49 protein-coding genes and 1 riboswitch are annotated in these 52,014 nt (G+C 62.5%); of the genes, 22 read left to right on the top strand and 27 right to left on the bottom strand.

The genetic code is table 11. From position 1 onward, the window contains the following. Positions 1 to 44 precede the first annotated feature (44 nt). From ACGYLI_RS17160 to ACGYLI_RS17185, 6 genes are all read right to left on the bottom strand, one after another. The gene (locus ACGYLI_RS17160; protein ID WP_394420058.1) at positions 45 to 317 is read right to left on the bottom strand and encodes a hypothetical protein; all 273 of its coding nucleotides are present in this window, start codon (positions 315 to 317) and stop codon (positions 45 to 47) included. 130 nt (positions 318 to 447) lie between these two features. Then, positions 448 to 732, bottom strand: a complete 285-nt coding sequence (locus tag ACGYLI_RS17165) for a hypothetical protein (RefSeq protein WP_394420059.1) — start codon at positions 730 to 732, stop codon at positions 448 to 450. Positions 733 to 831: 99 nt separating this feature from the next. Then, positions 832 to 1,023, bottom strand: a complete 192-nt coding sequence (locus ACGYLI_RS17170) for a helix-turn-helix transcriptional regulator (RefSeq protein ID WP_394420060.1) — start codon at positions 1,021 to 1,023, stop codon at positions 832 to 834. A 58-nt stretch (positions 1,024 to 1,081) separates the two neighbouring features. Beyond that, a complete protein-coding gene (locus tag ACGYLI_RS17175) occupies positions 1,082 to 1,924 on the bottom strand; it encodes a hypothetical protein (RefSeq protein ID WP_394420061.1) in 843 nt (280 codons plus the stop codon). Next, positions 1,921 to 3,132, bottom strand: a complete 1,212-nt coding sequence (locus ACGYLI_RS17180; protein ID WP_394420062.1) for a tyrosine-type recombinase/integrase — start codon at positions 3,130 to 3,132, stop codon at positions 1,921 to 1,923. Before ACGYLI_RS17180 ends, ACGYLI_RS17175 begins: the two co-directional genes overlap by 4 nt. A 356-nt stretch (positions 3,133 to 3,488) precedes the next feature. Then, on the bottom strand, positions 3,489 to 4,403 hold the full coding sequence (locus ACGYLI_RS17185; protein WP_394420063.1) for a LysR family transcriptional regulator: 915 nt from the start codon (positions 4,401 to 4,403) through the stop codon (positions 3,489 to 3,491). A 147-nt stretch (positions 4,404 to 4,550) separates the two neighbouring features. On the opposite strand from ACGYLI_RS17185, the gene ACGYLI_RS17190 reads away from it, so the two are divergent. The 8 genes from ACGYLI_RS17190 to ACGYLI_RS17225 all read left to right on the top strand — a co-directional run bounded on the left by ACGYLI_RS17190 (position 4,551) and on the right by ACGYLI_RS17225 (position 12,815). Then, positions 4,551 to 5,318, top strand: coding sequence for an ABC transporter ATP-binding protein (locus ACGYLI_RS17190; protein ID WP_394420064.1), 768 nt, complete (start codon positions 4,551 to 4,553; stop codon positions 5,316 to 5,318). A gap of 1 nt (position 5,319) precedes the next feature. Next, on the top strand, positions 5,320 to 6,021 hold the full coding sequence (locus ACGYLI_RS17195) for an ABC transporter ATP-binding protein (RefSeq protein ID WP_394420065.1): 702 nt from the start codon (positions 5,320 to 5,322) through the stop codon (positions 6,019 to 6,021). Positions 6,022 to 6,049: 28 nt separating this feature from the next. Further along, positions 6,050 to 7,252, top strand: coding sequence for an ABC transporter substrate-binding protein (locus tag ACGYLI_RS17200; protein WP_168613131.1), 1,203 nt, complete (start codon positions 6,050 to 6,052; stop codon positions 7,250 to 7,252). A gap of 74 nt (positions 7,253 to 7,326) precedes the next feature. Beyond that, positions 7,327 to 8,184 carry a branched-chain amino acid ABC transporter permease gene (locus ACGYLI_RS17205; protein ID WP_394420066.1) on the top strand — a complete coding sequence of 286 codons (858 nt, stop codon included), beginning with the start codon at positions 7,327 to 7,329 and terminating at the stop codon, positions 8,182 to 8,184. Then, positions 8,184 to 9,137, top strand: coding sequence for a branched-chain amino acid ABC transporter permease (locus ACGYLI_RS17210; RefSeq protein ID WP_394408642.1), 954 nt, complete (start codon positions 8,184 to 8,186; stop codon positions 9,135 to 9,137). The genes ACGYLI_RS17205 and ACGYLI_RS17210 overlap by 1 nt, the downstream gene beginning before the upstream one ends. After that, a complete protein-coding gene (locus ACGYLI_RS17215) occupies positions 9,134 to 10,255 on the top strand; it encodes an acyl-CoA dehydrogenase family protein (RefSeq protein ID WP_394420067.1) in 1,122 nt (373 codons plus the stop codon). The genes ACGYLI_RS17210 and ACGYLI_RS17215 overlap by 4 nt, the downstream gene beginning before the upstream one ends. A gap of 3 nt (positions 10,256 to 10,258) precedes the next feature. Then, the gene (locus ACGYLI_RS17220; protein ID WP_394420068.1) at positions 10,259 to 11,275 is read left to right on the top strand and encodes an NAD(P)-dependent alcohol dehydrogenase; all 1,017 of its coding nucleotides are present in this window, start codon (positions 10,259 to 10,261) and stop codon (positions 11,273 to 11,275) included. Between the two features lies 1 nt (position 11,276). Beyond that, entirely contained in the window at positions 11,277 to 12,815 is a 1,539-nt protein-coding gene (locus tag ACGYLI_RS17225) for an acyl-CoA synthetase (protein WP_394420069.1), read from the top strand. Between the two features lie 389 nt (positions 12,816 to 13,204). On the opposite strand, the gene ACGYLI_RS17230 is transcribed toward ACGYLI_RS17225, so the two are convergent. From ACGYLI_RS17230 to hemN, 4 genes are all read right to left on the bottom strand, one after another. Beyond that, on the bottom strand, positions 13,205 to 14,989 hold the full coding sequence (locus tag ACGYLI_RS17230; protein ID WP_394420070.1) for a TRAP transporter permease: 1,785 nt from the start codon (positions 14,987 to 14,989) through the stop codon (positions 13,205 to 13,207). Positions 14,990 to 15,050: 61 nt separating this feature from the next. Beyond that, positions 15,051 to 16,004, bottom strand: coding sequence for a TAXI family TRAP transporter solute-binding subunit (locus ACGYLI_RS17235; RefSeq protein ID WP_394420071.1), 954 nt, complete (start codon positions 16,002 to 16,004; stop codon positions 15,051 to 15,053). Between the two features lie 348 nt (positions 16,005 to 16,352). Further along, the gene (locus ACGYLI_RS17240; RefSeq protein WP_394420072.1) at positions 16,353 to 16,697 is read right to left on the bottom strand and encodes a DUF3140 domain-containing protein; all 345 of its coding nucleotides are present in this window, start codon (positions 16,695 to 16,697) and stop codon (positions 16,353 to 16,355) included. A gap of 158 nt (positions 16,698 to 16,855) precedes the next feature. Then, a complete protein-coding gene (hemN, locus tag ACGYLI_RS17245) occupies positions 16,856 to 18,211 on the bottom strand; it encodes an oxygen-independent coproporphyrinogen III oxidase (RefSeq protein WP_394420073.1) in 1,356 nt (451 codons plus the stop codon). A 62-nt stretch (positions 18,212 to 18,273) separates the two neighbouring features. Here hemN and ACGYLI_RS17250 point away from each other — a divergent pair, with 62 nt between their 5' ends. Together ACGYLI_RS17250 and ACGYLI_RS17255 are read left to right on the top strand one after the other, a co-directional pair. Then, positions 18,274 to 18,435 (top strand): hypothetical protein, encoded by a 162-nt coding sequence (locus ACGYLI_RS17250; protein ID WP_394420074.1) that lies wholly within the window; start codon positions 18,274 to 18,276, stop codon positions 18,433 to 18,435. A gap of 329 nt (positions 18,436 to 18,764) precedes the next feature. After that, positions 18,765 to 19,112, top strand: a complete 348-nt coding sequence (locus ACGYLI_RS17255) for a GNAT family N-acetyltransferase (RefSeq protein ID WP_209218687.1) — start codon at positions 18,765 to 18,767, stop codon at positions 19,110 to 19,112. Between the two features lie 259 nt (positions 19,113 to 19,371). Here the strand turns inward: ACGYLI_RS17255 and ACGYLI_RS17260 are convergent, their stop codons facing one another. The 13 genes from ACGYLI_RS17260 to ACGYLI_RS17320 all read right to left on the bottom strand — a co-directional run bounded on the left by ACGYLI_RS17260 (position 19,372) and on the right by ACGYLI_RS17320 (position 32,570). Continuing rightward, on the bottom strand, positions 19,372 to 20,118 hold the full coding sequence (locus ACGYLI_RS17260; RefSeq protein ID WP_394420075.1) for an ABC transporter permease: 747 nt from the start codon (positions 20,116 to 20,118) through the stop codon (positions 19,372 to 19,374). Continuing rightward, on the bottom strand, positions 20,118 to 20,855 hold the full coding sequence (locus ACGYLI_RS17265) for an ABC transporter ATP-binding protein (RefSeq protein ID WP_394420076.1): 738 nt from the start codon (positions 20,853 to 20,855) through the stop codon (positions 20,118 to 20,120). The genes ACGYLI_RS17260 and ACGYLI_RS17265 overlap by 1 nt, the downstream gene beginning before the upstream one ends. Continuing rightward, a complete protein-coding gene (locus ACGYLI_RS17270; RefSeq protein WP_394420077.1) occupies positions 20,852 to 21,535 on the bottom strand; it encodes a TenA family protein in 684 nt (227 codons plus the stop codon). Before ACGYLI_RS17270 ends, ACGYLI_RS17265 begins: the two co-directional genes overlap by 4 nt. Beyond that, positions 21,532 to 22,479, bottom strand: coding sequence for an ABC transporter substrate-binding protein (locus tag ACGYLI_RS17275; RefSeq protein ID WP_394420078.1), 948 nt, complete (start codon positions 22,477 to 22,479; stop codon positions 21,532 to 21,534). The genes ACGYLI_RS17270 and ACGYLI_RS17275 overlap by 4 nt, the downstream gene beginning before the upstream one ends. Positions 22,480 to 22,516: 37 nt before the next feature. Continuing rightward, positions 22,517 to 23,479 carry a ThiF family adenylyltransferase gene (locus ACGYLI_RS17280; protein ID WP_394420079.1) on the bottom strand — a complete coding sequence of 321 codons (963 nt, stop codon included), beginning with the start codon at positions 23,477 to 23,479 and terminating at the stop codon, positions 22,517 to 22,519. Further along, the gene (locus ACGYLI_RS17285) at positions 23,476 to 24,072 is read right to left on the bottom strand and encodes a thiamine phosphate synthase (protein WP_394420080.1); all 597 of its coding nucleotides are present in this window, start codon (positions 24,070 to 24,072) and stop codon (positions 23,476 to 23,478) included. The genes ACGYLI_RS17280 and ACGYLI_RS17285 overlap by 4 nt, the downstream gene beginning before the upstream one ends. Continuing rightward, complete coding sequence (locus ACGYLI_RS17290) at positions 24,069 to 24,830, bottom strand: thiazole synthase (RefSeq protein ID WP_394408597.1); 762 nt, start codon at positions 24,828 to 24,830, stop codon at positions 24,069 to 24,071. Before ACGYLI_RS17290 ends, ACGYLI_RS17285 begins: the two co-directional genes overlap by 4 nt. Positions 24,831 to 24,833: 3 nt before the next feature. Continuing rightward, positions 24,834 to 25,031 (bottom strand): sulfur carrier protein ThiS, encoded by a 198-nt coding sequence (gene thiS / locus ACGYLI_RS17295; protein WP_067260908.1) that lies wholly within the window; start codon positions 25,029 to 25,031, stop codon positions 24,834 to 24,836. After that, positions 25,021 to 26,001, bottom strand: coding sequence for an FAD-dependent oxidoreductase (locus tag ACGYLI_RS17300; protein WP_394420081.1), 981 nt, complete (start codon positions 25,999 to 26,001; stop codon positions 25,021 to 25,023). The genes thiS and ACGYLI_RS17300 overlap by 11 nt, the downstream gene beginning before the upstream one ends. Next, positions 25,994 to 26,797, bottom strand: a complete 804-nt coding sequence (gene thiD / locus ACGYLI_RS17305; protein WP_394420082.1) for a bifunctional hydroxymethylpyrimidine kinase/phosphomethylpyrimidine kinase — start codon at positions 26,795 to 26,797, stop codon at positions 25,994 to 25,996. The genes ACGYLI_RS17300 and thiD overlap by 8 nt, the downstream gene beginning before the upstream one ends. A 66-nt stretch (positions 26,798 to 26,863) precedes the next feature. Continuing rightward, positions 26,864 to 26,960: riboswitch (TPP riboswitch) on the bottom strand. 111 nt (positions 26,961 to 27,071) lie between these two features. Beyond that, on the bottom strand, positions 27,072 to 30,401 hold the full coding sequence (locus ACGYLI_RS17310) for an error-prone DNA polymerase (RefSeq protein WP_394420083.1): 3,330 nt from the start codon (positions 30,399 to 30,401) through the stop codon (positions 27,072 to 27,074). Further along, positions 30,401 to 31,888, bottom strand: coding sequence for a Y-family DNA polymerase (locus ACGYLI_RS17315; protein WP_394420096.1), 1,488 nt, complete (start codon positions 31,886 to 31,888; stop codon positions 30,401 to 30,403). The genes ACGYLI_RS17310 and ACGYLI_RS17315 overlap by 1 nt, the downstream gene beginning before the upstream one ends. Beyond that, a complete protein-coding gene (locus ACGYLI_RS17320; RefSeq protein ID WP_394420084.1) occupies positions 31,836 to 32,570 on the bottom strand; it encodes an ImuA family protein in 735 nt (244 codons plus the stop codon). Before ACGYLI_RS17320 ends, ACGYLI_RS17315 begins: the two co-directional genes overlap by 53 nt. 142 nt (positions 32,571 to 32,712) lie before the next feature. Between ACGYLI_RS17320 and ACGYLI_RS17325 the strand changes: the two genes are divergently transcribed. Next, the gene (locus tag ACGYLI_RS17325) at positions 32,713 to 33,351 is read left to right on the top strand and encodes an SOS response-associated peptidase (RefSeq protein ID WP_394420085.1); all 639 of its coding nucleotides are present in this window, start codon (positions 32,713 to 32,715) and stop codon (positions 33,349 to 33,351) included. On the opposite strand, the gene ACGYLI_RS17330 is transcribed toward ACGYLI_RS17325, so the two are convergent. Further along, on the bottom strand, positions 33,348 to 34,778 hold the full coding sequence (locus ACGYLI_RS17330; protein ID WP_394420086.1) for a UdgX family uracil-DNA binding protein: 1,431 nt from the start codon (positions 34,776 to 34,778) through the stop codon (positions 33,348 to 33,350). The genes ACGYLI_RS17325 and ACGYLI_RS17330 overlap by 4 nt on opposite strands. Next, positions 34,778 to 36,013, bottom strand: coding sequence for a putative DNA modification/repair radical SAM protein (locus ACGYLI_RS17335; protein WP_394420087.1), 1,236 nt, complete (start codon positions 36,011 to 36,013; stop codon positions 34,778 to 34,780). The genes ACGYLI_RS17330 and ACGYLI_RS17335 overlap by 1 nt, the downstream gene beginning before the upstream one ends. A 312-nt stretch (positions 36,014 to 36,325) precedes the next feature. Between ACGYLI_RS17335 and ACGYLI_RS17340 the strand changes: the two genes are divergently transcribed. From ACGYLI_RS17340 to choV, 11 genes are all read left to right on the top strand, one after another. Then, positions 36,326 to 37,843 (top strand): malonyl-CoA synthase, encoded by a 1,518-nt coding sequence (locus ACGYLI_RS17340; RefSeq protein ID WP_271691598.1) that lies wholly within the window; start codon positions 36,326 to 36,328, stop codon positions 37,841 to 37,843. Positions 37,844 to 38,017: 174 nt separating this feature from the next. Further along, entirely contained in the window at positions 38,018 to 40,876 is a 2,859-nt protein-coding gene (locus ACGYLI_RS17345) for a monovalent cation/H+ antiporter subunit A (RefSeq protein WP_394420088.1), read from the top strand. Between the two features lies 1 nt (position 40,877). Then, the gene (locus tag ACGYLI_RS17350; RefSeq protein ID WP_067260931.1) at positions 40,878 to 41,225 is read left to right on the top strand and encodes a Na+/H+ antiporter subunit C; all 348 of its coding nucleotides are present in this window, start codon (positions 40,878 to 40,880) and stop codon (positions 41,223 to 41,225) included. Further along, positions 41,222 to 42,766, top strand: a complete 1,545-nt coding sequence (locus ACGYLI_RS17355; RefSeq protein WP_067260933.1) for a monovalent cation/H+ antiporter subunit D — start codon at positions 41,222 to 41,224, stop codon at positions 42,764 to 42,766. The genes ACGYLI_RS17350 and ACGYLI_RS17355 overlap by 4 nt, the downstream gene beginning before the upstream one ends. Position 42,767: 1 nt before the next feature. Further along, positions 42,768 to 43,268 (top strand): Na+/H+ antiporter subunit E, encoded by a 501-nt coding sequence (locus tag ACGYLI_RS17360; RefSeq protein ID WP_394420089.1) that lies wholly within the window; start codon positions 42,768 to 42,770, stop codon positions 43,266 to 43,268. Then, on the top strand, positions 43,265 to 43,552 hold the full coding sequence (locus ACGYLI_RS17365) for a K+/H+ antiporter subunit F (RefSeq protein WP_067630872.1): 288 nt from the start codon (positions 43,265 to 43,267) through the stop codon (positions 43,550 to 43,552). The genes ACGYLI_RS17360 and ACGYLI_RS17365 overlap by 4 nt, the downstream gene beginning before the upstream one ends. Then, positions 43,549 to 43,944, top strand: a complete 396-nt coding sequence (mnhG, locus tag ACGYLI_RS17370) for a monovalent cation/H(+) antiporter subunit G (protein ID WP_394420090.1) — start codon at positions 43,549 to 43,551, stop codon at positions 43,942 to 43,944. The genes ACGYLI_RS17365 and mnhG overlap by 4 nt, the downstream gene beginning before the upstream one ends. Before the next feature lie 119 nt (positions 43,945 to 44,063). Then, positions 44,064 to 45,680, top strand: coding sequence for a caspase family protein (locus ACGYLI_RS17375; RefSeq protein WP_394420091.1), 1,617 nt, complete (start codon positions 44,064 to 44,066; stop codon positions 45,678 to 45,680). A gap of 128 nt (positions 45,681 to 45,808) precedes the next feature. After that, positions 45,809 to 46,729, top strand: coding sequence for a choline ABC transporter substrate-binding protein (choX, locus tag ACGYLI_RS17380; protein WP_394420092.1), 921 nt, complete (start codon positions 45,809 to 45,811; stop codon positions 46,727 to 46,729). Between the two features lie 86 nt (positions 46,730 to 46,815). Beyond that, positions 46,816 to 47,649 (top strand): choline ABC transporter permease subunit, encoded by an 834-nt coding sequence (gene choW / locus ACGYLI_RS17385; protein WP_093925898.1) that lies wholly within the window; start codon positions 46,816 to 46,818, stop codon positions 47,647 to 47,649. Continuing rightward, positions 47,646 to 48,665: a choline ABC transporter ATP-binding protein gene (gene choV / locus ACGYLI_RS17390; protein ID WP_394420093.1), complete on the top strand. Its 1,020-nt coding sequence runs from the start codon at positions 47,646 to 47,648 to the stop codon at positions 48,663 to 48,665. Before choW ends, choV begins: the two co-directional genes overlap by 4 nt. Before the next feature lie 75 nt (positions 48,666 to 48,740). Here choV and cueR read toward each other — a convergent pair whose 3' ends face one another. Together cueR and ACGYLI_RS17400 are read right to left on the bottom strand one after the other, a co-directional pair. Next, positions 48,741 to 49,136: a Cu(I)-responsive transcriptional regulator gene (gene cueR, locus ACGYLI_RS17395; protein WP_394420094.1), complete on the bottom strand. Its 396-nt coding sequence runs from the start codon at positions 49,134 to 49,136 to the stop codon at positions 48,741 to 48,743. Between the two features lie 9 nt (positions 49,137 to 49,145). Further along, entirely contained in the window at positions 49,146 to 51,653 is a 2,508-nt protein-coding gene (locus ACGYLI_RS17400) for a heavy metal translocating P-type ATPase (RefSeq protein ID WP_394420095.1), read from the bottom strand. Positions 51,654 to 52,014: the final 361 nt, after the last annotated feature.

Here is a 52,014-nt window from a genome sequence, read left to right on the forward strand (position 1 = left end):
CCACATCAGTGTAAGGGGGTCATTTTTGGACGCCGATCACCCCTCTACGGGGTCAAAATTGCATGCTTGTTCACACCCTTTTCCTCCAATTCGACAAACGAGCGCTGGGCAGTCCCTTTAGATATGCCCAGCGCACTAACGGCCTCATTCATTGAAAGCCGGACGTTGCCGTTGTTGCTGCCGTTGAAGCGGGTATGCAGTTCGAGCCATACCTTGACAGCGGCCCCCGAAAGGGACCGCCATGCTTCGGACTTCAATTGAGCATAGGGCAGGGTAATGTACTGCCCCTCGCTATCCCTGCGCTTGCCTTTCGCCATTAGCGATGCCCTCCGCGCAATTCGTTAAGCGTTCGTACCCAATGGCTAGGCAAACTGTGTTTGCGAGCCAAATGGCGCTCAAACGGGGTGGGCGGGATGTTGAACGGTGCCTCGTGATGCGGTTTCACTCTCACACCTCCCAATCCAATAGGCTTATCTCTGCTTCGCAGGTTAGAACGTACCTTGCGTGCATTCCGGGGTAGCTGCCTTCATGCGGCTCCATGATGGTCTCTATCGGGACGCCTAGTTCACGGAGGTCGAAAACGTATCCAGACCATCGGGGCGCTGGGCGTGTGATGGGAGTGACGCCTTTCGGGCCTGCCTCTGCTAGCTGTGTCACTGCCCAGCCTAAGCGGCCATTTAGATCAAGCGTGCGGGATTGTTCGCTCAAATGGAGCGTTGCTCGGATTTTCATTTCACTGAATCCTTTACGAGTTGGGGTTCAGCGCGGTATGGGTGAGTTGCTTAGACGACCCAGCGCCCGCGCCAGTTACGTTACTGCGTGGGCGTTGCCTTACCCGCTATTGTCAGCGCGAGGGCGTGATGCCAGCCACGCAGCCACGGTGCTTTCCGGCCATGCGACAGCGCGCTTTCCGACGCGGACCGGGCGGGGAAAGTCGCCTGTGGCCATCATCGAATACAGACTCGACCGGCTAAGACCGGTAGCGATTTGTACTGCTGGTCGTCTGAGGTAGGGTTCTGACATTTGCTTTCCTGTTGTCTGTTGCTGGTACAATCAGGAAAGCCGCGTTCTTCTGCGGTGTCTACTCCAAGGGGTATGACAAAAGTCCGTACGACAAGGCATTTACGTATGGTTGCAAATCCTCGTCGGTAATCTGCGAAATCGCTGCTTCCGCGGGGCTTTTAAGTGAAACAGTTTTCCAGCCCAGCGCATCGAAAACGCTCCTCAAGGCGGGGGTGTATTCGCCCGATAGTCCGTTTGGCCCTTCGCTATAAGTTGGCCGTTTCCCAGTAACCCGCGCATACAATTTGGCGAGCCTCAGCGCTACACCGTGTGCAGCTTCGTTTTTTGAACGCCCTAGGGCAGCTCCCGATGTATCAAGTTTTTTCTCAAGGTAATTTGTTTGCTGTTCCAAAGCCGCTAAAAGTTCAGGGAGTGAAATCAAGAGGCTAGGTATAATCCCTATGGCTCTAATGACTTTGGTATCTGTATCGTAAGTGGCGTTGCGAGGAGCGGCTCCAAGTTTGAATAGGTCCGCAGGGTCCAAGCTTGTTAAGCCATCAGCCAACTGGACTGCGCGTTTCGAAATCCTATTATAGTCATCGCGCAGCTTTCTAAGTTCACTTGCCTTCATCAGTTTCGAAGCGGCAACAATGTCATCCACTTCTCGCCCTTGGCCGAGAATGGTTTGCTGCATCGTACCTATGCGCTTGCCGTCTCGTACCATAGGGATGGCAACGTCCTGGTGAACAGTCTCGCCTACCCAGCGCGAGAGTGCAGAGTAAATTGCGTCTTTAGCTTTAGTTCGTTCAGCTTCTTTTCGCGCTTCGCGAGCGGCAGCATTGTAAATCTTTCCCGGCTGAGCCGACTCTGAAAGCACTTCGACAACTCTTTTAGGCGGGGTGGGGCCGTGCTCATCAGTCATGCCAGTTTAATAACCTCGCCGGATTGCTTAGTGCATTCTTGCGCCCAGCGTTCCATCAACGTCCTGCGCTTGTCAAAGAAATCCGACCGCGCATAAGCCGCCTCGGCCTTGTCCTTGACGGTATGCGCTAGCGCTGCCTCTGACACATCGCGAGGCGTATTGGTGCATTCCTGCGTCCATGTCTTAAAAGACGTACGGAACCCATGCACGTCCACGTCAAAACCGAGCGCCTTAGTTAGCTTCGACAGCGTCATGTCAGAGAGCGGTTTGCCGTACTTCGTGCCGGGGAAAACTAATCCCTCGCCGCTCCCTAGCTTTCGCGCTTCTGTCAGCACTTCGAGCGCGCGCGGCGAGAGGGGAACGCGATGTTCCTTCTTTGCCTTCATCCGATGCGCTGGGCGGGTCCATATGCCCGCCTGTAGATCAAACTCTGACCATTCAGCCAAGCGCACTTCGCCTGAACGAGACGCTGTTAAAATAACCAGTTCTAACGCCAGCTTGGTCGCAGTTCCCGCGTCTGACGCTTTGAGCGTGGTCAGAAAATCTGCCACTTGGTCATAGGGTAGGGATTTGCGGTGCGCTTGTGTCTTGTTCTGCTTGGGAAGGGCTTGCGCAATGGCGTCTGCTGGGTTGTCCTGCCGCCATCCGTTTGCCACAGCCCATTTCATCACCGTACCGATACGCTGCCGCACTCGGCGCGCTGTTTCAGGCTTTTCGAGCCAGATAGGTTGCAGCACAGCCAGCACGTCTGCCGTACTAACCTCTGATACCTTCAGTCTGCCGATGCGGGGGAAGGTATAGGTTTCGAGGGTCGATATGAATTGCGCGGCGTGTTTCTTGTTGCGCCAAGTCGGCTCGTGGATCTGATGAACCTTGCGCGAAGCTTCCTCGAACGTGAGCAGCGCCTCAGAGGCGCGTTTCGCTTGCAAGGGGTCTCCGCCCGCTCGCGCTAGCTTGCGGTTCTCCAGCGCCCGTTCTCGCGCCTCTGCTAAGCTAACAAGAGAGGCGCTACCCATCCCTATCTCAGTTCGCTTGCCGCGAATGATAATGCGCTGCACCCAGCGTTTTGCGCCTGACTTGTCTACCTTGAGAAACAGGCCATGGCCGTCTGTGTACTTGCCGGGGGTAGCGACCGACCGAACGAATGCAGCCGAAAGCGCCTTTTCCTTGCGCTTGGCCGGTTCGTCTGTTGCGTTTGCGTCCACCATTTCGTCCCCCATTTACATCTGGAATGTGGGGGGCGTAGCTGGAACATACAAGACCTAGAAGGGGGCCAAGTAGCTGAAAAATATATCATACTGGAATGGGTTAGAATGCACATAGGCGGACACCTCCTCCGCCACCATGCATTCCTATTTGATTTGAATGGGCCGCGTTCGGCGACCTGTTGCCGTGGTTGCAGAGAAATATAGCTGCCTATCGTTTCTCTTGTGTTTCTTTCGGATGCGTCTGAATCCTTCCATTGACTGGTACGGAATGTGGAATTTTGTGAATAGCCCTGCCTGTCTCTCAGACAAAGTTGTATTTGAGCGGCAAGCCGATGCGGCTTTTCTCTATCACTGAGTTACGCTTCTGAAGGTGACGACGGTAACCGATCTGCCTTGGAACGGTTTTCAAGAAGCCAATCACGGAACCGTAGCGCTGCAGGGGATGAAGTTTTCAAGCGCGGCAGGATAAGATGATAAGCATATGATGTTTTGAAATCTCGGCAGAAAGGACTAACCAACGCGCCACTTTCCAATTCCTCCTGCACTAGCCACGAGGCAAAAAGAGATACCCCCAAACCATTGATGGTCGAGCTGAGCTGAAAATGACGATCTTCAAGCATCATTTGCGGCTGGCTGTGGACCATCTTCATTCCGTTCAAGTCGAACCATTCTTCCCACATTCCGGTATCGTCTACATGCAATAGGGTGCAGCCTGTCACATCCTTTGGTTCGGTGATCGGATGTTTTGCAAGATACTCAGGGCTGCAGACCAATGCCATCTTTTCGGGCCAAAGAGGGTGGACTTCAAAGCCATTCCAGTCGCCCTTTCCCCATTGAATGCCGATGTCCGCAAAGCTCCCGGGCTCGGGCATATAGGCATAGTTATTGTTGTGGTTGTGCATGGATAGGCGCACGTCAGGATATTGTTCGATCAAGTCACCCAACTCTGACGACAACCAGCGGCTGGAAAACATCGGCAAGAGCGCGATACGGATCGCGCCCGCTCGTATCGATAACTGATCGAGCCCAGTTTGGATCATCTCAAGCCCCCGCCCAACATGCTGCGCCAGCTCGACGCCCTCGTCCGTGAGGGTCAGCCCTTGGCCGGTGCGGTGGAAGAGCCGGTAGCCAAGATCCGATTCCAATTTTTTAATGTGATAGCTCACTGAGCTTTGGCTGATGTTTAAGAGTTGCGCGGCGCGGGTGACATTCCGAGTTTCGGCGGTGAGGCTAAACACCTGTACAGAATTGATATTCCTGATCGGTTTCACGGTGCCAAACTCCTCCGAAGTCTACGCCCTCTCGAAATCTAACCATCTAAAAATTAGATATCCAAGCGGAATCTTTGAATTTGATTTGCGCCATGGGCCGTCGCTACGCTTCTCAAACCGCAGGAGGAGCGGGGAGGGGAATATATTATGGCGACACCTGTTTTGAGGGTCGAATCTCTGTGCAAGTCGTTTGGCGGCGTGCATGCGATCCGAGACCTGTCCTTTAATGTGAACGAGGCGCAGATCCTCGGTTTGATTGGACCGAACGGTTCCGGAAAATCGACCACTGTGAACAGTCTGGCGGGGTTGTTTCCGATTACTTCTGGCGCGATTAGCTTGGCCGGCGCCAAGATCGATAATCTGCCTGAATATGATCGTGTGGCGAAGGGCCTGTCGCGGACCTTTCAGACAGCCAGTACATTCACGGAATTCACGGTACGCGACCATATCGTGCTGGGCTGCAACGTTACGCGCACGTCGCATCCGCTGGCGTCTGTATTCGGCATGGGCCGGAAATCCAGCGAGGAAGAGGAACTGGCTGCGCGTGTCGACCGGATCCTCGAGAACACTGACCTCGCGCCGGTACAGGATCACCGCGTGGGCACCATTAGTTCGGCCCAACAAAGGTTTCTGATGATCGCAACAGCACTTGCTTCAAATCCCAAAGTGATTTTGCTGGATGAACCCGCCGCCGGGCTGGTCTCGCATGAGCGCAAGAGCTTAAGCGACCTGATCAAGAAGATCCGCGATTTAGGGACCTCTGTCCTGGTGATTGAACACCACATGGCGCTGATCATGGAGGTCTGCGATCGGATCGTTGTGCTCAACTTTGGCCAAAAGATCGCCGAAGGCACGCCTGAGGAAATCCGCAACAATCCAGTCGTCATTGACGCATATCTCGGCGAGGCGGCTTGACATGTTGAACGTATCCAACCTGCGCGTCAGCTATGGCGCGATCGAAGTCATCCACGGCATCGACTTGCAGGTCAATCAGGGCGAATGCGTCGCGCTGATTGGCGCGAATGGCGCGGGCAAGTCTTCTACGCTCAAGGCGATCTGCGGGCTGGTTCCGGCTACCGCAGGAACCATTGAGTTCGAGGGCCAAGATATCACCAACCAAAGCGGCCACTCCATCGTCAAAGCGGGGATCACCATGTGCCCCGAAGGGCGTCAGGTCTTTCCGCAAATGACAACGCTGCAGAACCTCAAGATGGGAGCCTATCCGCGTAAGGATGCAGAGCAGGCAGCGGATGTTGAAGAGATGATGGACATGTTTCCTATCCTGCGCGACCGCGCCAGCCAGGCGGCGGGCACGTTGTCGGGTGGGGAGCAGGAGATGTTGGCCATTGGCCGGGCGCTTATGGCGCGGCCCAAGCTCTGCATCTTTGATGAGCCATCGTTAGGGCTCGCCCCGAAAATCGTCGCGGAGGTGGGGGAGACCATCGCGAGAGTTAAAGAGATGGGGAAAACCATCCTGCTGGTCGAACAGAACTCGGCCATGGCGCTGCGGCTTGCCGACCGGGCCTATCTTTTCGAAGCCGGAGGGATCGTGCTGAGCGGTACGGGCGCGGAGCTGCAATCACATCCGGATGTCGCAAAGGCGTATCTGGGCCACTGATACCAACGTTTCTGGGAGGAGACAGAACATGAGACTGACAGCAATAACAGCTGCAATGGTCATGACGGCGGGTGCCGCATGGGCCGAGGAAAAGACGCTCGACATCGGGGTTAGCGATGCGCTGACCGGGGGCGGGGCCGTTTACGGACTGCCGCAGACCAATGCGGTGAAACTGGCCGCGAAAGAGATTAACGCCAGTGGCGGGATCAAGGTGGGCGAAGACACCTACATGCTCAACGTCATCGCCTATGACGACAAGGCCAACCCGACCGAGGCCTCCAACGCCGTACGCAAACTGATCGACCGAGATGGCGTTAAGTATATTCTTGGTTTCTGCTGCTCGGGCGCGACCGGGGCTGTGGCATCTTTCATCGAATATGAAGATGCGGTGATGCTCGTGGGCAACGCCGCTGAGCGGTCGATCACGACCCGCGAAATCCCGAACCTCACACGCACGCGTCCACCAGCAGATTATACTGGTGCGGCGGCTGGTACCTTTGTCGCCGAAAAGGGCCACAAGCGGGTTGCCGTCTTGGGCGCGCTGGATGTGGGGTTCTACGCCAGCTACGTCGACGCCTTTGAAAAGGAGTTGGAAAAAGCGGGCGGAGAGATCGTGAGCCGGGAGGCATTTGGTCTGAAAGACCGCGACATGTCTCCGCAGTTGACCAAAATCCGCGGCCAAGAGCCTGACGCGATCCTTGTCGTCGGCTATGTTGAGCCAGCAGCCTTTATCTACCGTCAGGCAGTCGAACTTGGCATCGACGTGCCGCGCTATGGTTTCACCTCCGGTAGCGAAGAGCAGTTTACCCGTGTGGCCACTTCGGAGCAGATGGAAGGCGTTTGGGACCTGCGCCCGACAGAGTTGACGCTGCTTTCGGCATCTGAAAACGGCAAGGCCTACCACGCCAACTATACCGAAGAGTACGGCATCGCGCCCTCACCAAGCTCACCTTATTCCTATGACCAAACCTATGCTTTGAAGGACGCCATCGAGGCGGCCGGGACCGTAGACGACACTGAGGCTGTGGCTGAGGCGCTGCGCGAGATTGCGGTGCCGGATGAGGTCGTCATGCAATACCTGCCTGTCGATGACAAAATGTTCGATGAAAACGGGCAGGCCTATACCTCCAATGGCGCTTTCCAGTGGCAGGGCGGCAATTGGGTCTTTGTGCAAGACCTGCCGTCTGACGCCGCCGCGTATTCAGCATTCCTGAGCACGTTGGACGACTGATCCCTCCCCGGGCGGGGCGCGGGCAGGTTTCCTGCGCCCCATTCTTCTATCTTCTTTAATTCGCAGGGTGCGGCATGGTTGAGGTACTTCAACAGATTATTAACGGCATCGCCATCGGGGGTGTCTATGTGCTGATCGCACTGGGGCTGACCACGGTTTTCGGAATCCTCGGCATCGCGCATTTTGCCCATGGATCGGTCTCTATGTTCGGGGGCTATCTTACGTTCTTTTTCGTCACCAGTTGGGGCATACCCTTGCTACTGGCGATCCTGATTGCGCTTTTGGTCGGGCTTGCCTTTGGCGTATTGATCGAACTTCTGGCCTATCGCCCGGTACGAGATGCCAATCACATCAACGCCTTTATCGTGGCGCTTGGACTGACCATGATGGTTGAGGGGATCAATCTCGAACTCTTTGGGCATGAGCAAGTCGTCATCCCGACCGACTTCTCCCGCGTCTTCAACATCGGCGGTGTCACCATTCCCGAGCTGCGGCTCTATGTGATCCTTGCCGCCGCGCTTTTGATCGCCGCGATGACGGTATTTGTCGAACGCACCAAAACGGGCCAAGCGATCCGCGCTGTGGCCGAGAACCGCGACGCGGCGATCCTTATGGGTGTTAACGTCAAGACGATCCCGCTGGTGGTCTTTGCAATCTCCACAGCGCTCGGTGTTTGCGCCGGGGTCATGGTCGGATCGCTTTTTGCGATTGCACCGGGCATCGGCGAAGGCTTGGTGGTTAAGGGCTTTGCCGTGCTCATCTTGGGCGGTCTGGGGTCGATCCCGGGCGCCGTTGTTGGGGGGCTCGTGCTCGGCATCACCGAGGCACTCGCCGCCGGTTTCATTTCATCCGCTTATAAGGACGTGATCGCATTCGTGGTAATGATCGGCGTTCTGTTGTTCCGGCCTCAGGGCCTGATGGGGAAAGCATAATGGCTCGTAATCGCACCTTCATCCTTTATGGGCTGGCACTGGTTGGCTTCGTATTGTTGCCGCAGCTCATCTCTGTGAAATACTATATCCACCTGAGCGTATTGGCCTTGATCTGGGTCATCGCAGCGCAAGGGCAGAACTTGATCCAAGGCTACACCGGCTATGTTTCCATCGTGCAGGCCGGCTTCATGGGGATTGGGGCTTATTCGACGGCGCTGATGGGCATGCACTTTGATCTGCCAGTCTGGCTGACGATCATCCTCGCGCCCTTCGTTACTGCCTTCTTCGCGCTGCTGACAGGCTACCCCAGCTTGCGGGTCAAAGGACACTACTTCGCCATCGTCACACTAGCGTTCAACATGGTGATTTTCATCGTCCTGATGAACTTCCACGAGCTTACCCAAGGCGAGGCAGGCATCACCGGCATCCCGAAGCCCGGTGGCAAGGACGCACTGTTCAATTGGCGCGATCGAGAAACGTATTATTACTTTGTATTGATCATCGCGACGCTGATGACGGGGCTTGCCGCACTGATCGTGCGGTCGCGTATCGGGCAAATCCTCGTAGCGATCCGCCAGAACGAAGACCTCGTCGGCGCGGTTGGTATCGCGGCTTGGAAATACAAGCTCTTTGCCTTCGTGACCTCCGCGATGTTCGCGGGCCTCGCCGGGGCGATCTATGCGCATTACCAGAGCTTCATCAATCCGGAGATCTTCGGTATTGCGCAGTCGCTTGATGCGATCCTCGCGGTCATCATCGGCGGATCGGGCACCATTGCCGGGCCAATCATCGGCGCGTTCTTCGTGGTCTTCCTGCCTGAATACCTGCGCTTTGCCGATAGTTTCCGGCTGATCCTCTATGGGCTGGTGCTGGTACTGGCGACGATCTTCATGCCGCGCGGCATTGCCGGTATCGCCCGCGACCTGATGGAAAAACGTCAGGGCCGGACATGAGCCAAGCTTTTCTGGATCAGGTCGCGCACTTCGCTAAGGGACGTGTTGCCGCGGAGGCGGCAGCATGGTCCATCGGCGCCGCGCCGGAGCCCGCGCTTTACTATGAGGCCGCCGCTTTGGGGCTTCTGGGTATTGAGGTGCCAGAGGAAATGGGAGGCAGGGGCTTCGGCTTTGCCACCCGCGCGGCAGCTTTGGAGGTGTTGGCCGGAGCAGATTTCGGTTTCGCGATGTCTCTGGTCAATACGCACAACATTGCCCTCAGGCTCTGTGAAGTAGGACAGGATGCCGCCGCACAATATCTGCCCGACCTGCTTTCTGGCCGGATGCACGCCTGCACCGCTTTGACCGAACCCGGCACCGGCAGCGATTTTGCTGCCATTCGCACCACCGCGCGGCAGGTTGCGGGCGGCTGGGAGCTCGATGGGGAAAAAGCATGGATTATCAACGGGCGGCAGGCGGGGCTTTCGATCATCTATGCGCAATGCGCAGAGGTGGGCGACAGCGATGGCATCGCAGCCTTCCTCGTTGATCTGAATGCGCCGGGTGTCACCCGTTATGCCATCGACAGTGCCTTTTCGCAGACGAGTCTAGGGACCGGCGGGTTTTACCTTTCGGGGGTTAAACTCCCACATGAAGCCATGCTCGCTGCACCCGGCACAGCTTTCAAAGCGATCCTGAAAGAGATCAATGCCGCGCGGACCTATGTTGCCGCAATGTGCAACGGCATGGTGCAAGCAGCACTGGATAGTGCTGCGGCCTATGGCGCTAAACGTTGCAGCTTCGGTAAGCCGCTGAATGCCATTCCACGCTGGCAGACAGAGTTCGAGGCCACGCAAGTCGCCTTGATGCAGGCCCGACGCGCTACGGAGCAGGCTGTCGACAAGGTGGCGCAAGGCGCGGATGCGCAACTTGCGGCTGCTGAGGCCAAGATCAGTTCGGTCTCCTGTGCGCAGACTCAACTGCCAAGACTTTTGCAACTGATGGGGGCCGAAGGCTTGCGCCCGGAGCACCCCTTTACCCGCCACATCGCCGCCGCACAGATGGCGGGCTTCACCGATGGGGCAACAAATATCCTCAAAGACAGGGTGGCGCGTTTGACCGCCCGGAAGGAGAGCTGAACAATGCGTGTATTCCAGATTGAAGGCGACTGGGGATTCGACAATCTCACACTGACAGAGTGCGATGAGCCAAGCTGCGGACCGGGACAGGTCATTGTCGAGATGCTGATGGCATCGCTCAACTCACGTGATCTGATCGTGCCCGAACGGGGCTATGGCCGAGCGACGGGTGAACTGCCCTTGATCCCGGTGTCCGACGGTGTGGGTGAAGTTGTCGAAGTAGGGCCGGGTGTGACCCGGGTTGCCGTCGGGGACCGTGTCTGCCCAACCTATTTCCAGAACTGGACCGCGGGTGCGCCAAGCCCTGAACGCTTTGCGTCAGCCTTGGGGGGGCCGCTGGACGGGGTTATGGCCGACCGCATCTGTCTATCTGCGGAAGGGGTGGTCAAGGTTCCTGACTATTTGACCGACGCAGAAGCGGCGACACTGCCCTGCGCCGCGCTCACGGCATGGAGCGCGGTCATCACCCACGGCCAAACCCGCGCCGGGGACAAATTGCTGGTCCAAGGCACCGGCAGTGTCGCGCTCTTCGCCTTGGCCTTTGCCAAGATGCACGGGGCGCATGTCACTGTGATTTCCTCTAGCGATGACAAACTCGCGAAAGTCAGGGAAATGGGCGCAGACACGACAATCAATTACCGCAGTGAAGAAGATTGGGCCCGCGCCAGTCGCCCTATTACCGCCGACCGCGGTGGCTATGACAACATTATCGAGTTAGGCGGCGCGAAAACATTGCCTCTGTCTCTGAGGGCCGTGCGGCCGGGCGGGACGTTGTCCATGATTGGGGTGCTTTCGGGGCTGAACATCGAAGCCTCGCTGGGTCCGATTGTCGCCCGCCAAGTCCGTCTCCAAGGCGTCACCGTGGGCCACCGCGACGGGTTTGAGGCGATGCTGCGTGCCATGGCTCAGCATGAGCTGCGGCCTGTTCTGGGCGAGACCTTCAAGTTCGATCAGCTGAAAGAGGCACTAACGCATCTACGCGCCGGCGGCCACTTTGGCAAAACCCTAATCGAGTTCTAACATGTCCGACATTGATACTTCTTGGCAGCCTCGCCACCATCCGGCGGACAAGGCAGCCTTCGTCATGGCCGCCACCGGCGAAAGTGTCAGCTTTGCTGCGCTCGAAGCCCGGGCAAATCAAGGCGCGCATCTGTTGCGCGCTATGGGAATCGAAACGGGTGCGCATATTGCCATTCTGATGGAGAACCGTCGCGAAATGCTGGAGGTCTGTTTCGCAGCAGATCGTGCCGGCGTGTATTACACGACCATCAGTACCCATCTGGGGCCGGAAGAGATCGCCTATATCCTCAACGATTGCGATGCTCAGCTGCTAATTACAAGCGATCGGTTTGCGGGAATAATCGCAAAGCTACAGACGGATTTTGGCAAAGCCTTCGCTGTGCGCGTCGTAGGCGGGGGGGCGGAGGGCCTGCCAAGTTGGGATCATGGCGTCGCGGAACAGCCAACCACGCCAATCCCAGACGAGGCACAAGGGCTTGATATGCTCTATTCCTCAGGAACGACTGGGCGGCCAAAAGGTATCAAATGGCCGTTGGAACCCGCGCCGCTTGGAACGCGCACGATGCTGGTCGATCTGCTAACCGATCTTTTCGGCTACGGGCCGGATACCCGATACCTGTCCACTGCGCCGCTTTACCATGCAGCCCCATTACGCCACTCAATGGTCACGATCAAATCGGGTGGTACTGCGGTTGTCATGGACCGCTTTGACGCCGAAGAGGCGCTAAGACTTATTGAAGAACATCGCATTACCCACAGCCAATGGGTGCCAACCATGTTCGTGCGCCTGTTGAAACTACCTCAGGAGGTACGTGAGAAATACGACCTTTCCTCCATGCAGATGGCTGTACATGCCGCGGCTCCCTGTCCGATTGAGGTCAAGCACGAGATGCTGGCGTGGTGGGGGGATATTATCCACGAGTATTATGCTGGTACGGAGAATAACGGTTTCACTGCGATAACAAGCCGTGAGTGGCGGGGGCATCCCGGTTCAGTGGGCCGGGCCAAACTGGGGGTCATCCATATCTGCGGCGAGACTGGAGAAGAGCTTCCAGTTGGACAAGAAGGAGAGATTTTTTTCGAGAATGGCCATCAGTTCGCTTATCATAAAGACCCAGAAAAGACCCGGCGTGCCACTAATGAAAAAGGCTGGACAACCCTCGGGGATATCGGTCGGGTCGACGCGGAAGGTTATCTTTACCTGACGGATCGCAAATCTTTCATGATCATTTCGGGCGGAGTGAACGTTTATCCGCAAGAGACTGAAGATACGCTGCTAAACCATCCGGCCGTGCTCGACGCAGCCGTTATCGGCATTCCACATGAGGATTTTGGTGAAGCCGTTCATGCTGTTGTGCAGTTGCTGCCAGATGTCGACGCTTCAGATGAACTGCGTGACGCCTTGTTTGAATTTTGCCGAACAAAGCTGTCTTCGATCAAATGCCCACGGAGTATCGAGTTCCGCAAGAGGTTGCCCCGGACAGAGACGGGGAAGCTGCACAAGAGGCTCCTAAGAGATGAGTATTTGGCGCAAAGGTAACTGATCAGACCAAAGGGTCGCATGGCGCTATATTGCGCCGGCTAGCGGATACAGAATGGCCTCCTTAGCGAGGATCACCGGAGGGAAGCGGGGTGAATTGCTTTATGAGACCATGTTTGAACGCCTGCATTCGGCATTGTGTGTTCTGACCCCGGTCAATTACGCGCGAACCCTGACTAATGCAGTCACTCGCTCGTCTGCGAAAAATGGAAACGCCGCGCGTTGGGCGATCGCTCAAGCTGCGCCATGTGATGTAAAGATTAATCTGGCTCTGGATCCGGCTGGAGGTAAGTTCAGGCGCAGGTCACGCCTCCAATAGAGCCCGAATTGGTTTGCGCATGTGCTGCCAACCATCAACTTAACCAATCGCCTGTTCTACGACCGCGCGCTCAAATCCACAGGCCAGAAAACACAACAGCCAGCCCACCTGCGCAAAGCGCGAGCGTTGGCAAGGGTCGTCGTGCGCCGATCAAACCGTATGAAAGCAGGGTCAGCCCCAATGCGACACGACCAGCCGCCAAGAGAGCCGCGAATGGGGCGTCCGAAAGGCTCAGCATATCCGGGTTCGCGATCATGCCCAGCGGGATGATGTAGAGTCCAATGCCAAGCGCCATCGCTGTCAGAGCGACCTTCAACCAATTCTCGCCAATCATCCCCGCGGCGATAAAAACAGCGCCGCAGACCGGGGGCGTGATTGTCGAGAGAAGCGCGAACCAAAAGACAAAGAGATGCGCTTGAAGCGGCGAAAGACCCAGTTCAATGAGCGCAGGCCCGGCGACGGAGACGCAGATCACATAGGCCGCCGTGGTGGGCACTTCCATGCCCAAAATGAGGCAAGCAAGCGCCGTGAGCAGCAGGGACGGCCAAAGAAGCCCCCCAGACCCCGCCAGAATAAGAGAGGTGATTTTCACGCCAAGCCCGGTGATCGACAGCACGCCGATGATGATTGAGGCGCAAAGGATGATGGAGGCGATCAGGGCAACCTGCCGTGCGGCATTGAGAACTGCACTTGCCATTCGCGTGGCGATCTGGCGCGGCTCGAAAGTGAGCTGCGCGTTGAAGAACAAGAGCAGCGCCGCTGCGAGGATCGCCATAGCCGCCGCATATTCCGGCGTGAACTGCGCGACGAACATCCCCCATAGCAGGACCGAGAAGGGGACGAGGAAGAAGAGCGATGTGACAACCACGTCGCGCAATGCAGGGCGATCCGCTTCTGCGATCCCCTTGAGGGCGAAGCGCTGCGCATAGGCGTTGATGCCAACCCAGACCGCCACGAAGTAAAGCACCGCCGGAAGCGCGGCGGCAGCCATGATGCCGGTGTAGGGCACGCCGGTCAGTTCGACCATCACGAAAGCGCCTGCGCCCATCAGGGGCGGCATGATCTGCCCGCCTGAGGAGGCCACGGCCTCGACCGCGGCGGCGAGGCGTTTGGGGTAGCCAAGCTTGGTCATCGCGGGCAGGGTGATCGCGCCGGTGGAAGCGACATTTGCGGAGGCCGAGCCGGAGATTGACCCAAAGAGCGCCGACGACAAAACAGACACTTTCGCCGCGCCGCCTTTCAGCCGCCCCGCGGCGGCGGCGGCGACATTCATGAAGCCTTGCCCCGCTTCGCCAGCGTTCAGAACTGCGCCGAAGATGACAAAGATCGCCACGACAGAAACGGAGACACCGGTGAGCGTTCCCCAGATTCCGCCCTCGGCGATGGTTAGTGTTCCGAAATAGCTTTCGATCGGCGTGCCGGAATGGCCGAACTCGCCGGGAATATGCTGCCCGAACAGGCCGTAGAGCAGGGCGAGTACCGCGACCAGTGGCAAGGGCCAACCGATCACGCGCCGCGCCGTTTCCAGCACTACCAAGAGGAGCGTAACCGCCACGGCATGCTGGAAGTTGCTTTCGATGAACCCGTATTGATCGCCAAGCGCATCGCTGTTGAATGCCACCCAAAGCGCTGCGGCGATGCCCAATGCGGCCAAGATGCTGCCAGTGATCCGCCGCAGCGGGGTCTGCGCGTCAAAGACCAAGGCGAAGGGCAGGATAAAGGCCATATGCAGCGGCCTGCTGATCAAGTTCGGCACCAGCCCCGAAAACACCAGCGCCAAGTGATAGCTGACCAGCGCGATGGCCAGCGCGATCCAGAAACTCGCCGCCAATCGGCTTTCGGGGAGATTTGTCATCTATGGAGTTCCGGCTTTGGCTGGGCAAGCGCGGCGCGGAAAACCCGCGCCGCGCGTCTTGTTACTGCGAGGTCTCTGTCGCGATCCCGGCTTCTTCGTAATAGCGCAGCGCGCCGGGGTGGAGTTCAGTGGTGATATTGGCCATCAACTCAGGCGTGACATTGCCCCACCAAGGCGAAGTATCGGCCATCTTGGCCTTGTTTTCCCAATAGGTCTTGGTCAGCTGATAAGCCGTTTCATCGTCCATCTCGGTTGTCGTGAAAGCGGCGACGGGCAGGGACGTTGTGGTCACATCCTGCTCCTGGCCCGCATAGGTGCCCGCCGGAATGACAATGCGGGTCCGTTTGGATTGGGTGATCTGCTCGTCCGACAACGGGACAACGGTAACGGGGGTGGAAGCGGCGGCTTCAACGACATTTGGCGCCGGGAATGAACCCGCAGTGACAAAGCCGTCAATCTGCCCGTTCTTCAAAGCGGCCACGGCGTTGCTCAATTCTGCATCCGCGATCTCGACACTGTCTGCCAGCCCGAACATATCCAGATACTTCGCACCTTCAGTCGCGCCGAAAGACCCTTTGCCCAGCAGGATGCTTTTGCCTTCCAAATCCGCAAGCGCGGTGGCGCCGCTGTCCTGAGACATCACGAAATGCATGGTCAGCGATGGGATCGGGAAAAGCGCGCGAATCTCATCGAAAGCCGGTGCGGTCTTGCCTTCAAACATAGCCTTGCCGTTCTGGGCCAGACCAACGAGCGAGGGCGGGGTGGTGAAGACATAGTCGGCCCCGCGCGCGCGGACTTCCATGACGTTCTGAACCGATCCTTGGCTCTCTTCCACGGTAACCGAGATGTCTCCGCCGCTGCCCGCTTTCATGGCTTCGGCAAGCTCCACGCCCATTTGATAGTAGGACGAGCCCGATTTGGCCGACTTATAGGTCACACGGGTCTCGGCGCTTGCGGCGCCCCCGACAAGCCCCAGGGCCAATGCCGCGCAAATAGTTTGTCTCAACGCATTCATGGTTTTTCCTCCTCCAAGCGCAAGGCCAACGTTCTCCCGGCGAAACAGGTGCGGGACTGCCTTTGGGTGACTTTGTGGCAGCACACTGCGGCATTGTCGAGAATGGGGTTTTGCTGTTCGGTGGCTCTTACGGACCAATACGGCGGGCCGCTTCGGTCTTGCGGGGGCGAAGATGGGAGAGGCGGCAGGTTCGCTGCGCCCCGCAACCAGTTCTGCGATGCGTGGATCGCAGGCCATAGAGATATCAACGCTTGAGTTGCGAAAAAGCGCAATTGTCTGCGCGCCTTCGCCAATGTTGAAGCCCGATCAAAGGTCCATACCCTTATCAATCGGACAAGGCGCAGTGCGTCAGCTATCGCCCTTCAAAGGGTCGTGGCCCCAATTCATCAGCGAATAGCGCCATTTCGAGTCTTTAACGTCATCCTTCGGCCCGCCTTGGGAGAGATGCCGTTTGATATAGCCGACGACGGTCGCCATGTGATCCCACTGATCGTCGGTCAGGTCGTCCTTGTTGGTGCGTTTGATCTTAACGATCCTGCGGCCGGATTTGTGCCCGGTGCTTTCACCGCTTCCGCTGTCGCCCACGGACTTGGAGGCCTCGGTCTCCAGCCAGTCCTCAAGCTCCGCCGGTGCCATGTTGACCAGATCGCGCCACTCGTCCCAGATTTCGTCCTTCGATTTCGATGAAGACATATTCTTTCCCAACCCATTACTGGGAAGAAACCGGCCTGCGCCCGCTTTGTTCCGATGGGCACAGCGGTCTGCCATGGTCAGTTGGACGCACAACGATCTGTCTGCCGTTGGCTTGTCAGTGTCCGAACGGCCCGCGCCTCGGGCGAGCCGGTGAAAGCTTAAGACGCTTGCGAATAGCGCATGCCCTCCGGCACCTCTCGGTCAAGCATCGATGCGATCATGCGGGTCAGGGCGCGACCTTCGGGCAGGATGTCGAGGCGCGTTCCGGACAAGCGCACGAATGGCGTGTAGCGGGTCGCGATGGCCTTCAACTCGGGCGCGAGATCGAAGGCCCGTGGGCCGAAGGTTTCTGCCAAGGCGTTCAGATCAAGAGTGAAGTCGCACATCAGACATTCGATCGCCCGCGCGTTCAGGCGGTCCGTATCGTCCAAGGCGTAGCCGCGCGTTCCGGGCAAGTCGCCGTCGGCGATACGCGCGGTGTAGGCCGCCGTCGCGGGGGCGTTCTGTACGTAGCCCCCCGGAAAACGCGAGATTGACGAGGCGCCGAGGCCGATCAGGGTTTGGCAATTGTCATCGGTGTAGCCTTGGAAATTCCGGCGCAGGCGGCGGTTGTTCTTTGCTTGGGTCAGCCCATCCTGCGGCGTGGCGAAATGATCAATGCCGATTGCCTCCATGCCCGAAGCGGCGAAGCGTGCCGCGGCCCTCTCAGCGAAGTGATAGCGTGCGACCGCGTCGGGCAGTGTCGCCTCGCGGATGAGTTTCTGCCGTTTCGCGACCCATGGCACATGCGCATAGCCGAAAAGCGCCACGCGATCCGGGGCAAGGGACAGGGTCTTGTCGATCGTATCCTCCAGCCGCGCCATGGTCTGATGAGGCAGGCCGTAAACCAAGTCAGTATTGAGCGAGGTGACCCCCTCGGCGCGCAACTGGTCGACACAGCGGCGCGTGACCTCGAAGGACTGGAGGCGCCCGATGGCCTGCTGCACCTCAGGGTCGAAATCCTGAATGCCGATAGAGGCCCGTGCGAGGCCCGCGGCGCGCAGGGCAGCGATTTTGGTGGGATCGATCTGGGTGGGGTCGATCTCGACGGAGAACTCGAAATCCTCGGTCGGGGTGAAGAGCTGATGAAGGGCGCGGTTCAGGCGGTCAATGAGGGCGGGCGGCAGGATGGTCGGTGTCCCGCCACCCCAATGCATCCGCCCCATCCGTATGCCTGCAGGCATCGCGGCGCGCAGAATCTCAAGCTCGGCCTCAAGAGCTTCGATATAGCGCTCGACAGGGCTGAGCGTCTTGGTGCCCTGCGTGTGGCAGGCGCAGAAATAGCACAGCCGCTCGCAAAAGGGGATGTGGACATAGACCGAGACCGGCACGCCTGGGTCCAACGTGCCGAGCGCTGAGCGCTGAAACGCGACGCCGACCGCGGGGGTGAAAGCCGCCGCGGTGGGATAGGAGGTGTAGCGCGGCACGCGCGCGTCGAAGAGGCCGAGAGCCTCGAGCATCTGTATCTGTTCCATGGCACCGGTTTAGGTGGCCGCCGTTCTGCGGTCTTTGCGCTGGATCAATTCGGACGCAAAAATTGCGCATTGCCGTCGGTTGGGTGATCGTCGGCGGCTTGGGCTTTGCTACGGTTTTTACGCTCTTTCTGACACCGATCTTCTACCGCTGGATCGCCGTCTTGGGTGCCGCCCCCGGCGGGGCAGCGCAGCGGTTGAAAGCAGAAGTGGAGGGGGCGGTATAGGCCGTCGCGGGATTCATGCACGCGGCGCCTGCGGTTTCCCGGAACTGCACGAAAGACGACAGGATGACGAGGGCAGCAGCGCGCTATTCTCGCAGCGCGCGCCACAGGCTGGAATAGCAAACGCCCCGGCAACCTATGCAAGCAGCGCATTTCTCCTGCCCTGTTCGATATCTACTCCGGGCGGGTCGGCTTCCCATTTTGGACTTGAGATTGGAGACATCATGCACACGGCCGTTCCAGAACCTCTTTCCGTTCCCCTCCCGCTTCTAAAGCAAACCCTGTGCGAACATTACCAAAGACTTAGCCCCGCCTCGCGCGAGCTCAGGTTCATGGGCCAGCTTAACGATGATGCCTTGCTGCGCGTGGTTCGGGGCTCCAACCCCGACCTGACGCTCGGCGTCGAATGCGATGATGCTTTGCGTGCGATACTGGAACTGCATTGCATCGACAGCACCCATGCGGAGATCGGGCTTTCGGTTGAAGACGCCTATCAAGGGCGCGGCTATGGCCGGAGGCTCTTCCATCGCGGACTGGCCGAAGCGCGCGCGCGGAATATTGAGACGGTGGATGTGAACTTCTTACGCAGCAATATCGCGATCAAAAAGCTCTGCATCGAAGAAGGGGGAGAGATACGTTGCCGCGGAGCCGAATGTGTCGCGCAGCTGTCGTTGAACTGACCGGAAAATTTGAGAGGGACATGTGGAATCTGCCTCTGGCTATCAGGTGAATGGCCCCCACTTAGGTTGCGGCGGCCAATTTTCACGTTTTAGCTTTTAGGTGATGGTGAACCCACGGCCCACGGGGTCGGTTTCATCGATCAACCATTTCACATAGCCGATAGCTTTGGCAGTGCCCGGATATCCTTGGACGCTGGGGCGCGGATTACCATGCTGTGCGGCATAAGGGCATCACGCTGACCATGGGGTTCCAAGGCACCTAAAACCGCCGTGCCGTCCAACGGGCGAGCGCTTCGACCGCGGTCCAAAGCAGCAGCGACAGCGCCGCGAGCACGATCAGGGCCGCAAACATGAGCGCGGTTTGGCCGCGGCCATTGGCCATCAGCATCAGATGCCCCAGCCCGCGGGAGGAGCCGACCCATTCGCCGATCAGCACCGCGAGGGGGCCATAGACCACCGCCAGACGCAGGCCCGAGATCAGGCCCGGCACGGCATGGGGCAGGCGCAGCAGCAGTGTTTCGCGCCAGCGGTTGGCCCCTGAGAGATGCGCCAGATCGCGCAGGCCCGGGGGCAGCGCCATCAGCCGGTCGAAGAGGGCCGAGGCGATGGGAAAATAGGTGACCAGCGCGATGGTCACGATCTTGGAGGGCATCCCGTAGCCGAGCCAAAGGGTGATGACCGGGGCGAGGGCGAAGACAGGCACGGCCTGAGCCACCACCAGCATCGGGCGCAGCAGCCAGCGCGCGCGGCGCGACAGGGTCAGCAACAGCGCCGTCTCGATGCCGAGGAAAATGCCTAAGCTTAGGCCCAGCGCAAGATTGCCCGCCGACCACAGCGCATTCTGCCAAAGCAGCGCGGCATTCCCGCCCAGCGCTTGTAAGACAAGCCAAGGCCCCGGCAGGATGAAACGCGGCACGCCGCTGAGGGTGACGACAAGCTGCCAAATCGCGACGGCGAGGGCGAAGCAGACCATGCCGCGCCATAATTTATGCAACGTAGATACCATCAGGCGACCTGCGCGGGTGAGGCCAGCCCCATGCGGCGCAGCAGATCGGCTTGGGCGGCGAGGGTCTCGGGGGCGTCGATCCGGCGTGGTGGCGGCGTTTTGGGCAGGGGGCAGGGGGCGGCCCCATGGCGGCTCACGATCCAAGCGTGATTGGCGAGTCTTAGGGCCTCAGCCGGGTCATGGGTGATCAACACGACGGTTCGCCCGCAAAGCAGCCGCGCCGCTAGATCCTGCATTTTAAGGCGGGTCACCACATCGAGGGCCGAGAACGGTTCGTCCAGCAAGACCACGGGGCGGTCTTCGTAAAGCGTGCGGGCAAGGGTGACGCGCTGGCGCTGGCCGGCGGAAAGCTGGGCAGGTTTGCGGCGCAGCTCCGCGCGAAGCCCGACCTCGGCCAAAAGCGGGGCGGCGCGGTCAGGGTCCGCCCGTTCTCCGCGCAGCCGGGCGGGGATGGTGACATTCTCAACCGCATTCGCCCAAGGCAGCAGTTGATCGTCCTGCGCCATCATCGCAACACGGGGGGCGATGGGACGGTCATCATCCGTAGCAATACGGCCTTCCAGCCGGGCCACATTGGGCAGACCCGCAAGCAGCCGCAGCAGCGAGGTTTTCCCCACACCCGAGGGACCGAGCAAGACGTTCCATTGCCCGGCCTTGAGGGTAAGATCGAAATGGTCGATCAAGAGGCCCGCAGCGCCGTGGAGCGCGCCCGATAGATGCACCGCAGGGGCGGTCATGTTGCTGCGGGCGACAGGGCCATGTCCCAAAAGCCAACCTCAAGCGCCGTGGCCGTGTTGAAACGCTCTTGCAAGGTCTTGGCTCGGGGCAGGGTTTGCCAGCTTGCGCCCAGACGCCGCTCTAGCCCCCCGTCGATCAGCGCGCCGACATCGCGGCACAGTGCTTGATACTCTTCACCCCCATAAACCGCGCACCAATCGGCATAGGGGCCGTCATTGCCCCGCAGGGCCAACCCAATCTCACCATAGCCCAGAACGCAGGGGGCGAGGGCGGCCATCAGGTCAAGGAAGTCCCCGGAATAGCCCGCCTCCAAAACATAGCGCGTATAGGCGAGGTTTCCGGGAGCCTCTGCCGTGGCCTCAAGCGTGGCGCGGTCGATGCCATGGCCTGCGCAGGTTTCCACGTGGAGGGGCATCTCCACATGCACGAGCGCATGGACCGTGGCACTCGCGGCGGCCATTTCATCCAGCGTTTCCGCCTTGGCCGCGGCAAGCGCCCAAGCGCGGGCGAAGTGAATCAGGAAAACATAGTCCTGCCGCAGGTAATGCAGATAGCTGGCCTGTGGCAGACTGCCGTCGCCCAACTGTTCGACAAAGTCATGGCGGGTATAGGCCCGCCAAGTCTCTCCGGCGCCACTGCGCCATGCTGCGAAGGCCTTGCCGTAATCGGGCGCCGTCATGGTTTCGCCTGCACTGTGACGTCGACCACCAGATCGGCGGCGGGGATCACGGTTTCCACCACGCCGCTTGCCTGCATGAAGGCCTCGAACCGGTCATAGCGCCCGTGGTCCACCGCGGCGGGGCGGGTGGCGAAACGGGGCCATGTGTCTTCCCATGCGCGGGTGTTCAGCTCGTTACGCAGCTCGGCGTCGGAGGCAAAGAAAACCTCTCCGCTGGCGGCCGGGTCGTTCACGATATCGGCGGCGGCCCGTTCGGTGGCACGCAGGAAGCGGGCGATCATGTCGCGGTCCATCTCTTCGGCATGGGCGACGTAGATCAGCTCATCATAAGCGGGGACGCCTTCGGCTTCGGGGTAAAAGCAACGGCCCTCATGGCCTTCGATCTGCATCTGGTTCAGCTCGAAATTGCGGAACGCGCCGATCACCCCGTCGACTTGTCCCGACATTAGCGCGGGCGAGATCGACCAGCCGATGTTGATTTGCTCGACCTCGGCAGGCTCCACGCCGTTGTGGCTCAGCATCGCATCCAGCAGCATCTCTTGCACGCCGGCCACGGCGAAACCCACCTTTCGGCCCTTCAGGTCCGTCATCTCCTGCACCGGCCCATCGGCGCGGACGACGAGGCAGGTGAGCGGGGTTTCGACCAGCGTGCCCACGCGGCGCAGGTCCAAGCCCTCGCGCTGGGCGAGATGCAGTTCCGGCTGGTAAGAGACCGCAAGATCGACCCGGCCCGCCGCCACCATGCGCGGCGGCTCATTCGGGTCAGCGGGGGAGACGAGTTCGACCTCCAGCCCCGCATCGGTGAAATAGCCCTTTTCCTGCGCCAGAATGATCGGCCCGTGATCGGGGTTCACGAACCAGTCGAGCATGACGGTCATCTTGTCTTGGGCCAAGGCCGGGGCCGCGATCAGCGTCAGGGCAAGGGGGGCGAGGATGTTTTTCACGAAGGGTCTCCAATATATCGTTTATGCGGGAAAAGGGTCAGGCGCCCGGGAGGGCGAGCAGGGCGATCTCGCCCGGCCAGCGGGGGCGGAGGGTGTTGGCCGCGTGATGCGAGCGTAGGCCGGTGCGGCAGGCAAGCACGATGCGGGGTGCATCGGCTGGCAACGGCAAGTCCGGCAGCGCCTCGGGCGGGACATGGCGCGCTTGGGGTGAGAAAGGCGTGGGCGCTTCGGCGCGCAGGTCGATGACCATATCGCGCGGGGCGACCTGGCTTTCGGCGATGAAACCCGCGGCGCGCGCAGGTTCGGGCGCGGTGTCGAAACGAAAGCCCGACATGCGCCATTGCGCGGCGTCCCAGATCAAGAGTTGCCCCAGCGGGGAGGGCGCGAGGCCCAGCAGGACCGAGAGCGCCATCTGCGCCTGTGCCGCGCCGATCATCCCCACCACGGGCCCCAAAACACCCGCCGTGTCACATGTCGCTGCGGTCTGCGGCAGGTCAGGAAAAACAGCGCGCAGCGAAGGGGCACCCCCGCAGAAACCGCCGACATAGCCCGACAGCCCAAGGGCCGAGGCTGAAATCAGCGGTTTACCCTGCGCGCGGGCTTCGTCCGACAGGGTCAGGCTGGCGGCGAAAGTGTCGGCGCAGTCGAGCGCGATATCGCAGTCCGCCAGCAGGGCGGGCGCATTGGCGGGGGTGAGCCATTCGGCACGCGGGGCAAGCGTCACCTCGGGGTTCAGCGCCGCCATCACCTCGGCGGCGGCACGGACCTTGGGCCTGCCGATATCGTCCATCCGGTAGAGCGGTTGGCGGTGCAGATTGCTCAAGGCCACCTGATCGCCGTCGACCAATGTGATCCGCCCGACACCGGCCCCGACGAGATATTGCAGCACAGGCACCGCCAGCGCTCCGGCACCGACGACCAGCACATGCGCCGCCGTGAGCCGCGCTTGCCCCTCGGCGCCGACTTGCGGCAGAACCGTCTGGCGGGCGTAGCGGCTCATGCCGTTACCTCAAGCCATTCACGCATCCGGGCTTCGGGGTCTGCGTTCAGCGTGATATCCGTGACCGCCGCCACCGTATCGGCCCCGGCGGCAAAGGCCCCCGGCGCACGGGCGACAGACATGCCGCCAATGGCGCAAAGCGGGATATCCCCGATCCGCGCCTTCCATTCCGTCAAACGGTCGAGGCCCTGTTCGGTCCATTTCATCTTTTTCAGAATGGTCGGATAGACGGGGCCGAGGGCGATGTAATCGGGGGCGAGGGCCAGCGCGCGGTCAAGCTCGGCATGGTCATGGGTCGACAGGCCCAGTTTCAGCCCGGCGGCGCGGATCGCGGGGATGTCGGCACTGTCCAAATCCTCTTGCCCCAGATGCAGCCAATCGGCCCCCAGTTCAATCGCCAGTTGCCAATGGTCATTCACCACCAGCAGCGCGCCGTACTGGCGGCAGAGGTTGAGCGCGGTGATGATCTCGGCGCGCAGCACCTCTTCGGGCGCGTCCTTGATGCGCAGTTGCACCAGATTCACGCCCAAGGGCACGGCCCGGGCGACCCATGCGGCACTATCGAAGACGGGGTAGAAACGCGGCAAGCTCATAGCCAAGCCTTTCCGATGACGGGGGTGGAGGGTACGGCCATGTCGCGCTGGCCCATGGGGCCGGAAGCGGCGGCAAGCGCGCCCGCGCGGCAGGCCAGCGCAAAGGCTTCGGCCATGGCGGCGGGGTCTTCTGCCTCGGCCACAGCGGTGTTCAAGAGCACCGCGTCGAACCCCATCTCCAACGCCTGCGCCGCATGGCTGGGCAGGCCGAGGCCCGCGTCAATCACCATGGCCACATCGGGAAAGGCCGCCCGCAGACTGCGCAGCCCATGCAGGTTGTTCAGCCCCAGCCCCGAGCCAATCGGCGCGCCCCAAGGCATCAGCACCCGGCAGCCGGCATCGATCAGCCGCGCGGCCAGCACTTGGTCCTCGGTGGTATAGGGGAAAACCTCGAACCCATCGGCGCAGAGCGCCTCGGCAGCCTCGACCAGCCCGAAGGGGTCAGGTTGCAGCGTGTCGGCATGGCCGATGACCTCGAGCTTGATCCAATTGGTGCCGAAATACTCCCGCGCCATCTGCGCCGTGGTGATCGCCTCGCGCGCCGAATGGCAGCCGGCGGTGTTGGGCAGCAGGTGCACGCCCAAGCCGCGCACCATGTCCCAAAACGCCTGTCCCGCGCCTTGTTCGCGGCGCAGCGAAACCGTGGCGACCGGCGCGGCGCTTTGGCGAAAGGCGGCCTCCATCACTGCGGGCGAGGGGTAGCGCGCGGTGCCCAGCATCAGCGGCAGGGGCAGGGTGGTGCCGTAGAAATCGCGCATCGTTCAGCCCCCCTGCATGGCGCTGAGCACTTCGAGCCGGTCGCCGTCGCTCAGCATGGTCTCGCCCCGCGCGCCTGCGGGGACGAAGCTGCCGTTGAGCGCCGTGGCGACTTTTGCCTCGCCCCAGCCCAGCTCTGCCAGTGCCGCGTCAAGCTGCGCGGCGGTGACCTCACGCGTCTCGCCGTTCACTTCAATCTTCACGGAATAAATCCCCCGTTGTCGCTGTTGCCAGAAAGCCCGCGGCCTGTTCGGCCAAGGCGGGCGCCATGAGAAAGCCGTGCCGGAACAATCCGTTCAGATGCAGCACCGCCCCGCGCTGCACGATGCCGGGCAGGTTGTCGGCGAAAGCCGGGCGCAGGTCGGCGCCCATCTCGATGATCTCGCCCTCGGCAAAGCGCGGGTCGAGCGCATAGGCGGCTGAGAGCAGTTCCAGCGCCGAGCGGGCGGTCATGCCGCTGCGGCTGGCGCTTTCGATCTGGGTAGCGCCCAGCATGTAGACCCCGTCCCCGCGCGGCACCACGTAAAGCGGGTGGCGCGGGTGCAGCAGGCGGATCGGGCGGGTGAGGGTGACATCAGGGGCGCGGAGCAGGATCATCTCACCGCGGACCGCACGCAGACCGGGCAGAGCGTCGCTGGCCACCATGCCGCGGCAGTCGATCACCGGGCCTGTGCCCTCCGAAGGGGTGAGGGCCGTGGTCTCAACCGTCACGCCCTCGGCGGCCAGCGCATGGGTCAGGTCTTGCAGCGCTTTGCGCGGGTTCAGATGCGCTTCCTCGGCAAAGAACAACCCGCGGCGATGGCGCCCGGCGAGGTCCGGCTCACAGGCCGCGATGGCTTCGGCGTCGCAGTCGCTGTGGCTTTCGGTGCGGGCGGCGAAACGCTGCAATTCCGCGCGGTCCCGCTCGGGGGCGAGGACCAGCGTGCCCCGATGGGTGACTTCCGTGATCTCCCCCCATAGCGCCGCGGCACGCCGCCCATGGGTTACCACCGCAGGCTCGCTTAGCGCCCCTTCGCAAAAGGGGGCGAGCATGCCGCCCGCCCACCACGAACAGCCGTGCGGGCCGGGCGGGCCTTTGCGGTCAACGAGCCTTGGCCGCAGCCCCTGCGCCAGACAGGCCCGCGCGGCCCAGAGCCCTGCCACGCCCGCGCCGATGATGGTGACATCACTCATGGGGCCAAACGCCGTGAAAATGATGGACCGGCCCGTGGCCATGGCCGATGTTGAGGGCGTCCGCCGCGGCAATGGCGCGTTGCAGATAGCTATGGGCGGCCTCCATCGCCTGCGGCAGAGGCAAGCCCCGCGCCAGACCGGCGGCAATGGCGGCAGAGAGCGTGCAGCCGGTGCCATGGGTGTTCGCCGTCTGCTGGCGGGGCGCGGAAAGGCGCAGGGTGTCGACCTCGGAAATCAGCAGATCGACACAGGTCTCGCCCTTGCCATGGCCGCCCTTCATCAGCACCGCGCGCGGACCGAGCGACAGCAGCGCGCGGCCCTGCGCGAGCATCGTGGCCTCGTCGGTGGCTTCTTCTGTGTCCAGCAGCCGTGCGGCCTCGGGCAGGTTCGGCGTCAGCACATGGGCGCGGGGCAGCATCCGGTCGCGCAGGGTTTTGACCGCTTCGGCAGAGAGGAGCGCATCGCCGGATTTCGCCACCATCACCGGGTCGAGCACAACGGGCGCGGGGCAGTCTGCCAACCCCTCGGCCACGGCGGAGATCGTCGCCGGGTCGCCCAACATGCCAATCTTGACCGCGCCGATGGCCAGATCGTCAAAGACCGCCGCCATCTGCGCGCGGATCATCGCAGGCGCGATCATGGCGACCGCGGTGACGGCGCGGGTGTTCTGGGCGGTTACGGCGGTGAGCACGCTGGCCCCATAGACGCCAAGCGCGCTAAAGGTCTTGAGATCGGCCTGAATCCCCGCCCCACCGCCGCTGTCGGAGCCCGCAATCGTCAGTGCTTGAAACGCCATTCGGCCCCCCATTCGTTAGATGGGCCGAGGGCATGGAGATACGGGGTAAACGACCGCCCGGATGGGCTGATGCTTGCTTCCGTTCCCTACGCCGGTACGACCCGGATCAGGTTCGATGGGTCGGTTTTCACCTCTCAGCCTTGCGGCACCCCAACGGATTTCCGGCAGGCTAGCGAGGGGCGTTTACAGGGTCAACAGGGGATCGGTTATTTATTGCGTTTCGTTTTGTATCAGTTGGTTGCGGTGCGCACCTTATGCATCACATGAGGATTCGTTAATGAAAATCCCGCGATCTGGGGATCACTTTGGCATCGCGCGGGTGGCCGTGCATGGCCACCTGACCGGGCAGCGGATGGGTCGGGTGATCGCCCCGCGTCGTGATGCCAGGCATCGGTGCCTCCGATAGTGCTGCCAGCCGGTCAGAGCGGTTCTCAAGCCGCTCGGCCACCACATGGATCACCCGCCCGTCGGTCTGCACACGCCCCTCCACGACCAGAAGCCGCGACGACATGATCGTGGGGCGGTAGAGCTTGAACATATTCGGCCAGATCACGAGGTTGGCGACGCCAAACTCATCCTCCAGCGTGATGAAACAGACCCCCTTGGCGCTGCCGGGTTTCTGGCGCACCAGCACCAGCCCCGCCAGCTTTACCCGCCGCCCGTGGCCCATGCGCGAAAGGTCCCGGGCCGAGGAGAACCCCTGCGCGGCGAGGCTCCCGCGGTAGAAGGACATCGGATGCGCCTTCAGCGACAGGCGCAGCGTCTGGTAGTCGGCCACCACCTGCTCCGCCTTCGGCATCACCGGCAGATGCACCTCCGGCTCCGGGCCGCGGGCCGAGGTCTCGGCATGATCGAAGATCGGCAAGGCGGGCGCGTCGCGCAGCCCTTGGGCCTGCCAGAGCGCTTGGCGCCGGTCGATCCCCATGCTGCGCATCGTGTCGGCGGCGGCAAGCTGGCGGATCGCCTTGGCATCGAGGCCTGCGCGGGTCTTGAGATCTTCGACATCCGCGTAAGGCGTGTCGCGCCGGTCCATGATCCGCGCGCCGGCCTTTTCCTGCAACCCGTCCACCATGCGGAGCCCCAGCCGCAGGGCGAAACCGTCGCCGCAGGGCTCCAGCGTGCAGTTCCAGTCCGAGAGGTTCACGTCCACGTCGCGCACCTCGACCTGATGCTCGCGCGCGTCGCGCACGATTTGGGCGGGGGCGTAAAACCCCATCGGCTGGGAGTTCAAGAGCGCGCAGGCAAAGGCCGCCGGGTAGTGGCATTTCATCCAAGAGGAAACATAGACCAGCTTGGCAAAACTCGCCGCATGGCTTTCGGGGAAACCGTATTCGCCAAAGCCCTTGATCTGGTCGAAGCAGCGCTGCGCGAAAACCGGATCGTAGCCGCGTTTGGTCATCCGGCCCACCATCTTGTCCTGCAGCTTCTCGATCGTCCCGCGCGAGCGGAAGGTGGCCATGGCCTTGCGCAGCTCATTGGCCTCAGCCGGAGAGAACCGCGCCGCGTCGATGGAGATTTTCATCGCCTGTTCCTGAAAGATCGGCACGCCCAAGGTTCGGCTGAGGATGCTGAAAAGCTCGTCCTGCGGATAGGCCGGGCCGGGGGCGGGGTAGACGACACTCTCCAACCCCTGACGGCGGCGCAGGTAGGGGTGGACCATGTCGCCCTGAATGGGGCCGGGGCGGACGATGGCAACCTCGATCACCAGATCGTAGAAGACGCGGGGCCGCAGTTTCGGCAGCATCGCCATCTGCGCCCGGCTTTCGACCTGAAAGACGCCAAGGCTGTCGCCCCGGCAGAGCATGTCGTAGGTGGGCCGCCCCGTGGCGTCGTCCTCGTGATCCTCCACCGGCACCGTGGCCAGTTCCAGCGGGCGGTCGTAATGCGCCTCGATCAGATCAAAACATTTGGCGATACAGGTGAGCATGCCGAGGGCGAGGATATCGACCTTGAAGATCTGCAGCGCGTCGATGTCGTCCTTGTCCCATTCGATGAAACTGCGCTCGGGCATGGCGCCATTGCCGATGGGCACGATCTCGGTCAGGGGGCGCTCGGTCAGGATGAAACCGCCGACGTGCTGGCTCAGGTGCCGCGGCATGCCGATCATCTGGGAGGCGAGTTTCAGCACCATGCGCAGGTAGGGGTCGCTAAGGTCCAGCCCCGCCTCGCGGGCGCGGGCATCGTCCATCTCGCCCTCGAAACTGCCCCAGACGGTGCCAGCGAGTTTCGAGGTCACGTCTTCGGAAAGCCCCATCGCCTTGCCGACCTCGCGGATGGCCGAGCGCGGGCGGTAGTGGATCACCGTGGCGCAGAGCCCGGCGCGGTGGCGGCCGTATTTGCCGTACATGTACTGGATCACTTCCTCGCGCCGCTCATGTTCGAAATCGACGTCGATATCGGGCGGCTCGTCGCGTTCCTCGCTGAGGAACCGCTCGAAGAGCAGGTCATGCACCGCCGGGTCGACCGAGGTGATGCCGAGGCAGAAACAGACGGCGGAATTGGCCGCCGAGCCGCGCCCTTGGCAGAGGATCGGCGGCTCGGCCTCCTCGCGGGCGAAGCGGACGATGTCGTAGATGGTCAAAAAATAGCGGGCAATTTCCTTGGTTTCGATCAGGGCGAATTCCTTCTCGATGGTCTTTTTCACCGTCTCGGGCACGCCCTCAGGGTAGCGCCGGGCCGCGCCTTCCCATGTGAGGCGCGCCAGTTCCTCCATCGGGCTGCCGCCCTCGGGGACGATCTCATGGGGGTATTCATAGGCCAGATCGGTGAGGCGGAAGTCGATCTTGTCCGCCAAGCGGCGCGTCTCGGCGATGGCATGGGGCCAGTCGGCGAAGAGGCGCATCATCGCCTCGGGCGATTTCAGATGCCGCTCGGCATTGGCGGCCAGCAGGTAGCCCGCCTTGGGCACGATCACGCCCTCGCGGATCGCCACCATCACGTCCTGCAAGGGCCGCCGGTGGCGGGCATGGTAGAGCACGTCGTTGGTGGCAAGCAGCCTCAGCCCATGGGCGCGGGCCAGCGCATCCAGCCGGTTGATCCGCGCGCGATCATCGCCGCGGTAGAGGAAACTCGCGCCGATATGGCGCATCCCGGGCAGCGCCTTCAGCAGCCGCGGCAGGCCCGCGGCGAAGAGGTCGAGGTTCTCGGACGGCATCACGATCAGATGCAGCCCCTCGGCGTGTTGGCTCAGCATCTCCAGCGTCAGATGGGTCTCGCCCTTTTGCTGCCATTCGCCGTCGACCGATTGCATCTTGCCCGCCGACAGAAGCGTCGAGAGCCGCGCATAGGCGGCGCGGTCCTGCGGATAGGCGAGGATCTCGGTCCCGCAGAGCAGCACCAGACGCGCGCCGATCAGGGGGCGGATATGCGCCTTTTCCGCCTCTACATGCAGCCGCACCACGCCCGCCAGCGTGTTGTGATCCGCTATGCCGAGGCTGTCGTAGCCGTGGTGATGCGCCGTCTCGACCAGATCGACGGCGTCCGAGGCGGCGCGCAGGAAGGAAAAGCAACTGGCCAGCCCGAACTCCACATATTCTGCGCGGGCGGGGGCGGCGAAACCGTCCTCGCCCAAGGTGCGGCGCTTATGTCCCTCCTGCTGCGGCATCAGGCAAACATCCCGTGCAGGAACCAGCGCGGCTCGGCCCCGCGACCGTCGTGGATCACGCCCTCGCGGTAGAGCCAGAAGCGCTGGCCGCCCGCGACCTCCACTTTATAGTAATCGCGCAGCCGGGTGCCGGGGCGGTCGCGCCACCATTCGGGGGCGATCCGCTCAGGCCCCGCGTGGCGGGTGGTCTTGTAGGTGACGCGGCGCCAGTTGAACTGCGAGGGCGGGCCTTCGGGCACGGCGTAGATCACGCGCACCTCCTCGGGCGGGGTGAGCAGGCGCAGCGGGCGTTCGCGCAGCAACGCGGGGGCGGCTGTGGGGCTGGCCTGCAGGGCCGGGGCGCGTTCTTCGACCGCCTCGGGCTTGTGGGTCTCGCGCCACTGCGGCCAACTCACCTTTTCGGGCCCCAGCTTGGCCACCAGACGGTCCAAGAGCCCGGCCACGTCCGCCGAAGGGTCGCGCTTGCCGTCGAGGTGGTCCTGCATCAACGGCAGCGGCTCGCTCGCCAGCGCCTCTAGCGTCATGAGGTCAAAGCCAAAGCCGCTGTCGATGTTCTCGAGCTTGCCGTCGAAAAGCCGACGCAGATGGGCAGCGTCCCGGCTGGCGCGGGCGGTGGCGGTGTCGAGGCCGCGCCAGTCGCCGTCGATGCGGTAGACGGTCAGCCGCAGCCGTCGCGCGCCCAGTTCCGCCCGGGCCAGTTGCGTGCAGAGGTCCTCGACCAGCGCGGGCAGATGCGGGGCGGGGTCGAGCACCGGTTCGGGCAGGCGGCTGCGGGCCATGAAATGGCGATGGTCGGGCGGGGCGTTCAGCGGATCGGCGGCCTTGCCGAGCGCTTTGTCGAGCAGGATCAGCGGGTTGCGCTCGGGCTTCAGGCTGGCAAAGCGGCACATCAGTGCGGCGCGGGGCAGATCGCTCAGCGCGCCGATGGTCTTGAGGCCAAGCCGGTCCAGCAGCCGCGTGGTCTGGGCGTCGAGCCGCAGGGCGGCGACGGGCAGGGGGGCGAGGGCGGCGCTCACATCTTCGGCGGTGCAGATATGCGCGCCGGAGCCGAAACGCGCCAGCGCCTGCGCGGCACCGGGGGTGGGGGCCATGGCCACCCGCGCGGTCAGGCCCTGCAGGGCAAAGCGGCTGCGGATGTCGCGCAGCATCGCCGCCTCGCCGCCGAAGAGATGCGTGCAGCCGGTCACATCGAGCAGCAGGCCGTGATCGACGTCCCGCGCCGTCCAGGGGCACCAGCGGCGCGCCCAATGCACCAGCCGCTTGATCAGGGCGATATCGCCCTCCAGATCGGCAGGCTCGACATGCAGATCAGGGTGGATCGCCTGTACGTCGACCACCCGCGCGCCCGTCTCGATACCCCGGGCGCGGGCGGCGGCGCTCAGCCCATGGACCACCGGCCCGTGCGTCCCGTCACGCGACAGGACCACCGGCACCTCATCCCCCGGAACGCTGCGGTATTGGCTGATCACCCGGCGCCAGCGCTCCATCGTCAGATCGGGGAACCAGACGGAGACGATCCGCGGCGCGGGGGCTGTGGCGTTTGTCGGCCTCATGGTCGGCCACCCAGCGGCCCGGCGCATGGCCGCGCGCGCGAAACAGTTCCAGATCCCAACGGGCCGCGCCCGGGGCCTGCGGATCGTCGGGATGCGCCTGCGCGGGCAGGGAGGCGATGCGCCAGCGCATCCGCGCCGCGCTCAGGCCCCCGGGGTCGCCGCTGCGGATGAGGTAGAGCGGCACCCCCGAGGCCTCGGCCCGGAGCGACAGCCGCTTGGTGGCGGTGAAATCCAGCACCTCCGGCCCGCCATGCACCTCGCCCACCACGGCCGAGAGACCTGCACAGGCGGCGCCTTCCTCCATCGCCCAAAGCACGTCGCGCGGATGGCTGGCATTGACCAGCAGCACCGGCTGCTCCAGCCCGAAGGCCGCGAGGCTCGGGGTGTAGGGCGCGCCGTTCTCGCGCCGCGACAGGAAGTCCTGCACCCAAAGCACCGGCCCCTTGCCGCGTGGCAGCAGCGACAGGACGAAGCCACTGGCCGAAGCACTGGCGAAGGCCTGCGGAAAGACATCCGTCAGCGGCGCATGCGTGGCCAGAACCCCCGGTTCGGGCGGTGTCGACGGCCGTCGCCGCGGCAGGGTAAGGACCTGCCCATATGTAGAATCGGTTGTCATGCACGACTCCATATGTTCACATTTTGTTCTATTCATAAACGATGAACTGCGGCCCTGTCAAAATTTTGAACCCCCCGCGAAGCCCTTGCCGGGGCGCGGAAAAAACGCATCTACTGGACGCAGGGCGCGACAGGAGGCGAAAATGTGCAATCTTTACTCCCTCACCAAGGGGCAGGACGCGATCCGCGGCTGGTTCGACGGGATCGAGGATCGCGCGGGCAACCTCGCCTCAATGCCCGGCATCTACCCCGATTATCCCGCCCCGGTGGTGCGCCACGGCGACACCGGCCCGGTGCTGGAGATGATGCGGTGGGGCATGCCGTCCCCGGCCTTTGCGCTCAAGGGCAAGAAGACCGACCGCGGCGTCACGAACATCCGCAACATTGCCTCACCACATTGGCGGCGATGGCTGGGGCCTGCGCATCGCTGCGTGGTGCCCTTCACCGCCTTTTCCGAGCCGCTGAACCGCCCCGGAGAGCGTTCGCGCCCGATCTGGTTCGCGCTTGGCGAGGACCGCCCGCTGGTCTTCTTCGCCGGGGTCTGGACGCAGTGGACCTCCGTGCGAAAACTGAAGGACGGGGAGACCACCGACAACCTCTATGGCTTCCTGACGACCGAGCCCAATGCCGAGGTCGGTGCCGTGCACCCCAAGGCGATGCCGGTAATCCTGACCACGCCCGACGAGGTGCAGACGTGGCTCAGCGCCGAGACCGCCGACCTTGCGACGTTGCAACGTCCGCTGCCGGATGGTGCCTTGCAGGTCATCGACCCCGAGGACTAGGCCGCCTCCGCCATCATCCGTGCTGCCATCGCCAGATCCGAGCGGAACTGCGCCTCGGCCTCCTCGCGCACGCGGGGATCGGGCACGCGCAAAAGGTAGGAGGGGTGCAGGGTGATCAGCACCGGAATGCCCTCCGGCCCCGCCTCGATCGTGCCGCGGCGTTTCAGGATGCCCGCGCCCTTGCCGGTCAGGCTCTGCGCCGCCGTGGCGCCCATGGCGAGAATGAGCTTGGGCTGCACCTGCGCCACCTCGGCGTTCATCCACCAACGGCATTGGTCGATCTCCGGCGTCTCGGGGCGCTGGTGGATGCGGCGCTTGCCGCGGGAGGTGAATTTGAAATGTTTGACGGCATTGGTGACGAAGGCCGCCTCGCGGTCGAGGCCCGCTTCACCGGCGATGCGGTCGAACAACTGCCCGGCGGGGCCGACGAAGGGGCGGCCCGCCAAATCCTCCTGATCGCCGGGCTGTTCGCCGACCACCATCAGATCGGCACGCGTCGGCCCTTCGCCCGGAACGGCCTGCGTCGCGTGGCAATGCAAGGGGCAGCGGGTGCAGGCGCGGATCGCGGCGGGGAGTTCCTCCATCGGGCCGTCCCAAGCGGATGAGAAGGCGGAAAGCTGCGCCTGCACACGCTCCATCCGAACCGGGGGCAGGGTCGGCGCCGCTTCGGCCATGGCGCGAGCACGGGCGGGCGCCTCGGCGATCATCTGGGGGATGAAGGCGGCCTCGGGCATGTTCTTCCAGTATTTCTTGGGCATCTCCGACTGCATCGCCTTCACCATCAGGCGGGCGGGGTTGAAGATGTTCTGGAAGTAGGTGATCCAAAGCTGCTCGCCCGCGTCCTCGGGCAGGTCGGGCTTGGCGTGGCCCTCTTGAAAGCTGAGCTTGCCACCCTCGAAGATGGCCGAGACACCGGGCGTGAGAATGCGCCAGTCCATGTCGGAAAACCGCCGCACGAAGAAATCCGCCGTCGGCTCCACCGTGTGATGCGTGGGCTCGAACCAGGCGGCGAAGCTGCGGCGCGGGGCGTTTGGGTCGCCAATCTCGCGGAAGCGGACGAAGGCCTTCATCTTGTGCTGGCAGCGACGGACGTTCTTCTCCATCCCGCGCAAGATAGCGAGGTCGGCATCGCCCCGGTCGGACATCAGATGCGGCGCGTCCTTCACGCGCCAGAGGAAGGCATAAAGCCGCGCGAAACGTTCCGGGTCGCTGTGCCAGACCGCCGTCTCTGCCATCGACACGAAGCTGCGCGGCACCGCGACGCGGCCCGAGACGGCCGGTGCGGCTTCCTCGCCAAACAGGTCGGGGGCGGCGGCATGATCGCCCCAGAGGATCTGCTCGGGCGGAACGCCCGCGGCCAGAAAACCGCGCGCCGCCTCGCGCCATGCCTTGGCGGTGCCGATGGGGGGCAGGGAGACGCGGTGCATCAGAACAGGGTCAATTGCTCGGGCGGCGGCGCAAAACGCGCGCGCAGATCGGCGCTGTCGGTGAGGCCGCCAGGGGTCCAGCCACCGGCGGTGACAAAGGCGCGGGCCTTTTTCATCGAGGCGCCCATGCGGGTCAGGTCTTCATAGCGCAAGCTACGGTGACGCCGCGCGGCGAGGATGCGGTTCACGGTCTTCACCCCGAAGCCCGGCACCCGCAGCAGCATCTCGCGGCTGGCGCGGTTGACGTCGAGCGGGAAGTGTTCGCGGTGCACCAGCGCCCAGGCGAGCTTGGGGTCGACCTCCAGATCGAGGTTGCCGTCGCGGGTGACGGAGGTGATCTCATCCAGTTGAAAGTCGTAAAACCGCAGCAGCCAGTCGGCCTGATAAAGCCGGTGCTCGCGTTGCAGCGGCGGGCGGATCAGCGGCAGTTTCGACGAACTGTCGGGAATGGGCGAGAAGGCGGAGTAATAGACCCGCTTCAGCTTGTAGCTGGAATAGAGCCGCGTCGATTGCCCCAGCACGGTGGCGTCGTTGGAGCCATCCGCGCCGATGATCATCTGCGTCGACTGGCCCGCGGGCGCGAAGCGCGGCGGGCGCTTGCCGGAGAAGGATTTATCCTTGCTCGCCTCCTTGGTCATCCGCACATTCGCCATGGCGCGGCGGATCTGCTCGGGCTTTTTCTCGGGCGCATATTGCTGCACCGCCGTGTCGGTGGGCAGTTCCACGTTGATTGACAGTCGGTCCGCCAGACGGCCGGCTTCCTCGATCAACTCAGGGGAGGCGTCGGGGATCGTCTTGAGGTGGATGTAGCCGCGAAAATTCTCCTCGTGGCGCAGCTTGCGGGCGATCTGCACCATGTCGGACATCGTGGCATCGGGCGAGCGGATCACGCCCGAGGAGAGAAACAGCCCTTCGATGTAATTGCGGCGGTAGAACTCGATCGTGAGCTTGACCACTTCGTCCACGCTAAAGCGGGCGCGCTCCACGTTGGAGGACACCCGGTTGATGCAATAGCTGCAATCATAGATGCAGAAATTGGTCATCAGGATCTTGAGCAAGCTGATGCAGCGCCCGTCCGGAGCGTAGGCGTGGCAGATGCCGCTGCCTTCGTTCGAGCCCAGCCCCTTGCCATCGCGCGAGTCGCGCTTGGTCGAGCCCGAGGAGGCGCAGGAGGCGTCGTATTTCGCCGCGTCGCTGAGAATCGCCAGTTTCTGATCGAGGGTCTGTTTGGTCATGCGTTCTATATATGTTCTCAACGGGCCGGCGTCATTAATCTATCTTAATGCCGCGACAATTTGCGCGGGGGGCTGTTGAGGGGGTGGGGTGATTTCGCGGGATCGGTGTTACTGCGCTTTTGGCTGCGGGCCGCTAATCCGTAGGGCGACGCGCCCGAGCGTCGCCCTACAAGCTATTGCCTCGGTTCAACATTTCCCCTCACCGCAGCCGCACGCAGCCCTCCGCCTGCTTGCATTACCCTGCGTAATACGGTTGTAATTCCGCGAGGAGCCAATCGGCTTTCCCAAGAACAACACGTGAGGAGCACCGTGATGGCAAACCCCCTTTATGACACTCTGTTTGGCCGTCACGCGGGCAAGACGACCGCCTTTTTGCACCTCGACGGCGGGGTGACGCTGACCCATGCGGGCTTTCTGAGCCGGGCGGGCCGCTTTGCCAATGTGCTAACCGAGCTGGGGGTGAAGCCGGGTGACCGGCTGGCGGTGCAGATCGACAAATCCGCGGATGCTCTGGCGCTCTATGCCGCTTGCGTGCAGGCGGGGGTGATCTTTCTGCCGCTGAACCCGGCCTATACGGCGGATGAGGTGCGCTATTTCGTGACCGACAGCGGGGCGGCGGCTTTCGTCTGCCAGCCTGCGCGGCGCAATGAGATGGCGCCGCTGGCCAAGGACACGGGCTGCCAGCTTGAGACGCTGGGCACCGAAAACGATGGCAGTTTTGCGGACCGCGCAGCCTCGGCCCCCGATCAGTTCGAGACCGTCGCGCGTGAGGCTGATGATCTGGCGGCATTCCTCTATACCTCCGGCACGACGGGGCGCTCAAAGGGGGCAATGCTAACGCAGGCGAACCTTTTGTCCAACGCGCAGACGCTGGCCGATCTGTGGCGTTTTACCAATGCAGACGTGCTGCTCCATGCGCTGCCGATCTTCCATACCCACGGGCTGTTCGTGGCGACCAATGTGACGCTGGTGGCGGGGGGCGCGATGATCTTTATGCCCAAGCTCGACATCGACCGACTGATCGACCGGATGCCCCATGCCACCGCGATGATGGGGGTGCCCACCTTCTACACCCGGCTGTTGGACGACGCGCGTTTTACCAGTGAGACGGCGGCGAATATGCGGCTGTTCATCTCGGGCTCCGCCCCGCTGCTGGCGGAAACCCATGTGGATTTCGAGACCCGGACCGGCCACCGTATCCTTGAGCGTTACGGCATGACCGAGACCAATATGAACACCAGTAACCCCTATGAGGGCGAGCGCCGCGCCGGCACTGTGGGCCTGCCGCTGCCGGATGTGGAGTTGAAGATCACCGACCCCGAAACCGGCGCGACCCTGCCGGATGGCGAGATTGGCAGCATCGAAGTGCGGGGGCCGAATGTCTTCAAGGGCTATTGGCAAATGCCCGAGAAGACTGCCGCCGAATTGCGCGAAGACGGGTTTTTCATCACCGGCGATCTGGGGCGGCGCGATGCGGATGGCTATGTCACCATCGTGGGCCGCGACAAGGATCTGATCATCTCGGGCGGTTACAACATCTACCCCAAAGAGGTCGAACTGCTGCTCGACGACCAACCGGGCGTGTTGGAAAGCGCGGTGATCGGCGTGCCGCACCCCGATTTCGGCGAAAGCGTGGTGGCGGTGCTGGTGGCGCGCAGGGGGGTGGAGCTGGACGTGGAGCAGATCGCTGAGGGCGTGGCCGGATCGCTGGCCAAGTTCAAACAGCCCCAGAAGTTGATCGTGCTGCCGGAACTGCCGCGCAACACGATGGGTAAGGTGCAAAAGAACGTGCTGCGCGAAAACTACCGGAACCTCTTCCAGCCGGGGTGACGCGGCCCGAGGGGGACTGTCGGACGGGCAAAGGCACGGGCATCTCCCTCCCACGGGGTAGGGCGGGGGCGTAACCTGCGACAATCTGGCGTTTAATGCCCGGTTTCGCTTGAGGTGCCGGGAAAATTTCTACAGAACGTGGTGACCTTTCAGTCCGCTAGATCAGGAGTTCGCGTGTCCCTCTTCCTTATCGTTGCCTTGCCTTTCCTTGGTGCTTTGCTACCCGGACTGATGAATTCCGCAGGGCGCCAAGCCTGCGCCGGGGTCACCTTCATGGTTACCCTCGTGGCCTTTGTCGGCCTGCTGACCCATCTGCCCGCCGTATTGGCCGGAGAGGTGCTGACCGCGCGGGTTGATTGGATCCCGCAGCTTGGTCTGAACCTGACCTTGATGCTCGACAGTCTTGGCTTTTTCTTTGCCTGCCTGATCCTTGGCATCGGTCTGCTCATCATCGCCTATGCGCGCTCTTACCTGTCGCGCGACGATCATATGGGTGAGTTCTTCACCTATCTATTGCTCTTCCAAGGCGCGATGGTCGGTATTGTTCTAAGCGATAACGTATTGATCTTGCTAATCTTCTGGGAGCTGACCTCGCTGTCGTCCTTCCTGTTGATCGGCTATTGGAAGCATCTGCCCGAAGGCCGCCAAGGCGCGCGGATGGCGCTGACCGTGACCGGCATGGGCGGCCTTGCGATGATCGGTGGCATGTTGCTGCTGGGGCAGATCGTCGGCAGCTATGACCTGAGCGTGATCCTTGAAAACCGCGAGGCGATCCAAGCTTCCCCGCTCTATCTGCCCGCGCTGATCCTGATCCTGCTGGGCTGTTTTACCAAGTCCGCGCAGTTCCCCTTCCACTTCTGGTTGCCCCACGCCATGGCAGCACCAACGCCGGTTTCGGCCTATCTGCACTCCGCCACGATGGTGAAGGCAGGTATCTTCCTGATGGCGCGGATGTGGCCGGTGCTCTCGGGCACGCCCGAATGGTTCGTCATCGTCACCACGGCGGGGCTGATCACAATGGTGCTGGGCGCGGTGATCGCGCTGTTCAAACATGACCTGAAGGCGCTCTTGGCTTTCTCGACCGTCAGTCACCTTGGTCTGATTACCATGCTTCTGGGCACTGGCACGGCCTTTGGCGCGCTGGCGGCGGTGTTTCACATCCTGAACCACGCGACCTTCAAGGCCGCGCTTTTTATGTCGGCGGGGATCGTGGATCACGCGGTGCATACGCGCGACATCCGCCGTTTGGGCGGGCTGCGGCATCTGATGCCGGTAACCTTCGTGATCGCCACACTGGCGTCGCTTTCGATGGCGGGGATCCCGCTGTTCAATGGCTTCCTGTCGAAAGAGATGATGTTGGAAGAGACGCTGCACACCACGCTCTTCGATCTGCCGTGGCTGGTGCCTGCGCTTGCAACCTTCGGCGCGCTCTTCTCGGCGGCCTATAGTTTCCGGCTGATCGGCCATACCTTCCTTGGCAAGGAACGTGACGACTATCCCGACCACCCGCATGATCCCAAGCCCGGTCTGTGGCTGCCGCCGGCGCTCTTGATCATTCCCGTGGTGGTGATCGGCCTCGCGCCGTTTCTGGCCGAGCCTTTCGTCAAGCTGGTGACCGCCTCTGTCCTTGGCGATGCGGCCCAGATGTCTTCTGCGCATTTCAAAATCTGGCACGGGCTGGGTCCGGCGCTTTATATGTCGATCATCGCGGTCGTGGGCGGGCTGATCCTGCTGGCGCTCTTCACCCCCTTGCTGCGCGTCTGGGATGCCGCACCCCGGCCCGAGGCCAAGCGCATCTTTGACCGGATCATCGCGGCCTCTGTCGGCCTGTCGCAGGCGGTATCGCTGCGGCTGCACAATGGGGCCTTCTCGCGCTATGCCGCCGTGATGGCGGTGACCGTCGTGGGCGTGGGCTATCACGCTTGGGCCACCGGCACCGTCGGGGCGGCGACCCGTGAGCTTCAGCCGACCAACGCCGTGCAGATCGCGGGCTGGCTGATGCTGGTCGCGGCGGCCTGCGGCCTTGTCTTCCTGCACCGCAACCGCCTGTTGTCGCTGATCCTGATCGGCATCGTCGGGCTGATCGTCTCGGCCGGTTTCGTCTTCTTCAGCGCGCCTGACTTGGCGATGACCCAGCTGACGGTCGAGGTGGTGACGATCATCCTGCTGCTTTTGGCGCTGAACTTCCTGCCCAACCGCACACCGATCGAAAGCAGCGTGCTGCGTCGGACGCGGGACGTTGTCGTCTCCCTCGCGGCGGGGGCGGCGACCATGGCGCTGTCCTATCACTATCTGCTGCGCGACACCGTCGCGCCGAGCATTTCCGAATTCCACCTTGCCAACTCCTACAAGGGTGGCGGCGGTACCAATGTGGTGAACGTGATCCTCGTCGATTTCCGGGGCTTTGACACCTATGGTGAGATCATCGTGCTGGGCATTGCCGCCCTGCTGATCTACGCGCTGACCGAGACGCTGCTCTCGGGCCCGGTGCGGGCGCGTTTGCTGAACCGCAAGCCCGACCAGCCGCGCGCGGGCGACCGGCACCCGATGATGATGGTGGTGATGACCCGCGTGATCATGCCGGTGGTGCTGATGGTGGGTTTCTACATCTTCCTGCGCGGCCATAACGAGCCGGGCGGCGGTTTCATCGCCGGTCTGATCGTCTCTATCGCCGTGGTGATGCAATATATGGCCAGCGGCTTTGCCTGGGCCTCGGCGCGGCTGCGTTATCCCTATCATGGGATCATCGGCACCGGCGTCTTGATCGCGGGGCTGACGGGGATCGGATCGTGGCTCTTTGCCAAACCCTTCCTCACGTCGGACTTCACCTATGTGCGCATCCCGCCCTTCGACAAATTCGAACTGGCGACGGCGGCGCTGTTCGATCTGGGCGTGTTCCTTGCTGTGGTCGGTGCGGTGATGCTGTCGCTCGAAAGCTTCTCGCGGCTGGCCCGCCGGGCGCATGTGCCCGAGGCCGATCACCCGATGGACATCGACCCATCGCGCGAAGACAACACCAAGGCGGAGGCATAACATGGAACTTCTCGTCGCATCCGCCATCGGCATCCTGACGGCCTCTGGCCTCTACCTCGTGCTGCGCTTGCGGAGCTTTCCCGTCATCATGGGCACGTCGCTGCTGACCTATGCGGTGAACGTCTTTCTCTTTGCTTCTGGCCGTTTGACCGTGGGCGCGCCGCCGATCCTGAGCGATGCCGCGCGCTATACCGATCCGCTGCCCCAAGCGCTGGTGCTGACCGCCATCGTGATTTCCTTTGGCATGACCGCCGTGGTGGTGATGATCGCCCTCGGGGCCTATCTGGGCAATAAGGATGATCATGTGGACGAGCCGCTGACCGATACCAAGGCGGAGGACCGCACATGACCCATTGGCTGATCCTGCCCATCGTGCTGCCTGCGTTTATCGCGCCTTTCATCATTCTGGCCGCACGCTATCACATCACCATCCAACGGGTGCTGTCGCTTTTTGGCGCGCTTGCGCTGGTCGTCGTGGGGCTTGGCCTCTCGGTCGAGGCGGCGAGCGGCAATGTCATGCTCTACCGTCTCAGCGATTGGGCCGCGCCCTTTGGCATCGTGCTGGTCGGCGACCGCCTGTCGACGCTGATGGTCACGCTGACGGCGGTGCTGGCGCTGTTTGTGCTGCTCTATGTCATCGGCTCCAAATGGGACGAGCGCGGGCGGCATTTTCATGCGCTGTTCCAGTTCCAGCTGATGGGGATCATGGGCGCCTTCCTGACGGGCGACCTTTTCAACCTCTTCGTCTTTTTCGAAGTGCTGCTGATCGCCTCCTACGGGTTGATGATCCACGCCGGTGGCACGCCGCGTCTGCGGGCAGGGGTGCAATATGTGCTCTATAACTTGCTGGGCTCGACGCTGTTCCTCTTTGCGCTCGGCGCGATCTATGCTGAGACGGGAACGCTCAACATGGCCGATCTGGCGCAGCGCGTTGCCCTGATCGACGCGGGCGCGACCGTGGGCATCCGCATTGCGGCGGTGCTGCTCTTGATGGTCTTTGCGGTCAAAGCCGCCGTGGTGCCGCTGCATTTCTGGCTCCCGTCGAGCTATGCCGAAGCGCCCGGCCCGGTGGCGGCGCTTTTCGCCATCATGACCAAGGTCGGCGCCTATGCGATCATCCGCGTCTATACGCTGATCTTCCCGCCCGAACTGGCCGTGACGGCGGATCTGCACACCACATGGCTGCTGCCCGCAGCACTGCTGTCGCTGGCGCTTGGCATGATCGGCGTGCTGGCGGCCAAGCAGTTGGACCGTATGGTGGCCTTTTCCGTCATCGGCTCCATGGGTATGGTGATGATCTCAATCGCGCTGTTCACGCCCGAGGGGATCGCCGCGGCGCTCTATTATATTGTGCATTCGACACTGGCCGCGGGCGCGCTGTTCCTGATCGCCGATCTGGCGCGGGCCGGGCGCGACAATCTCGATCTGACGGCGCAGCCGCAGGTGGCGGGGGCCAAGCTGACCTCGGCCCTGTTCTTTGTCGCGGCCATCGCCATGGTCGGCGTGCCGCCGCTTTCGGGCTTTCTGGGCAAGCTGCTGATCATGGATGCCGCCGCCGCCAGCGATGCTTGGGTCTGGATCTGGGCCGTGATCTTGGGCGCGAGCCTTTTGAGCCTCGTGGGCTTTGGCCGCGCGGGCAGCGTGGTCTTCTGGAAGGCGCGCAGCGTCACGCCGGAGGAGGGGGCGACCCCGGCCGAGCGCCCCTCGGCGCTGAGCTATGTCGCGGTGGGCGGGCTCTTGGCCCTGCTGGTGGCGCATACACTGCTGGCCGGACCGGCCACCCAATATGCCACTGCGATTTCAAAGCAATTGTTCGGGCCGGAACGTTACCTGACCACCGTGTTGGAGACCCCCGGCAAACTGTCGGACGGCAAAGAGGAGGCCCATTGACATGATGCGACCGATCCGTTGGCTCTTGCCGCACCCGTTTCTGACCCTGCTGCTGACCGCGGTGTGGATCCTGCTGCAAAACAAGTTCAGCGCAGGCATGTTGGTCTTTGGCCTGATCCTTGGTGTCGTGATCCCGATCCTGACCGCGCGCTGGTGGACCGACCGTGCGCAGGGCATCCGCCCGCTGCGGACGCTGGCCTATGTGCTTTTGGTGATCTGGGATATCGTTATCGCCAATATTCAGGTGGCTTGGATCATCCTGACCAAATCCAACGCCAGCATGTCGCCCGCTTGGGTCGTCGTGCCGTTGGACCTGAAAGAACCCGAGGCGATCACGATCCTGATGGGCACCATCACGCTGACCCCCGGCACCGTCTCGGCGGACCTGTCGGACAACGGGCGCTACCTTTTGGTACACGCGCTGGACGCGAGCGACCCCGTCGCGGTGCGCGATGAGATCAAAGACCGCTACGAACGCCGCTTGAAGGAGATTTTCGTATGACCCAAGCGACCGACCTTTTGACGCTGGCGCTCTACGGCGCGCTGACCCTCGTCGCCATAGCGCAGTTCATGGCGATGATCCGTCTGTGGATCGGCCCTGGCACCGGGGACCGCATTCTGGCGCTGGACACGATGTTCATCAACGCCATCGGCATCATCGTTTTGCTGGGCATCCTACAGGGCACGCAGATCTATTTCGAGGCCGCGCTGATCATCGCCATGCTCGGCTTCGTCTCGACCGTGGCCTATGCCCGTTTCGTCCTGCGCGGAGATATCATCGAATGAGCCCCGACGTCATCGCCACCTATTTCGTTATCGCGCTGCTGGTGATCGGCAGTTTCTTTGTGCTTGTCGCCGGGATTGGCCTGCTCAAGCTGAATGATCCCATGACCCGTCTGCACGCGCCGACCAAGGCCGCGACGCTGGGGATCGGGGCCTATCTGCTGGCGGCCATGGTGAACTCTTTCCTTTCGGGCACGGGGTCGCTGCATGAGCTGCTGATCATGGCATTCATCTTTGTCACCGCGCCGGTCTCGGCCAACTTCATGGCCAAGGCGAACATTCACCGTCGCGATTGCCTGCCAAACCCGCCTGAGTTGCCGGATGGCGATACTTGGGCCACGCTCAACGTGCCGGAAGAAGACCGCGAGATCGAGGAGACATCGCCCCACGCCTGAGGCAGGGGGGGCAAGGTCGGATTCATTTCAAACTGTTACGATGGTGGAAACCTTTTCCTGCCAGCATAGGTTAATGGGCGGCGCTGCCCAACCGAAGCTGACCGAAAGGATCCTGCCATATGCGTTTGACCGCGCTTCTGCTGATGTTGTTCTTGCCCTTCGCCGCGGCGGCGCAAGACCGTGTGGCGATGGTGATCGGGAACTCCGCCTATGAGGACGCCGCCACGCTTGACGGCCCGGGCGCGGATGCGGCGCGGCTGACTGAGGCGCTGGAGGGGCAGGGCTTTGACGTCACCACGCTGATCGACGCTGAGAGCGCGGCGTTCAAACAAGCGCTTTCCGACTTTGCCTTTCAGGCCGAAACGGCGGATATCGCCCTGATTTACTACGCAGGCCGCCGTGTCGCCTCCGGCGGGCAGAGCTATCTGATCCCGGTCGACGCGCCCTTGGCCCCGGCCTCTACGCTGCGGCGCGAGGGGGTGGCCTTGCCTGCGCTCCTGCGTGCGGCGGGCAAGGCCCGGCAGATACGGCTTGTTCTGCTCGACAACTGCCACGCCGCTCCGCAGCAAGCCACCGCGCCCCTGCCACCGCCTGAGCCACGCCTTGGCACCTTGGTCGTGACTTCTGGCGAGGTGGGCGCTTGTGACGAGAGCGGTGAAAACGCGGGCCTTTTCGCCGAAACGCTGGCCGAGGTGGTGGCCGAGCCAGAGGTCGAGGTCGGGGCTATGCTGGACGATTTCCGCGCGGCTTTGCGCAGCCGCAGCGGTGGCAGCCTCTCGGCGCGGCGTTTTGGGCGGTTGAACCCCACGCCGTTTTTCCTTGGCAGCGGCGACGGGGAAGCGGCCCCGGGGGGCTGGGCCGATTTGAACGAGACGCAGGGCCAGCGTTTGGCCGAATTGGCGGGGCAGGGCGATACCCGCTCGCAACTCGGCCTCGCCGCCCTGCAAAGCGATCCCGACGATCCGCGCTATGATCCGCAGAATGCGGCGGCGCAGCTCATGCGCGCGATTGAGACCGGCTCAGCCGAGGCGCGGTATCAACTGGCCCAGCTTTACGAAGAGGGCCGAGGGGTAGAGCAAGACGAGGACCGCGCGATGCAGCTTTATCGCGACGCTGCCGAGCGGGGCCATGCCGGGGCGTTGAACGATCTGGGCTTCATCCATTTGCAGGGCGAATTGGGGCAGGAGGCCGACCCCGAACTGGCGCTTGATTACTTCCGCCGTGCAGCCGACAGGCGTCACCCTGCTGCGATGTTCAACTTTGCCGCGATGATCGACGATGACAAAGTGCCGGGGCGCGGGGCTGCGGATGCCGCGCTCTACCTCTATCGCGCGCTGCGGGCTGGGGATGGCACCTTGCTGGGGCTGATGCAGGAGGAGCCGCGTTTGTTCAACAGCGACACCCGCAAAGCGCTGCAACGCAAGCTGTCGGATTTCGGGTTTTATGACGGTGCGATCGACGGGCTTTATGGCGACGGTACCCAAGCCGCGATCCGCGCGGCGTTTGGGATGGAGGCTGGCGCGCTTCCCGGCGAAGCCGAGGAAATAACTGAAGAAACGCCGCAGGCCGAGACGTCGGAAACGTCTCCGATAGCATCCGAGACGCCGCAGGAGAAGCCTGACCAAGAGACGACAACCCAAGCCGAAGACACCCCCGAAATCGATGCCGAGCCAGAGCCCGGCGCGGGTGAAAATGTCACCCCGGTTCTACGCCCCAAACAGGCCGCGCGGGAGTGAGTTTTGAAACAAGTAGTATTGCATTTTGCCCTCCAGTAAGTTGGCAAAATTAATCCGGTTGCAATATCGCGGCCGATGGCTTTTGATTGGCGCATCAGTCAATAAAAACTTCTCTGGGGAGAACACCAATGAAAAAACTGCTTATGACATCCGCTTTGGCGACGGTCGCTGCGACCTCGCTGGCCGCTGCCGAATGTAGCGAAGTCACCTTCTCCGACGTCGGCTGGACCGACATCACCGCCACCACCGCCGCCGCCTCTGTCGTGCTCGACGCGCTTGGCTATGACACCGAGACCAAGATCCTCGCCGTGCCGGTGACCTATACCTCCATGGCATCGGGCGACATCGACGTGTTCTTGGGCAACTGGATGCCGACGATGGAAGGCGATATCGCCAAATACCGCGAAGAGGGCAGCGTTGACACCGTGCGCGCGAACCTTGAAGGCGCGAAATACACGCTGGCCGTGAACAAGGCCGCCGCGGATATGGGCATCAAGACCTTCGCCGACATCGCCGCCAATGCAGACGCGCTTGATGGCAAGATCTACGGCATCGAGCCGGGCAATGATGGCAACCGCCTGATCCAGTCGATGATCGACGAGAATGCCTTTGAACTCGGCGAATTCGAAGTCGTTGAATCCTCTGAGCAGGGCATGTTGGCTCAGGTCCAGCGCGCCAGCCGCAAGGAAGAGCCTGTTGTCTTCCTTGGTTGGGAGCCGCATCCGATGAACGCCAACTTCGACCTGACCTATCTTGAAGGTGGTGACGATTACTTTGGCCCCGATCTGGGCGGTGCGACGGTTTACACCAACACCCGCGCCGGTTTCGTCGAAGAATGCCCGAACCTTGGCAAATTCCTCCAGAACCTCGAATTCAGCCTTGAGATGGAGAATGAGATCATGGGCGCTATCCTCGATGACGGCGAAAAGCCGGAAGAGGCCGCCGCCGCTTGGATCAAGGCGAACGCCGACGTGCTCGACACATGGCTGGACGGTGTGACCACCGTCGATGGCGGCGATGCGATGGAAGCTGTCGCTTCGTTGAAGTGATCCTCACGCTATGATGGACAAGACCCGCTCCAGATTGATGGGGCGGGTCATTCTCATGCGCAATTCTCCAATCCTGAAGGACTGACATGGACTGGCTGACAGAAAACAAGATCCCCGTGGCCGATGTGGCCGAAGACGCGCTGGATTGGTTGCAAACGAACGGGGCGTGGTTCTTTGACGGGCTGTCGGACCTGATGGAGCGGCTGATCGAGGCGATCCTCTGGGTACTGCAAACCCCGCATCCGCTGATCCTGATCGCCGTCTTCGCCGCGATCACTTGGGGCATTCAGCGCAATTGGAAGACCGTGGCCTTTGTGGTGTTGGGTTTCCTGTTCATTCTTAACCAAGATTACTGGGAAGAGACGATGGAGAGCCTGACGCTCGTCCTTTCGGCCTGTGTGGTCTGCATGGGCGTGGGCGTGCCGATTGGCATCGCCGTGGCGCATCGGCCCCGACTTTACGCATGGGTGGCCCCGGTCTTGGACCTGATGCAGACGCTGCCGACCTTCGTCTATCTGATCCCCGCGATTGTCTTTTTCGGCATCGGCATGGTGCCCGGGTTGATCGCTACGGTGATCTTCGTTTTGCCCGCGCCGATCCGGCTGACGCAGCTTGGCATCTCCTCGACCCCCAAGGCGCTTCTTGAGGCCGCGCAGGCGTTCGGCGCCAAGCCGCGCCAGACGCTGTGGAAGATTGAGCTGCCCTATGCGTTGCCGCAGATCATGACGGGTCTGAACCAGACCATCATGCTGTCGCTGTCGATGGTGGTGATCGCAGCATTGGTGGGCGCAGACGGTTTGGGCGTGCCGGTGGTGCGTGCCCTGAACCAAGTCAACACTGGCTTGGGATTTGAATCCGGGTTGGTGATCGTTGTCGTGGCGATCATGCTCGACCGTATCCTGCGGGTGGGACGGAAATGACGAAAGCAGTAGAATTCGATAACGTATCCATCGTCTTTGGCGACAAGCCGGAGAAGGCGCTGCCGCTGATGGACGACGGCCAAAGCCGCGCCGAGATCGAAGCGGCGACTGGGCAGGTGCTGGGCGTGCATGATTGCTCGCTCACCGTTGAGAATGGTGAGATCCTTGTGCTGATGGGCCTGTCGGGCTCGGGCAAATCAACGCTGTTGCGGGCGGTGAACGGGCTGAACCCGATGGTGCGCGGCACCGTGCGGGTCCATGCCGAGGGCTGGTCCTGCGATGTGCATGAGAGCAACGCGGCAGAGCTGCGCCGGGTGCGTCGTGAAGGCGTGTCGATGGTGTTCCAACAGTTCGGCCTGCTGCCTTGGCGCACGGTGCGCGACAATGTGGCGCTTGGGTTGGAACTGTCCAATGTGCCCAAGGGCGAGCGGTTGGAGCGGGCCGAGCGGCAGTTGAAGCTGGTGGGGCTCAGCGACTGGGCTGACCGCAAGGTGGGGGAGCTTTCGGGCGGCATGCAGCAGCGTGTGGGCCTTGCCCGTGCCTTTGCCACCGAAGCGCCGATCCTGCTGATGGATGAGCCTTTTTCAGCGCTCGATCCGCTGATCCGCACGCGGTTGCAGGATGAGTTGTTGGACCTGCAACGCGATCTTAACCGCACGATCATTTTCGTCAGCCATGACCTTGATGAGGCGTTCAAACTGGGCGGGCGTATTGCCATCATGGAAGGGGGGCGCATCGTGCAGATCGGCACCCCGCGCGAGATTTTCTCAAACCCCGCTTCGGACTATGTGGCGGAATTCGTGGCCAATATGAACCCGCTTGAGGTGCTGACCGCCCGCGATGTGATGGGCGCGGATGATGGTGCTGCCACCCAAGGCGAGACCACAGCCGAGACCCCGGTGCGCGAATTGATGGACCGTCTGCGTGGGGCCGATGCCGCGATTGCCGTTATGGAAGACGGCGCTCAGATCGGGACCGTCACCGCGCATAGTATCGTGGACCGTCTCAAAGCCTAGGCTTTGCTCTGACTTGAACGCAAAAGGCGCCGCCCGGCTTGGCTGGGCGGCGCCCTTTGCTATGGAAAGCGGTGGTTATATGGCCGCTGCGGTGCCCAAGGTCTTTAGGATCGGACAGTCGGGTCGATCATCGCCCGCACAATCGCGGACCAGCGTGCTGAGCGTGTCGCGCATCTCTTGCAGGCCGCTGATCTTGGCCTCGATCTGGGCCAGATGGTCCTTGGCGATGGCGCGCACATCGGCGCTGGCACGGTTCTTGTCCTCCCATAGCGCCAGCAGGTTGCGGCAATCTTCGATGCTGAACCCCAGCGTGCGGGCGCGGCCCAGAAAGGCGAGCTTGTGCATCTCGCTTTCGCGGAAGGCACGGTAGCCATTGGCGTCGCGCAGGGGTTTGACCAGCCCGATATCCTCGTAATAGCGGATGGTTTTGGGCGGCAGCCCGGTGCGTTGTGAGACTTCTCCGATGTTCATGGGACGATCCTATTCTGCGGCCACGGGGGCGGCGGCCCGGGGGCCGTGGGACGGGGTGGCGCTCTCATTCAAAGGGGCGGCGATCCAGCGCAGGCGCAGGGCATTGCTGAGAACGAAAACGCTCGACAAGGCCATCGCCCCGGCAGCCAGCGCGGGCGACAAGAGCCAACCGGTCAGCGGGTAGAAGGCCCCTGCGGCCACGGGGATCAGCAGGACGTTATAGCCGAAGGCCCAGAAGAGGTTTTGCCGGATATTCGCCATGCTGCGCTGGCTTACGTCGATGGCATTGACCACGCCGCGCAGATCGCCCGACATCAGCACCACATCCGCCGCTTCGATCGCCACATCAGTGCCGGTGCCGATGGCCAGCCCGACATCGGCCTGCGCAAGCGCGGGCGCGTCGTTGATCCCGTCGCCCACGTAGGCGATGCGGTTGTCGCCTTTTCTCAGGTCGTCGATGGCGGCCACTTTGCCATCGGGCAGCACCTCGGCGACGACGCGGTCGATGCCCAGTTGCGCCGCGATGGCCTCTGCCGTGCCGCGGTTGTCGCCGGTGATCATCGCCACTTCGAGGTTGAGGTCGTGCAGCCGCGCGATGGCCTCGGGCGTGCCGGGTTTGATCGGGTCCGCCACGGCGATGACCGCCGCTAATTTGCCGTCGATCGCCGCGAAAAGCGGGGTTTTGCCGGCCTTGGCCAGATCCGCGCTGATCCGCTGAGCGTTGCCCAGATCAATCCCCTCGCGGGTCATCAGGCGGTCCGCGCCCAGCGTGATCCGGCGGCCCGCCACCAATGCGCTGACGCCGTAGCCGGTATGGGATTGGAAGTCGCTCACCTCGCGCGGCACGGGGCCAGCCGCTTCGGCCCGGCGCAGGATGGCTTGGGCGATGGGATGTTCCGAGCGCGCCTCGACCGCGCCGATCAGCGGGAGCAGCCTCTCCTCGGTCATGTCGTTCATCAGCACGAGGTCGGTGAGTTCGGGGGTGCCCTTGGTCAGCGTGCCGGTCTTGTCCAGGGCAACGGTGGTGACGCTTTGCAGGCTTTGCAGCGCATCACCTTGCCGGAACAGCACGCCCAGTTGCGCCGCCCGCCCAGTGCCGACCATGATCGACGTGGGCGTGGCGAGCCCCATGGCACAGGGGCAGGCGATGATCAGCACCGCCACCGCCGCCACCAATGCGTGGCTGAGCGAGGGGCCGAAGGCCAGCCACAGGCCAAAGGTCACCAACGCCACGGCGATCACTGCGGGGACGAACCATAGGGTGATGCGGTTGACCAAGTCCTGAATGGGCAGTTTCGCGCCTTGGGCCTCTTCGACCATGCGGATGATCTGCGCCAGAACCGTGTCGCCGCCCACCTTGGTGGCGCGATAGGTCAGGCTGCCGGTGCCATTGAGCGTGCCGCCGACAAGAGCCGCGCCGCCGGTCTTCTCCACCGGCACAGGCTCACCGGTGATCATGCTTTCATCGACGTAGGATTGCCCTTCGACGACGATGCCGTCGGTGGCGATCTTCTCACCGGGGCGGAGGTAGATGATGTCGCCGGTTTCGATCTTTTCCAAGGGCAGTTCGATGACAGCGCCGTCGCGCTCCACTCGTGCGCTGGTGGCGCGCAGGCCCATGAGCTTGGCAATCGCGGCCCCGGTGCGCCCCTTGGCGCGGGCCTCAAGATAGCGGCCCAGCAGGATCAGCGTGACGATGACGGCGGCGGCTTCGAAATAGACCACGCGGCTGCCTTCGGGCAGTATCCCCGGCGCGAAGAGCGCGGTGACCGAGTAGAGCCACGCCGCCCCCGATCCGAGTGCCACGAGAGAGTTCATATCCGGCGCGCCCTTCGCCAGCGCAGGCAGGCCATTGCTATAGAAATGCCAGCCCGGCCATGTCAGCACGAGGGTGGTGAGGAGGAACTGGATGAGCCAGCTTGTCTCGATCCCGATGGTCGCCGCGATCCAATGGTGGAATGCGGGCACCAGATGGCCGCCCATCTCAAGCACAAAGACGGGCAGGGTGAGCGCGGCGGCCAGCAGGGTCATCCGTTTGAGGTGGATGGCCTCCGCTTCCTTGCGCGTCGCGGCGTCGGGGGTGCCCGCCTCGGGCGTGTCGACGCTGACGGGATAGCCCGCCTCTGCCGCCGCATCGCGCAGGGCGGGCAAAAGATCGGCGTCTTCCAAGGTTTCGACCCGCGCCTCTTCGCTGGCGAGGTTGACCGTGGCCGAGAGCACCCCCGGCACCGGAAGCAGCGCGCGCTCCACACGGCCCACGCAGGAGGCGCAGCTCATGTTCGACAGCCGCAAACGGTGGGTGGTCTTGCGTGCCGGGTAGCCCGCCTGCGCCAAGGCGGCATCGAGTTCGCCTGCGTTAAAAGCGGGGTGTGCCGTCACGCGCACGGCTTCTGCCGCAAGGTTCACCCGGGCCTCGTCGACCCCCTCCAGCGCGTTTAGCGCTTTTTCGACACGCCCTACACAGGACGCGCAGCTCATGTTCTGCACGCCAAAAGTGAGTGTTTCCGCTTTGCCCATTTCACGCCCTCTATTCGTCTTGGGCTGAATATGGGGCTTCCAGTCGCTGGAGGGTCAAGTGTTCATTTTCGGAAAATTGATTTGGTAGCACGGCGGCACAGGCGCGGCAGCTTTGCAGCCCGCTAGGGCACAGAGGCATATGCACAAGAGCGACCACCACCTATCCCTTCACCGCCCCTATAACCGGAAGCATATCTTAATACCTTTCTGCGTAAGTCCTCAGAACCCGCTTCGTCGCTAGGCTGTGTCTTAAAAGGTTGTGAGCAAAGATATGCATTTTTACAGTATGCGCCGTCCGCGGCCCATTGTGAATCTACTTGCGGTCGGGTTTTCGCTTTCGTGAGTGCTCAGAATGAGCTCA

This window comes from Sulfitobacter sp. 1A13421, assembly GCF_043557285.1.
In the GTDB taxonomy this organism is placed as follows: Bacteria; Pseudomonadota; Alphaproteobacteria; order Rhodobacterales; family Rhodobacteraceae; genus Sulfitobacter; species Sulfitobacter faviae.

What these genes read in the sequence shown, in the direction of transcription:
- ACGYLI_RS17160 (WP_394420058.1), bottom strand. Translation starts at nt 317, where the DNA reads ATGGCGAAAGGCAAGCGCAGGGATAGCGAGGGGCAGTACATTACCCTG.
- ACGYLI_RS17165 (WP_394420059.1), bottom strand. Translation starts at nt 732, where the DNA reads ATGAAAATCCGAGCAACGCTCCATTTGAGCGAACAATCCCGCACGCTT.
- ACGYLI_RS17170 (WP_394420060.1), bottom strand. Translation starts at nt 1,023, where the DNA reads ATGTCAGAACCCTACCTCAGACGACCAGCAGTACAAATCGCTACCGGT.
- ACGYLI_RS17175 (WP_394420061.1), bottom strand. Translation starts at nt 1,924, where the DNA reads ATGACTGATGAGCACGGCCCCACCCCGCCTAAAAGAGTTGTCGAAGTG.
- ACGYLI_RS17180 (WP_394420062.1), bottom strand. Translation starts at nt 3,132, where the DNA reads ATGGTGGACGCAAACGCAACAGACGAACCGGCCAAGCGCAAGGAAAAG.
- ACGYLI_RS17190 (WP_394420064.1), top strand. Translation starts at nt 4,551, where the DNA reads ATGGCGACACCTGTTTTGAGGGTCGAATCTCTGTGCAAGTCGTTTGGC.
- ACGYLI_RS17195 (WP_394420065.1), top strand. Translation starts at nt 5,320, where the DNA reads ATGTTGAACGTATCCAACCTGCGCGTCAGCTATGGCGCGATCGAAGTC.
- ACGYLI_RS17200 (WP_168613131.1), top strand. Translation starts at nt 6,050, where the DNA reads ATGAGACTGACAGCAATAACAGCTGCAATGGTCATGACGGCGGGTGCC.
- ACGYLI_RS17205 (WP_394420066.1), top strand. Translation starts at nt 7,327, where the DNA reads ATGGTTGAGGTACTTCAACAGATTATTAACGGCATCGCCATCGGGGGT.
- ACGYLI_RS17210 (WP_394408642.1), top strand. Translation starts at nt 8,184, where the DNA reads ATGGCTCGTAATCGCACCTTCATCCTTTATGGGCTGGCACTGGTTGGC.
- ACGYLI_RS17215 (WP_394420067.1), top strand. Translation starts at nt 9,134, where the DNA reads ATGAGCCAAGCTTTTCTGGATCAGGTCGCGCACTTCGCTAAGGGACGT.
- ACGYLI_RS17220 (WP_394420068.1), top strand. Translation starts at nt 10,259, where the DNA reads ATGCGTGTATTCCAGATTGAAGGCGACTGGGGATTCGACAATCTCACA.
- ACGYLI_RS17225 (WP_394420069.1), top strand. Translation starts at nt 11,277, where the DNA reads ATGTCCGACATTGATACTTCTTGGCAGCCTCGCCACCATCCGGCGGAC.
- ACGYLI_RS17230 (WP_394420070.1), bottom strand. Translation starts at nt 14,989, where the DNA reads ATGACAAATCTCCCCGAAAGCCGATTGGCGGCGAGTTTCTGGATCGCG.
- ACGYLI_RS17235 (WP_394420071.1), bottom strand. Translation starts at nt 16,004, where the DNA reads ATGAATGCGTTGAGACAAACTATTTGCGCGGCATTGGCCCTGGGGCTT.
- ACGYLI_RS17240 (WP_394420072.1), bottom strand. Translation starts at nt 16,697, where the DNA reads ATGTCTTCATCGAAATCGAAGGACGAAATCTGGGACGAGTGGCGCGAT.
- hemN (WP_394420073.1), bottom strand. Translation starts at nt 18,211, where the DNA reads ATGGAACAGATACAGATGCTCGAGGCTCTCGGCCTCTTCGACGCGCGC.
- ACGYLI_RS17255 (WP_209218687.1), top strand. Translation starts at nt 18,765, where the DNA reads ATGGGCCAGCTTAACGATGATGCCTTGCTGCGCGTGGTTCGGGGCTCC.
- ACGYLI_RS17260 (WP_394420075.1), bottom strand. Translation starts at nt 20,118, where the DNA reads ATGGTATCTACGTTGCATAAATTATGGCGCGGCATGGTCTGCTTCGCC.
- ACGYLI_RS17265 (WP_394420076.1), bottom strand. Translation starts at nt 20,855, where the DNA reads ATGACCGCCCCTGCGGTGCATCTATCGGGCGCGCTCCACGGCGCTGCG.
- ACGYLI_RS17270 (WP_394420077.1), bottom strand. Translation starts at nt 21,535, where the DNA reads ATGACGGCGCCCGATTACGGCAAGGCCTTCGCAGCATGGCGCAGTGGC.
- ACGYLI_RS17280 (WP_394420079.1), bottom strand. Translation starts at nt 23,479, where the DNA reads ATGAGCCGCTACGCCCGCCAGACGGTTCTGCCGCAAGTCGGCGCCGAG.
- ACGYLI_RS17285 (WP_394420080.1), bottom strand. Translation starts at nt 24,072, where the DNA reads ATGAGCTTGCCGCGTTTCTACCCCGTCTTCGATAGTGCCGCATGGGTC.
- ACGYLI_RS17290 (WP_394408597.1), bottom strand. Translation starts at nt 24,830, where the DNA reads ATGCGCGATTTCTACGGCACCACCCTGCCCCTGCCGCTGATGCTGGGC.
- ACGYLI_RS17300 (WP_394420081.1), bottom strand. Translation starts at nt 26,001, where the DNA reads ATGAGTGATGTCACCATCATCGGCGCGGGCGTGGCAGGGCTCTGGGCC.
- thiD (WP_394420082.1), bottom strand. Translation starts at nt 26,797, where the DNA reads ATGGCGTTTCAAGCACTGACGATTGCGGGCTCCGACAGCGGCGGTGGG.
- ACGYLI_RS17310 (WP_394420083.1), bottom strand. Translation starts at nt 30,401, where the DNA reads ATGCCGCAGCAGGAGGGACATAAGCGCCGCACCTTGGGCGAGGACGGT.
- ACGYLI_RS17315 (WP_394420096.1), bottom strand. Translation starts at nt 31,888, where the DNA reads ATGGAGCGCTGGCGCCGGGTGATCAGCCAATACCGCAGCGTTCCGGGG.
- ACGYLI_RS17320 (WP_394420084.1), bottom strand. Translation starts at nt 32,570, where the DNA reads ATGACAACCGATTCTACATATGGGCAGGTCCTTACCCTGCCGCGGCGA.
- ACGYLI_RS17325 (WP_394420085.1), top strand. Translation starts at nt 32,713, where the DNA reads ATGTGCAATCTTTACTCCCTCACCAAGGGGCAGGACGCGATCCGCGGC.
- ACGYLI_RS17330 (WP_394420086.1), bottom strand. Translation starts at nt 34,778, where the DNA reads ATGCACCGCGTCTCCCTGCCCCCCATCGGCACCGCCAAGGCATGGCGC.
- ACGYLI_RS17335 (WP_394420087.1), bottom strand. Translation starts at nt 36,013, where the DNA reads ATGACCAAACAGACCCTCGATCAGAAACTGGCGATTCTCAGCGACGCG.
- ACGYLI_RS17340 (WP_271691598.1), top strand. Translation starts at nt 36,326, where the DNA reads ATGGCAAACCCCCTTTATGACACTCTGTTTGGCCGTCACGCGGGCAAG.
- ACGYLI_RS17350 (WP_067260931.1), top strand. Translation starts at nt 40,878, where the DNA reads ATGGAACTTCTCGTCGCATCCGCCATCGGCATCCTGACGGCCTCTGGC.
- ACGYLI_RS17355 (WP_067260933.1), top strand. Translation starts at nt 41,222, where the DNA reads ATGACCCATTGGCTGATCCTGCCCATCGTGCTGCCTGCGTTTATCGCG.
- ACGYLI_RS17360 (WP_394420089.1), top strand. Translation starts at nt 42,768, where the DNA reads ATGATGCGACCGATCCGTTGGCTCTTGCCGCACCCGTTTCTGACCCTG.
- ACGYLI_RS17365 (WP_067630872.1), top strand. Translation starts at nt 43,265, where the DNA reads ATGACCCAAGCGACCGACCTTTTGACGCTGGCGCTCTACGGCGCGCTG.
- mnhG (WP_394420090.1), top strand. Translation starts at nt 43,549, where the DNA reads ATGAGCCCCGACGTCATCGCCACCTATTTCGTTATCGCGCTGCTGGTG.
- ACGYLI_RS17375 (WP_394420091.1), top strand. Translation starts at nt 44,064, where the DNA reads ATGCGTTTGACCGCGCTTCTGCTGATGTTGTTCTTGCCCTTCGCCGCG.
- choX (WP_394420092.1), top strand. Translation starts at nt 45,809, where the DNA reads ATGAAAAAACTGCTTATGACATCCGCTTTGGCGACGGTCGCTGCGACC.
- choW (WP_093925898.1), top strand. Translation starts at nt 46,816, where the DNA reads ATGGACTGGCTGACAGAAAACAAGATCCCCGTGGCCGATGTGGCCGAA.
- choV (WP_394420093.1), top strand. Translation starts at nt 47,646, where the DNA reads ATGACGAAAGCAGTAGAATTCGATAACGTATCCATCGTCTTTGGCGAC.
- cueR (WP_394420094.1), bottom strand. Translation starts at nt 49,136, where the DNA reads ATGAACATCGGAGAAGTCTCACAACGCACCGGGCTGCCGCCCAAAACC.
- ACGYLI_RS17400 (WP_394420095.1), bottom strand. Translation starts at nt 51,653, where the DNA reads ATGGGCAAAGCGGAAACACTCACTTTTGGCGTGCAGAACATGAGCTGC.